53 protein-coding genes, 1 pseudogene and 1 other annotated feature are annotated in these 57,671 nt (G+C 44.1%); of the genes and pseudogenes, 34 read left to right on the plus strand and 20 right to left on the minus strand.

The genetic code is table 11. From position 1 onward, the window contains the following. Positions 1 to 55: 55 nt before the first annotated feature. The 6 genes and pseudogenes from IV64_RS09245 to IV64_RS09270 all read left to right on the plus strand — a co-directional run. Positions 56 to 331 (plus strand): annotated as a pseudogene (locus IV64_RS09245) (winged helix-turn-helix domain-containing protein); the annotation flags it as partial. Continuing rightward, on the plus strand, positions 331 to 1,995 hold the full coding sequence (locus tag IV64_RS09250; protein WP_057706959.1) for a HAMP domain-containing sensor histidine kinase: 1,665 nt from the start codon (positions 331 to 333) through the stop codon (positions 1,993 to 1,995). The pseudogene IV64_RS09245 and the gene IV64_RS09250, both read left to right, overlap by 1 nt. Positions 1,996 to 2,206: 211 nt before the next feature. Then, positions 2,207 to 4,186 carry a hypothetical protein gene (locus tag IV64_RS14390; protein ID WP_057706960.1) on the plus strand — a complete coding sequence of 660 codons (1,980 nt, stop codon included), beginning with the start codon at positions 2,207 to 2,209 and terminating at the stop codon, positions 4,184 to 4,186. A gap of 85 nt (positions 4,187 to 4,271) precedes the next feature. Next, on the plus strand, positions 4,272 to 6,065 hold the full coding sequence (locus IV64_RS09260) for a hypothetical protein (protein ID WP_057706961.1): 1,794 nt from the start codon (positions 4,272 to 4,274) through the stop codon (positions 6,063 to 6,065). Positions 6,066 to 6,246: 181 nt separating this feature from the next. After that, the gene (locus IV64_RS09265; protein WP_083491627.1) at positions 6,247 to 7,215 is read left to right on the plus strand and encodes a UbiA family prenyltransferase; all 969 of its coding nucleotides are present in this window, start codon (positions 6,247 to 6,249) and stop codon (positions 7,213 to 7,215) included. Positions 7,216 to 7,720: 505 nt separating this feature from the next. Further along, the gene (locus IV64_RS09270) at positions 7,721 to 8,371 is read left to right on the plus strand and encodes an endonuclease III domain-containing protein (protein WP_057706963.1); all 651 of its coding nucleotides are present in this window, start codon (positions 7,721 to 7,723) and stop codon (positions 8,369 to 8,371) included. Between the two features lie 743 nt (positions 8,372 to 9,114). Here the strand turns inward: IV64_RS09270 and yidC are convergent. Together yidC and IV64_RS09280 are read right to left on the minus strand one after the other, a co-directional pair. Further along, positions 9,115 to 10,050, minus strand: coding sequence for a membrane protein insertase YidC (yidC, locus tag IV64_RS09275; protein ID WP_057706964.1), 936 nt, complete (start codon positions 10,048 to 10,050; stop codon positions 9,115 to 9,117). Positions 10,051 to 10,113: 63 nt separating this feature from the next. Beyond that, on the minus strand, positions 10,114 to 10,386 hold the full coding sequence (locus IV64_RS09280; protein ID WP_057706965.1) for an acylphosphatase: 273 nt from the start codon (positions 10,384 to 10,386) through the stop codon (positions 10,114 to 10,116). A gap of 150 nt (positions 10,387 to 10,536) precedes the next feature. Here IV64_RS09280 and IV64_RS09285 point away from each other — a divergent pair, with 150 nt between their 5' ends. The 6 genes from IV64_RS09285 to IV64_RS09310 all read left to right on the plus strand — a co-directional run bounded on the left by IV64_RS09285 (position 10,537) and on the right by IV64_RS09310 (position 16,916). Further along, the gene (locus IV64_RS09285; RefSeq protein ID WP_057706966.1) at positions 10,537 to 11,307 is read left to right on the plus strand and encodes a TrmH family RNA methyltransferase; all 771 of its coding nucleotides are present in this window, start codon (positions 10,537 to 10,539) and stop codon (positions 11,305 to 11,307) included. A gap of 100 nt (positions 11,308 to 11,407) precedes the next feature. Next, positions 11,408 to 11,914, plus strand: a complete 507-nt coding sequence (locus IV64_RS09290) for an HD domain-containing protein (RefSeq protein WP_057706967.1) — start codon at positions 11,408 to 11,410, stop codon at positions 11,912 to 11,914. 24 nt (positions 11,915 to 11,938) lie between these two features. Continuing rightward, positions 11,939 to 12,301, plus strand: coding sequence for a winged helix-turn-helix transcriptional regulator (locus tag IV64_RS09295; RefSeq protein WP_057706968.1), 363 nt, complete (start codon positions 11,939 to 11,941; stop codon positions 12,299 to 12,301). A 43-nt stretch (positions 12,302 to 12,344) separates the two neighbouring features. After that, positions 12,345 to 12,575: a binding site (T-box leader), on the plus strand. 54 nt (positions 12,576 to 12,629) lie between these two features. After that, the gene (pheS, locus tag IV64_RS09300; protein WP_057706969.1) at positions 12,630 to 13,676 is read left to right on the plus strand and encodes a phenylalanine--tRNA ligase subunit alpha; all 1,047 of its coding nucleotides are present in this window, start codon (positions 12,630 to 12,632) and stop codon (positions 13,674 to 13,676) included. An 11-nt stretch (positions 13,677 to 13,687) separates the two neighbouring features. Next, positions 13,688 to 16,105 (plus strand): phenylalanine--tRNA ligase subunit beta, encoded by a 2,418-nt coding sequence (gene pheT, locus IV64_RS09305; protein WP_057706970.1) that lies wholly within the window; start codon positions 13,688 to 13,690, stop codon positions 16,103 to 16,105. A gap of 463 nt (positions 16,106 to 16,568) precedes the next feature. Continuing rightward, positions 16,569 to 16,916 (plus strand): hypothetical protein, encoded by a 348-nt coding sequence (locus IV64_RS09310; protein ID WP_057706971.1) that lies wholly within the window; start codon positions 16,569 to 16,571, stop codon positions 16,914 to 16,916. Between the two features lie 88 nt (positions 16,917 to 17,004). On the opposite strand, the gene IV64_RS09315 is transcribed toward IV64_RS09310, so the two are convergent. Next, positions 17,005 to 17,529 carry a L,D-transpeptidase gene (locus IV64_RS09315; protein ID WP_237757334.1) on the minus strand — a complete coding sequence of 175 codons (525 nt, stop codon included), beginning with the start codon at positions 17,527 to 17,529 and terminating at the stop codon, positions 17,005 to 17,007. 548 nt (positions 17,530 to 18,077) lie between these two features. On the opposite strand from IV64_RS09315, the gene mltG reads away from it, so the two are divergent. The 3 genes from mltG (at position 18,078) to greA (ending at position 20,510) form a co-directional block, all read left to right on the plus strand. Continuing rightward, positions 18,078 to 19,265 (plus strand): endolytic transglycosylase MltG, encoded by a 1,188-nt coding sequence (gene mltG / locus IV64_RS09320; protein ID WP_083491628.1) that lies wholly within the window; start codon positions 18,078 to 18,080, stop codon positions 19,263 to 19,265. Positions 19,266 to 19,284: 19 nt separating this feature from the next. Continuing rightward, positions 19,285 to 19,917 carry a uridine kinase gene (gene udk / locus IV64_RS09325; protein ID WP_057706973.1) on the plus strand — a complete coding sequence of 211 codons (633 nt, stop codon included), beginning with the start codon at positions 19,285 to 19,287 and terminating at the stop codon, positions 19,915 to 19,917. A gap of 110 nt (positions 19,918 to 20,027) precedes the next feature. Then, the gene (gene greA / locus IV64_RS09330) at positions 20,028 to 20,510 is read left to right on the plus strand and encodes a transcription elongation factor GreA (protein WP_057706974.1); all 483 of its coding nucleotides are present in this window, start codon (positions 20,028 to 20,030) and stop codon (positions 20,508 to 20,510) included. 503 nt (positions 20,511 to 21,013) lie between these two features. On the opposite strand, the gene IV64_RS09335 is transcribed toward greA, so the two are convergent. Together IV64_RS09335 and IV64_RS09340 are read right to left on the minus strand one after the other, a co-directional pair. After that, a complete protein-coding gene (locus tag IV64_RS09335; RefSeq protein WP_057706975.1) occupies positions 21,014 to 21,721 on the minus strand; it encodes a LiaF transmembrane domain-containing protein in 708 nt (235 codons plus the stop codon). Beyond that, positions 21,718 to 22,176: a LytTR family DNA-binding domain-containing protein gene (locus IV64_RS09340; protein WP_057706976.1), complete on the minus strand. Its 459-nt coding sequence runs from the start codon at positions 22,174 to 22,176 to the stop codon at positions 21,718 to 21,720. The genes IV64_RS09335 and IV64_RS09340 overlap by 4 nt, the downstream gene beginning before the upstream one ends. Before the next feature lie 184 nt (positions 22,177 to 22,360). Here IV64_RS09340 and IV64_RS09345 point away from each other — a divergent pair, with 184 nt between their 5' ends. Further along, on the plus strand, positions 22,361 to 22,663 hold the full coding sequence (locus IV64_RS09345; RefSeq protein ID WP_057706977.1) for a HesB/YadR/YfhF family protein: 303 nt from the start codon (positions 22,361 to 22,363) through the stop codon (positions 22,661 to 22,663). Between the two features lie 95 nt (positions 22,664 to 22,758). Here IV64_RS09345 and IV64_RS09350 read toward each other — a convergent pair whose 3' ends face one another. Then, entirely contained in the window at positions 22,759 to 25,398 is a 2,640-nt protein-coding gene (locus IV64_RS09350) for a YfhO family protein (protein WP_057706978.1), read from the minus strand. A gap of 783 nt (positions 25,399 to 26,181) precedes the next feature. Between IV64_RS09350 and IV64_RS09355 the strand changes: the two genes are divergently transcribed. The 6 genes from IV64_RS09355 to IV64_RS09375 all read left to right on the plus strand — a co-directional run bounded on the left by IV64_RS09355 (position 26,182) and on the right by IV64_RS09375 (position 31,089). Beyond that, positions 26,182 to 28,212, plus strand: a complete 2,031-nt coding sequence (locus IV64_RS09355; protein WP_057706979.1) for a peptidoglycan D,D-transpeptidase FtsI family protein — start codon at positions 26,182 to 26,184, stop codon at positions 28,210 to 28,212. A gap of 126 nt (positions 28,213 to 28,338) precedes the next feature. Next, positions 28,339 to 28,488, plus strand: coding sequence for a 50S ribosomal protein L33 (gene rpmG / locus IV64_RS14160; RefSeq protein ID WP_003638573.1), 150 nt, complete (start codon positions 28,339 to 28,341; stop codon positions 28,486 to 28,488). Between the two features lie 141 nt (positions 28,489 to 28,629). Further along, entirely contained in the window at positions 28,630 to 29,196 is a 567-nt protein-coding gene (locus tag IV64_RS09360; RefSeq protein ID WP_057706980.1) for a 5-formyltetrahydrofolate cyclo-ligase, read from the plus strand. Then, positions 29,183 to 29,869, plus strand: a complete 687-nt coding sequence (locus IV64_RS09365; protein WP_057706981.1) for a rhomboid family intramembrane serine protease — start codon at positions 29,183 to 29,185, stop codon at positions 29,867 to 29,869. The genes IV64_RS09360 and IV64_RS09365 overlap by 14 nt, the downstream gene beginning before the upstream one ends. 18 nt (positions 29,870 to 29,887) lie before the next feature. Beyond that, the gene (locus IV64_RS09370) at positions 29,888 to 30,109 is read left to right on the plus strand and encodes a YqgQ family protein (RefSeq protein ID WP_057706982.1); all 222 of its coding nucleotides are present in this window, start codon (positions 29,888 to 29,890) and stop codon (positions 30,107 to 30,109) included. Between the two features lie 17 nt (positions 30,110 to 30,126). Further along, positions 30,127 to 31,089: an ROK family glucokinase gene (locus IV64_RS09375; protein WP_057706983.1), complete on the plus strand. Its 963-nt coding sequence runs from the start codon at positions 30,127 to 30,129 to the stop codon at positions 31,087 to 31,089. Between the two features lie 443 nt (positions 31,090 to 31,532). Here the strand turns inward: IV64_RS09375 and IV64_RS09380 are convergent, their stop codons facing one another. Both IV64_RS09380 and IV64_RS09385 read right to left on the minus strand, forming a co-directional pair. Beyond that, entirely contained in the window at positions 31,533 to 33,035 is a 1,503-nt protein-coding gene (locus IV64_RS09380; protein ID WP_057706984.1) for an FAD-dependent oxidoreductase, read from the minus strand. Continuing rightward, positions 33,032 to 34,300 (minus strand): MFS transporter, encoded by a 1,269-nt coding sequence (locus tag IV64_RS09385; protein WP_083491629.1) that lies wholly within the window; start codon positions 34,298 to 34,300, stop codon positions 33,032 to 33,034. Before IV64_RS09385 ends, IV64_RS09380 begins: the two co-directional genes overlap by 4 nt. Positions 34,301 to 34,410: 110 nt before the next feature. On the opposite strand from IV64_RS09385, the gene IV64_RS09390 reads away from it, so the two are divergent. Beyond that, the gene (locus IV64_RS09390) at positions 34,411 to 35,322 is read left to right on the plus strand and encodes a LysR family transcriptional regulator (protein ID WP_057706986.1); all 912 of its coding nucleotides are present in this window, start codon (positions 34,411 to 34,413) and stop codon (positions 35,320 to 35,322) included. Between the two features lie 181 nt (positions 35,323 to 35,503). On the opposite strand, the gene IV64_RS09395 is transcribed toward IV64_RS09390, so the two are convergent. Genes IV64_RS09395 through IV64_RS09410 form a run of 4 tightly spaced genes read right to left on the minus strand, consistent with a single transcriptional unit; the run spans position 35,504 to position 42,296 of the window. Further along, complete coding sequence (locus IV64_RS09395) at positions 35,504 to 37,354, minus strand: ABC transporter permease (RefSeq protein ID WP_157061119.1); 1,851 nt, start codon at positions 37,352 to 37,354, stop codon at positions 35,504 to 35,506. Positions 37,355 to 37,376: 22 nt separating this feature from the next. After that, positions 37,377 to 39,218 (minus strand): ABC transporter permease, encoded by a 1,842-nt coding sequence (locus IV64_RS09400; RefSeq protein ID WP_057706987.1) that lies wholly within the window; start codon positions 39,216 to 39,218, stop codon positions 37,377 to 37,379. A 17-nt stretch (positions 39,219 to 39,235) separates the two neighbouring features. Then, positions 39,236 to 41,221, minus strand: a complete 1,986-nt coding sequence (locus IV64_RS09405) for a glycosyltransferase family 2 protein (RefSeq protein ID WP_057706988.1) — start codon at positions 41,219 to 41,221, stop codon at positions 39,236 to 39,238. Continuing rightward, complete coding sequence (locus IV64_RS09410; protein ID WP_057706989.1) at positions 41,214 to 42,296, minus strand: bifunctional glycosyltransferase family 2/GtrA family protein; 1,083 nt, start codon at positions 42,294 to 42,296, stop codon at positions 41,214 to 41,216. The genes IV64_RS09405 and IV64_RS09410 overlap by 8 nt, the downstream gene beginning before the upstream one ends. 433 nt (positions 42,297 to 42,729) lie before the next feature. Between IV64_RS09410 and IV64_RS09415 the strand changes: the two genes are divergently transcribed. Next, complete coding sequence (locus IV64_RS09415) at positions 42,730 to 43,143, plus strand: rhodanese-like domain-containing protein (RefSeq protein ID WP_057706990.1); 414 nt, start codon at positions 42,730 to 42,732, stop codon at positions 43,141 to 43,143. 55 nt (positions 43,144 to 43,198) lie between these two features. Here the strand turns inward: IV64_RS09415 and IV64_RS14165 are convergent, their stop codons facing one another. After that, entirely contained in the window at positions 43,199 to 43,375 is a 177-nt protein-coding gene (locus tag IV64_RS14165; protein WP_083491631.1) for a DUF3042 family protein, read from the minus strand. A gap of 97 nt (positions 43,376 to 43,472) precedes the next feature. Between IV64_RS14165 and IV64_RS09420 the strand changes: the two genes are divergently transcribed. The 7 genes from IV64_RS09420 (at position 43,473) to IV64_RS09450 (ending at position 49,588) form a co-directional block, all read left to right on the plus strand. Beyond that, complete coding sequence (locus IV64_RS09420) at positions 43,473 to 44,207, plus strand: glycerophosphodiester phosphodiesterase (RefSeq protein ID WP_057706991.1); 735 nt, start codon at positions 43,473 to 43,475, stop codon at positions 44,205 to 44,207. A 3-nt stretch (positions 44,208 to 44,210) separates the two neighbouring features. Next, entirely contained in the window at positions 44,211 to 45,137 is a 927-nt protein-coding gene (gene miaA / locus IV64_RS09425) for a tRNA (adenosine(37)-N6)-dimethylallyltransferase MiaA (RefSeq protein WP_057706992.1), read from the plus strand. Between the two features lie 111 nt (positions 45,138 to 45,248). Then, positions 45,249 to 45,629 carry a MerR family transcriptional regulator gene (locus tag IV64_RS09430; protein WP_057706993.1) on the plus strand — a complete coding sequence of 127 codons (381 nt, stop codon included), beginning with the start codon at positions 45,249 to 45,251 and terminating at the stop codon, positions 45,627 to 45,629. Between the two features lie 43 nt (positions 45,630 to 45,672). Then, the gene (gene glnA, locus IV64_RS09435) at positions 45,673 to 47,019 is read left to right on the plus strand and encodes a type I glutamate--ammonia ligase (RefSeq protein WP_057706994.1); all 1,347 of its coding nucleotides are present in this window, start codon (positions 45,673 to 45,675) and stop codon (positions 47,017 to 47,019) included. Between the two features lie 186 nt (positions 47,020 to 47,205). After that, entirely contained in the window at positions 47,206 to 48,093 is an 888-nt protein-coding gene (locus tag IV64_RS09440; RefSeq protein ID WP_057706995.1) for a hypothetical protein, read from the plus strand. After that, positions 48,083 to 49,033 (plus strand): hypothetical protein, encoded by a 951-nt coding sequence (locus tag IV64_RS09445; protein ID WP_057706996.1) that lies wholly within the window; start codon positions 48,083 to 48,085, stop codon positions 49,031 to 49,033. Before IV64_RS09440 ends, IV64_RS09445 begins: the two co-directional genes overlap by 11 nt. A 15-nt stretch (positions 49,034 to 49,048) precedes the next feature. After that, on the plus strand, positions 49,049 to 49,588 hold the full coding sequence (locus IV64_RS09450; protein ID WP_057706997.1) for a dUTP diphosphatase: 540 nt from the start codon (positions 49,049 to 49,051) through the stop codon (positions 49,586 to 49,588). 132 nt (positions 49,589 to 49,720) lie between these two features. Here IV64_RS09450 and IV64_RS09455 read toward each other — a convergent pair whose 3' ends face one another. The 3 genes from IV64_RS09455 to IV64_RS09460 all read right to left on the minus strand — a co-directional run bounded on the left by IV64_RS09455 (position 49,721) and on the right by IV64_RS09460 (position 50,886). Further along, complete coding sequence (locus IV64_RS09455) at positions 49,721 to 50,056, minus strand: hypothetical protein (RefSeq protein ID WP_057706998.1); 336 nt, start codon at positions 50,054 to 50,056, stop codon at positions 49,721 to 49,723. A 41-nt stretch (positions 50,057 to 50,097) separates the two neighbouring features. Continuing rightward, complete coding sequence (locus tag IV64_RS14395; RefSeq protein ID WP_157061121.1) at positions 50,098 to 50,256, minus strand: hypothetical protein; 159 nt, start codon at positions 50,254 to 50,256, stop codon at positions 50,098 to 50,100. A gap of 150 nt (positions 50,257 to 50,406) precedes the next feature. Beyond that, positions 50,407 to 50,886, minus strand: coding sequence for a hypothetical protein (locus IV64_RS09460; protein ID WP_057706999.1), 480 nt, complete (start codon positions 50,884 to 50,886; stop codon positions 50,407 to 50,409). Between the two features lie 232 nt (positions 50,887 to 51,118). Here IV64_RS09460 and IV64_RS09465 point away from each other — a divergent pair, with 232 nt between their 5' ends. Continuing rightward, complete coding sequence (locus IV64_RS09465; protein ID WP_057707000.1) at positions 51,119 to 51,475, plus strand: hypothetical protein; 357 nt, start codon at positions 51,119 to 51,121, stop codon at positions 51,473 to 51,475. A gap of 14 nt (positions 51,476 to 51,489) precedes the next feature. Further along, positions 51,490 to 52,197, plus strand: a complete 708-nt coding sequence (locus tag IV64_RS09470; protein WP_057707001.1) for an SDR family oxidoreductase — start codon at positions 51,490 to 51,492, stop codon at positions 52,195 to 52,197. 92 nt (positions 52,198 to 52,289) lie between these two features. Here IV64_RS09470 and IV64_RS09475 read toward each other — a convergent pair whose 3' ends face one another. The 4 genes from IV64_RS09475 to IV64_RS09490 form a co-directional block, all read right to left on the minus strand. Beyond that, positions 52,290 to 52,796 (minus strand): hypothetical protein, encoded by a 507-nt coding sequence (locus tag IV64_RS09475; protein ID WP_057707002.1) that lies wholly within the window; start codon positions 52,794 to 52,796, stop codon positions 52,290 to 52,292. A 350-nt stretch (positions 52,797 to 53,146) separates the two neighbouring features. Then, on the minus strand, positions 53,147 to 53,776 hold the full coding sequence (locus tag IV64_RS09480) for a hypothetical protein (protein ID WP_057707003.1): 630 nt from the start codon (positions 53,774 to 53,776) through the stop codon (positions 53,147 to 53,149). Between the two features lie 416 nt (positions 53,777 to 54,192). Beyond that, positions 54,193 to 54,429: a hypothetical protein gene (locus IV64_RS09485; RefSeq protein ID WP_157061123.1), complete on the minus strand. Its 237-nt coding sequence runs from the start codon at positions 54,427 to 54,429 to the stop codon at positions 54,193 to 54,195. A 113-nt stretch (positions 54,430 to 54,542) separates the two neighbouring features. After that, entirely contained in the window at positions 54,543 to 55,904 is a 1,362-nt protein-coding gene (locus IV64_RS09490; protein ID WP_057707005.1) for an AbiH family protein, read from the minus strand. 490 nt (positions 55,905 to 56,394) lie between these two features. Between IV64_RS09490 and IV64_RS09495 the strand changes: the two genes are divergently transcribed. Continuing rightward, positions 56,395 to 57,027, plus strand: a complete 633-nt coding sequence (locus IV64_RS09495; protein ID WP_057707006.1) for a hypothetical protein — start codon at positions 56,395 to 56,397, stop codon at positions 57,025 to 57,027. The last annotated feature ends 644 nt before the right edge of the window (positions 57,028 to 57,671 follow it).

Here is a 57,671-nt window from a genome sequence, read left to right on the forward strand (position 1 = left end):
AGACAGATTTAACTTTATAATATTTCATCTGTCAACTTGACAGGGACTAGTGCACTTGACGATTGAAAAGGAAAACTTAGTCGTTAAGCGCGGTGACGAAGTCATTAATTTAACGAAGCGGGAATACGAACTATTACTGACGTTAATGGAAAACATCAACGTGGTCTTAGCGCGTGACGTTTTATTGAATAAGGTTTGGGGCTACGAATCAGAAGTCGAAACCAACGTGGTGGATGTCTACATTCGTTACTTACGGAACAAGATCGACCGGCCAGGTGAAAAGAGTTATATTCAAACAGTTCGTGGGACAGGATACGTGATCCGTTCCTAATGACTGACCAAGCTGAGGATCAAGTGATGCCGAAGCAACGAAAACGTTGGTCGTTAAAATGGAAATGGGCGCTCGGGACCGCAATTGGGACCGCGCTCATTTTTATTTGTTTTTCAATGCTGGTCTATAAGAGTTTCACGAACCTCTTATTGCGCCAGGAACAACGTGACGTTGTTAGTGCCATCACGACAGTACAACAATCTCTGCGGACGGAACCCAAGGGCCTGACTATTCACTCGGTCGCCGCTAAGTTACAACCAGAAGCCAGTGTCGAGCCGGCTGAAGGCATGTATGAGCGGAAACGGGGCGCCATCCAAGGAAAAATCTTTTCGGATTCAGAGTTAACGGCCCTATCACGGACTAACCTTGCCGTTACGGTCTATGATCCGCACGGGACAACGTTATACATTTCACGTAAAGATTCCCATGAATTTCAGAAAAGTACGAAGCGTCAAGTTAACATGGTCGGTCGCGGGCACGCGGCTCAGTTAGTGGGGCGCGCACCGATTCGCGCGACGGCCACGCATAAACTGATTGGTTATGCGCAAGTAACGAATAGTTTGGCGGATTATCATAATACGACGTATAACTTGGTTTGGATTTTTATTGTCATGACGATGATTGCCATCTTTGGTGCAACGTTACTGGGTTACTTCTTAGCGGCCTTCTTACTACGGCCAATGCGTCAAATCAAAGAAACCATCAACGCCGTTAACGCCGATCCCCAAACGGATTCGCGGGTGCCCGATTTGCGTCGAAATGACGAACTCTCTGATCTAGCCGTTTTGTTCAATGATATGTTGGATCAAATGCAACGTTATATTACGCAGCAGCAACAATTCGTGGAAGACGTTTCCCACGAACTGCGGACACCGGTCGCCATCATTCAAGGCCACATGGAACTATTGAACCGGTGGGGTAAGGATGACCCACAAGTCTTGTCCGAATCGCTGGCAGCGAGTTTGTCTGAAACTAAGCGGATGCAGAGCTTAGTTCAAGAAATGTTGGACCTGTCACGGGCTGAACAGTTGGAAATCAACTTTAGTCACGAGACGACTGACGTGCAAAAACTCGTCACTCAAGCGTTTAACGACTTTAAGATGATTCACCCAGACTTCCGCTTTACGTTTGATGACGACGTTAAGAAGCCGGTCTATGCGCAGATTTACCGCAACCACTTGGAACAACTGCTGATTATCTTGCTAGATAATGCCGTTAAGTATTCGACAAAGCGCAAAGAAATCCATTTGTCCCTTTCGACAGACATTCGTTACATTGAAGTCGCGGTACAAGATTTTGGTGAAGGCATCTCGAAAGATAATCTGGACCGTGTTTTCAACCGTTTCTACCGGGTCGATAAGGCGCGTAGCCGCGATAAGGGTGGTAACGGACTAGGGTTGTCGATCGCCCAACGGTTAGTTGAAGGATACCACGGCAAAATCAGTGTGGAATCAGTCGTTGGCCAAGGGTCGATTTTCCGCTTCCACTTGCCGATTTTGCGTGATCCTGAACTCTTAGCTGAGGCACAAGCTGAAACGGATAAAGTTGAAAAGATCGCTAAAACCGAGTTACCGGCGGGAATCAAGCCGGCAATTTACAGTAAAGATGAACCCCCGTTAGATGATCATGAACATGATGATGGGGATGTAAAGCCATCTAAATAATCACTTCAGTGAAAAACTGTCGGAAATTCTTGTTGATTGAGAATTTTTCGGCAGTTTTTTTATCATGAACACAAGTTCAATGTTATTAATTTAATTATGTATGTTTATGTTAGAATTAATTAAGGCGTTATCGTAATCGCGGGGAAACGATTATGGCTATTATGTAACGTTACGTTAAATTTTCAAGAAACAATTATGAGGAGTGTCGGGCATGAATTTGAAGCAACACGTCGCGTTAGGTATGGCGTTATTAGGGAGTGCGGCGTTGATTGGGACGAGTACACAACCAAACAACGTTGTCGCAAGCAAACGTCGGGGAAAAAAGGTTACCAAGGTTAGCAAGACTTATCGGACAAAGGCCACCAAGGTGAGTCATAAGTCGTATTATTCGCTAAGTAAAACCGGAAAGACTTACAAATTGAGTGGGTCACTCAAAAAGCCAGTTTTAAAAGCTAACCACACGTTAAAGCACTATGTAAAGACGACGTGGACTCGCTCCAAACAGATGGTTGTCACTAAAAAGGGTAAAAAAGTTCGTTACTATTACGTTACTAACGCCAAGGACCACGCCGCGGGTTGGGTCAAGGCGAGTGCGTTAAAGGCCGGGAAGAACGGTCAAGCAACGACGCCTAAGAAAGTGGCGACCAAAGCTTACTATAAGAACGCCAAAGCTGGCAAGATTTACCAGTTAAAGGGTAAGAATCGTTACGTGACCCTTAAGAGTGCTCGGAAGTTAGCAGCTAACAAAAAATACACCAGAACGCAAAAGCGTTACGTTTATAAACACGGTAAAAAGATGACGTATTACTACGTCAAACAAGGCAAGACGAAGGGCTGGGTCTGGAGTGGTGATTTAACGACCAAGATGCCTGCTAAAGCTAAAGCAAAGTTCAAAGCCAAGGCCAAAGCCAAGGCCAAAGCCAAATCCAAAGCAAAGGCTAAATCCAAAGCCAAAGCAAAGGCAAAGTCCAAAGCCAAAGCCAAAGCCAAGGCCAAGGCTAAGTCCAAGTCCAAGTCCAAAGCTAAAGCCAAAGCTAAAGCAAAGTCAAAAGCTAAAGCCAAGGCTAAAAGTAAACGTGGTTTGACGACACGGGGCGCAACGGCCAATGGAATTACGACGTACCATACAACTGGCGACGTCATTGCACCCTATCTCTCGAAAAATTTCTCAACGGTGAAAGTTCCCAATGCCTATTTTGTTAAGAACTACGCCTATCAGTATTCAGCAAGTTACCACGCAGATCAGACGTTACAACCTAAGAGCGAAACGCTAGGGGTCGTGCGGCACATGGGAGCTAACAGTAATTATGATTTACGGTCAACCATGTATTTGCCACTAGATAGCGCCAACGAAAAGGGACGCAACTCTAATCCGCAAAGTGCCACTTTTTCTAAGGACGACCATTACTTGTACGTCATGTACGTTGATAAAAGCGGGACGGACGCCGATACGCAAAAAGGCTGGGTCATTCGTTATGATTGGCAAAAGCTGACGGCGTTAGGCACGCGGAAGAACGGTCAAATGGAACTGATCCGTCAAGCCGCCGTTGATCAGTATCATGATCGGGTCACGAGCCAAGACCGGGCCATTTTAAATTGTATTAAAGTTGGACCAACGTTTAATTCGGGTCACGCGCAGTCATTGACGTTGAACCCGAAAACCAATGAATTATGGTTCATCAAGGATCATAAATCAGGTGTCAAGGCGATGGTTGAACGCTTGAACGCCAGCACTTTGAAGCCGGATGCTGCGGTCAACTTCACGTTGAAATCCACGTTAAGCATGGGTGGCGTTTTAACCTTTGATAACGCTGGGAATGCTTACTTCTGGACGCATACGGTCGCAGCTTGGCCAACGGCACCAGTTAATTCGGCTAAGATCTACAAGGGTCAAATCAGTACGAAACGGGTTCGCTTCAGCTTAGTAATGCAAGGCTTGAGCAAAGGGCCTGGTGAAATCGTACAATCCATGGGTTACAACCAAGCAAATAAGCGGCTGTACCTTGTGTCCAACGGGAGTATCTTCTCCGTACCGACAAGCAAGCTAGGTCATTTGAAGTCGAGCGACGTTAGTGCCACGAACTTCACTGGTAAACGAGAATTTGAAGGGGTTGCCTTCATGCATCGCAGTAATTCTGGCTACGTCTTGTTAAACCGGGGACCAGCGCTTTACCAAATGAATAACAAATAGACTTTTATCGTGGTTGCAAAAAACACTGATTTTAGGATTGGTGTTTTTTGCTTCTAAGTATTAATTTTTGTAAGGAGTGTCAGGGATGAGTTTTAAACAACACGTCTTTTTAGGCGTCACGTTGCTAAGTAGTGTCGCGGTGATTGGGGCTAGCGTGCAATCAACGACTGTAGCCGCAAGTAAACGACGGGGAAAAAAGGTCACCAAAGTTAGTAAGACTTATCGGACTAAGGCGACCAAGGTAAGTCATAAGGCGTATTATTCACTGAGTAAAACCGGCAAGACTTACAAATTAAGCGGAACGCTCAAGAAGCCCGTTTTAAAGTCCAACCACGCGTTGAAAAACTATACGAAAACGACGTGGACGCGGTCTAAGCAGATGTTCGTGACTAAAAAGGGCAAAACGACGCGCTACTACTACGTTAAAGCTGCTAAGAATAAAGCGGCTGGCTGGGTCAAAGCAAGTCAGTTAAAAGCCGGCAAGAATGGTCAAGCAACCACGGCCAAGAAAACGACCGCTAAAGTTTATTATAAGAACGCCAAGTCAGGTAAGATTTATCAGCTCAAGGGTAAGAATAGCTATGTGACCTTTAAAAAGGGCGTCAAGCTGGTTGCTGACCAGAAGTACACAAGAACACAAAAACGGACGGTTTATAAGCGGGGCAAGAAGACCACGTATTACTACGTTAAATCAGGGGAAACGAAGGGCTGGGTCTGGAATGGCTATTTGACGACCAAAGCGCCCGTTGTCCCCGAACCAACAGTGAGTGGCTTGACGACGCCTGGTGAAACGGTTGATGGCATCACGTCCTACAACGTTTCTGGCAATACGATTGATCCGTATAAATCGGAAGACTTTTCAACGGTGGACGTGCCGAGTGACTACGCCTTAGCGCGGTATAAGTACCAATATTCGCCAACGTACAAGGCAAAGAAGACCCTTCAAACTAAAAGCGAAACGTTAAGCGTTGTTCGACACACTGGTGCGGATAGCGATTACGCTTTGAAGTCGACGATGTACTTGCCTTTGGACGGTGAGTCAACGAAGGGGATTAATTCAAACCCGCAAAGTGCGACGTTCTCTAAAGATGACCATTACTTATACGTGATGTACGTGGATAAGAGTGGTAAGGGGGATGACGATCAGATGGGGTGGGTCATCCGTTATGACTGGCAAAAGTTGACGGCGTTAGGCACGCGAAAAAACGGTCAGATGCAGTTGATCCGCAAGGCCGCCGTTAACCAATATCACAATAAGGCGACGAGCAAGGATAAGGCCATTTTGAAGTGTATCAAAGTTGGGCCAACCTTTAATACTGGTCATGCGCAGTCGTTAGCTTTGAATCCGCGAACCAACGAGTTATGGTTCGTTAAGAAGCACCAAGCAGATGATCAATCGACGGTTGAACGACTAAATCAGAAGACGTTGAAACCAGATGCCGCGGTTAACTTTACGTTGAAGTCCGGCATGCACATGGGTAGCGTCTTGGCGTTTGATAATGATGGGAACGCCTATTATTGGACCCATACGCTTTCGGCTTGGTCAACGGCACCGCTTAACTCGGCTAAGATTTATAAGGGACAGATTAGTACTGACCGGATTCATTTTAGTTTAGTCATGCAGGGTCTCAGCAGGGTACCGGGAGAAGTCGTTCAGTCGATGAGCTACAATGGCGCTAATAACCGGTTGTACCTGGTATCTAACGGCAGCATCTTCTCTGTTCCGGTGGACAAACTCGGGCAATTAGATGCCAGTGATGTTAGTGCGACGAACTTCACGGGTGACCGTGAGTTTGAAGGCATGATGTTCATGCATCAAAGCAATCAAGGCTTTGTCTTGACGAATCGTGGTCCCGCCATCCTACAAATGACGAATTAATTAAAATATTTGGGATGAAATTCAAATAACCGTTCAGGAATAGCCAATATTTCTGAACGGTTATTTTGCTTAAATGTACGTCAAAAGATTCTTTGTTACGGGATACTCTGTTTGAGCCGGTTTTCACAAACACTAATCTTTGTTATAGTGGAAGTGCAGCAAATTAATTTGGGGGGCGAAACTGTTGACAAACGAAACGGCTTATCGGCCGATGACATTCAAGATCTTCTTGCAATTCATTCGGTTGAATGCAAAAGCAGCTAGTGTGGTACCTTACTTCATTGGTATTTTGTTTTCAATCTATTATTTCCACGCGTTTAATTGGGTAAATTCATTAATTTATTTAATTGCGCAAGTCGCAATTGCGTTATTTGTAACGGGTTTCAATAACGTACAGGACTACTATTTAGCCAAGGATATTCATTACCGCGATACTTATAATATCGTTGGGCGTGAGCATTTATCACCACGGCGATCAATGAACATGATGCTAGCCATGTTAGCAACAGCAATTATTTTAGGCATCGTGTTGGTTTTCAAGACGAACCTATTGTTACTCTTTATGGGGGCGGCCGCAATTGGTGTGGCAGTTTTCTATACGTACGGCCCAGTACCATTCTCACGATTCCCATTGGGTGAACTATTGTCTGGTTGCGTTGAAGGGTTTGGGGTATTTTTCCTGAGCGTTTACATGAACGTTGCAACACCCGTGTTAGCGGGCTTCACCTTTGACTGGCCACGGTTTGCGGTAGTTGGTAACTTGCAAAACATTTTGGTGATGATCCTAGTTGGGCTACCAGGGATTTTCCTAGTGGCGAACATTATGCTTGCCGACAATATTTCCGATTTACAACAAGATATTCGCAATGAACGGTACACGGTACCTTACTACATCGGGACTAAGCGGTCATTAAAAGTTTACGATACGCTGGCATTGCTCGGTTACGTCCCCGTTATCATTAGCGTTATCTTACAGATCTTGCCAATTTATCAACTCTTAGTGTTACTAGTCTTGCCTAAGATTTTGAAAAATATTCGGGCATTCAACGCGGAACAAGTTAAGGAAACGACCTTTAACACCGCACCACAAAACTTGATGATGTTTCAAGGAATGCAATTAGTAGGATTAATTTTAGGAATTATCTTTTAATTAAAATTGTAATTAAGACGGACGGGCGCTCTTCATTGAAGCGGATTGGCCGTCTTTTTTAGTGGTTGTACCAGTTCAATGGACCTAGTCCGGCTGTCGCTGATAGTATGCGGTCGTGGGACCGGTCCAAGCCTGAGGAACGTCTTGCACCTCGTCCGGAATAATTGCAAAAAGCGCAATTGTCCCGGACCGTCCGTGGCCTAAGACCGGAAAAGCACCGGTCAAAAGCCACCTTCACGACCGATGCTATCAGCGACAGCCTCCGATGATCCAATGAATTTTTAGAACGTATCAATAATACTGACGGGGCGACAGTATTATTGGTAGGTGCTGGCGGCTTTTTATTGCAACTAAAATAATTTTAAAAAATTTTCTTTAACAAGTCTTACTGGGCATTTTTCGGGTAAGATAGAAGTAATTACTAGAGGTTGAAGCGTAGTCTTAATAAGGATTGGCTACACGTGACTTAGTTAACAACTTAAGCTTGAAAGGAGTGAAGTAGCGTATGTTGAAGGACGAACAAATTGTATGGGCTATTCATCAAATGGAAAAAGAGATGGGGCCGGTGGGGCCATCTCTTGATTCGCGGACCCCGTTTCAGTACTTGGTGTCGGTGATTTTAAGTGCGCAGGCTACGGACGTTTCAGTCAATAAGGTGACCCCGGTACTATTTGACAAGTATCCAGAACCTAAGGATTTGATGGTGGCGGACGTCACCGATGTTGAGCAGATCATCAAAAGTGTTGGCTTGTTTCGGAATAAGGCTAAAAACATTATCAAAACGGCACGGATCGTTCACGAGGACCTGCACGACGTGGTGCCAACGGATCGCAAGGGCATCATGGCCTTGCCGGGTGCAGGGCGTAAGACGGCTAACGTGGTCCTAAGCGATGTCTTTGACCAGAATACGTTTGCGGTGGATACCCACGTTTCAGCAATTTCTAAGCGGTTACACTTTGTCGACCAAGCCGCGTCACCGCTGCAGGTTGAGCAAAAGATCGTTGGGGTGTTGGACCCTAAAGAATTACACCAAGCCCACCATACGATGATTGAATTTGGACGCAAATACTCCATGAAGCTCACACCCGATCGGGAAGTTTGCCAATTGATTATTGACTGCGACAAATTGAACGAGGAAAACGAGTCTGGACTATAACTTAATAACTAAAGGTTGAAACTTAAATTTAAGAAACTGTTGCATCAATGTCTGGACCAACAAAATTAGCTATTTATAAGCTATTCCGGTCGCAACTGATGACATGCGGTCGTGGGACCGGGCCTAGCCTGGGAAACGGTCTAGTCCTTCGCCCGGAACGATTACAAAAGGCACAATTGTCCCGGACCGTCCGTGGTGTAAGCCCGGCAAAAAAGCGCCGCGCCAACACCACCTTCACGACCGATGTCATCAGTTACGGCCTCCGATTGTCTGATGGAGATAACAATAGTAAGATTATTCTGCCTGACGGAGCAATTGATTTAGGAATAACAGCTAAAGGATGAAAGTCATAAAAACTGATATTAGCAACATACCAATATTAACAAAGTCGGTAAATTTGTTGCTTCCAGCTAAGTTGATCTTTCGATGAAAGTTGATTTATCTTGCTTTTAACCAATCCTAGCGCAGCCGGCAGAACCAGTGGGCAGTGTCGGTCATGTTGGCTGGCGGTTTATGCCTGGCGACATGGCGGGGCGTCTTGGAAGACTTGGGCTTTTAGGCTTACAAGCGAGGCGGAAGCCCGTACCTTGGCTGTAGCCGACCCCACAGCCCACTGGTTCTGTCCGGCGGAGCGATGAAGAATCCTATGTGTCTAATTAATGCTATTAACCTTGAGTTAATAAAAAGAAAACCGGCATCCCGATGAAAATCATCGAGGTGCCGGTTTGACTTGTTTAAATCAATTAGTTGCGGTGATGGCGTTGCTGCTTGCCAGCATTGCGACCCTTACCAGGGGTGTAGTTACGTGGCTTAGGCGTTGCGTCACTTTCAGTTGCATTAACTGGCTTAGCTTGTGCAACTGGCGCTGGAGTTGGGGTCTTGATGGGGTGCTTCTTCAGTTCAGCTTCAACTTCACGCCGAATCCGGGGGCGGAAGAAGTTGATGATGAGCGTTTGTAAGCAGGCGAATAACCCACCGACGAAGAAGTATAGCCCTAAACCAGCGGGTGCTGACATGGACACGAATAAGATCATGATTGGACTCATGACGAGCATCATCCGCATTTGCTTCTTTTGATCATCCGGCAAACCAATCATTGAGAGGTAGCCTTGTGCCAAGTAAGACAAGAAGGCTAAGATGGCCAAAAGTAAACTGGATTTCCCTAAGGAGATCCCCATGAACGTGGCACTTTGCAACTCGGGTGAGAAGCGGATGGCGTAGTAAAGGGCTGAGAAGACGGGCAGTTGAATTAATAATGGTAAACAACCGATCCCACCAGTCATGCTAATGCCGTTTTCCTTGTAAAGCTGCATCATTTCGTTACTGATTGCAGCTTTTTCTTCCTGCGTTGTCGCAGCTTTTTGCCGGGCTTGAATCTTTTGCATCTGCGGTTTAACGGCAGACATTTTTTCTTGTTGGTACGTGGACTTGCGTTGTTGACTGATCATCATAGGTAGAAGTACTAACCGTACGATGACCGTCAGACCGATGATGGCCCAGCCGTAGTTATTGCCTAAAATTTGTGATAACCATTGCATAACGGCTTGACCAGGACGTGCTAGGTAGTCGTAGACAAAGCCGTATGGTTTCCCAGACTTAGTTGTCTGTACACAGCCACTCAGAAATAACGTCAGCGTAGTTAATGTCAACGCTAATGTGAGGCCTTTTTTAGATTTCAATAGATCATAATCCCCTTTATTAAAGATATATAAACTCGATGATACTAAACCTGAACGGGGATTTCAATTAGTTATCCGAAAATTGTGGTAGTTTTGTGGTTCAACGTCGTTAACGATGAGCTTGTTAACCTTACCAAAATCGGTCGGTGATTGTTTGATCACGTCAATAAAGACTTGAACCCGTTGATCTTCGCCTTCCGCTTCAATGAATACGGAGCCATCCATTAAATTGCGAACAATTCCGTTGACACCACACTTATCCGCGGCGACCTTTGTGGCCCAGCGAAAACCAACCCCTTGAACGCGGCCGCTGGCTTGCAGAGTTACTGCGCGCATACTGTCACTTCCTTTAATTGTAAATCATAATAACCCATACACTATATAATAGCATGGAAGTGTGATGCGGGCGATATGCTATACTTGAAAATAAATCGTGAGGTCTCTCAGCATGAGAGACCCTGCAAGGACGAAAAGGAAGTTCATACCGTGGAAAAAATCAATTCATTACAAAACGTGCACGTTAAAGCGTGGAAAAAATTACAGACCAAAAAGGGCCGTAAGCAGCAGGGCATGTACCTATTAGACGGCTGGCACCTAGTTAACGAAGCCGTTAAAGCACATATTCCCGTTAAAACGTTACTGATTACCGAAAAACAATTGGCGACCGACCCGGACTTAACTAAGTTCCCGGCGTTGATTGAAATCTCTGAAGAGGTTGCGGCCCACATTAGCGCAACCGTTACGCCCCAAGGGGTATTTGCACTGGTTGTTTTGCCGGCAGCAGAGGACGATGAGTTAGCAAAGCTAGACCTAACCCGGCCGTGGTTATTACTCGATAACGTCCAAGATCCTGGTAATATCGGGACCATGGTGCGAACAGCGGATGCCGCTGGTTTTGCCGGGGTTGCGTTTGGACAGGGAACGGTTGACGTCCACCAACCAAAAGTTGAACGGGCCATGCAAGGTAGCCAGTTCCATCTTCATTTAATTAGTACCGATTTAACGACCCTAGTTGAACGGTTGCATGCTGATAACGTCCCGGTGTACGGCTCGGAATTGAATCCGGAAGCCGTGCAGTATCAAGATGTTGACGCCCCCGCAGCTTTTGGCCTCGTGATGGGGAATGAAGGTAACGGGATGAGTAAGACGCTCTTAGCGCAGACGGATCAAAACTTATACATCCCAATTAAAGGGCGTGCGGAATCTTTAAATGTTGCGGTTGCAGCCGGGATTCTCATGTTCGGGTTATACCACTAGGTTACAATTAGTAAGAATGACGTTTAAATTGGGCAAAATACTTTTAAAGTTACTTACTTTTTAGTAGAATAGCGGTAGTTATTAACAAAGGGAGCTTTTAATGAAAACTAATGCGTGGAAACAAGATTCTGAATACGTGGCGCTTGTTGCAGATTTGTTAGCTCAACCAGAAGTACAGCGGTTGGCAGAGTTTACTCAGCACCATCATTCGAATCGCTTAGATCATTCAATTGCAGTTTCATATGATAGTTATGTTTTAGCGAAGAAATGGCATCTTAATACGACGGCAGTTGCTCGTGGTGGATTATTGCATGATTTGTTTTATTATGACTGGCGTGAAACCAAGTTTGATTTAGGGTCACACGCATTTATCCACCCACGGGTCGCGTTACGAAACGCTGAAAAGTTAACCAAATTAACACCGATGGAAAAGGATATCATTTTGAAGCACATGTTTGGGGCGACGTTAGCCGTTCCTAAATATCGAGAAAGTTTGCTCGTTTCCTTAGTCGACGATTATGAAGCAGAACATGAATTTTTTGGCCCACTACGGACGAAAGTGGCCAAACAGTTAGATCGGTTCCGAGGTAAGGTCTCCGCCGGTTAATCGAATTTTTTGGAGGTCATGCATATGTCAGAAATGATAGTTGATACGGTTGAAGACTCAGCCGTCGATTTTGAGCTGTGTCCCAAATTTGAAAAGACTTTTTCCATTTTGGGTAAGAAGTGGAATGGTCTGATCATTGACGTTTTACTCGAAGACGGGCCACAACGTTTTAAGAACTTGGCACGGCGCATTCCTAAGTGTAGTGACCGGGTACTGGTGGTTCGCTTGAAAGAACTCGAAGCTAATGGGATTGTTAGTCGGGTCACGCATTGTGATTCCGCATTGATTGAATACAGCTTAACGACCAAGGGGAAGGATCTCCGGCAAGTTATGGATACCGTCCACACTTGGTCTGATAAGTGGTTTAGTCCAACTCAGTGTAATTAATGGGTTGACGGAATTAGGGCTTTAGCCTAGACTTACATTGTAGATAAAAGCTGTGACGAGAAATAGTAGTTAGGAGCGACGTCTTAGGGACGGGTGTCATCGATTGTAAGCACCCCGGCGTTTAAGCTAGTGAATTCACTCTCTGAGCTGAAATTGGGCGTTTTTGATAACAAATAATTTTCCGGTCACCCGACCGTTACTACGGGAAAAGTGCACGTTAGGATTGAATGCTGACGTGAACAAGGGTGGTACCGCGATGAACCTCGTCCCTTTTTGGGCGAGGTCTTTTTTTGTCGTCAAACGTTAATAAAAATATTGGAGGAAGCATATGAGTTTACAAGATCGGTTAACTGAATTACGTGATCAAGGCTTGGCCGACATTAAGTCCGCCGATGTGTTGAAAAAAGTCAACCAAGTTAAAGTCGATTTACTTGGTAAGAAGGGTCCCATTACGGAAGTTTTACGTGGGATGCGGGACTTAACGCCCGAAGAACGACCTAAAGTTGGTGCTTACGCCAACGAAGTGCGTGATCGCCTTCAAAATGCGATTGATCAACGGCGCGCAGAATTGGAACAATTAGCGGTCAATAAGCAATTGGCTGCGGAAAAATTAGACGTGACCTTACCAGGGCGTGAAGTTGCCCAAGGCCAACCACATGTCATCACGCAAATTATCACGGAATTAGAAGACCTATTCATGGGAATGGGTTATCAAATCGTTGACGGTGATGAAGTTGAAGAAGATTACTACAACTTCGAACGCTTAAACTTGCCTAAGGATCACCCCGCACGGGATATGCAAGATACGTTCTACATCACTAAGGAAGTCTTATTACGGACCCAAACATCCGCTGACCAACCCCGGTCACTTGAAAACCATGATTTCTCCAAGGGTCCATTAAAAGTGTTGTCACCCGGACGTGTTTATCGTCGCGATACCGATGATGCGACCCATTCACACCAATTCCATCAAATTGAAGGATTAGTTGTGGACAAGCACATCACCATGGCCGACTTAAAAGGAACCTTAACGTTAGTTTCTAAGACGTTGTTCGGGGACCAATTCGACGTTCGCTTACGGCCAAGTTACTTCCCATTCACGGAACCATCCGTTGAAGCCGACGTCACTTGCTTTAACTGTGGCGGTAAAGGTTGTGGCATCTGTAAACAAACCGGTTGGATCGAAGTATTAGGTGCCGGAATGGTTCATCCCCACGTGCTTGAAATGTCAGGGATCGACCCCGAAGTATACGGTGGGTTTGCCTTTGGCTTAGGCCCAGACCGTTTTGCAATGTTGAAATACGGTGTTGATGATATCCGGAACTTCTACTTAAACGATGTTCGGTTCTTGTCACAGTTTTACAAGAAAGGTTAGGAGGAGTCCACATGAGAATTTCTACCCAATGGTTAAAGGATTATTTAAAGCTGGACATTCCGGCCGATGAATTAGCAGAAAAAATTGAACGGACGGCCGTTGAAGTTGACGGTGTCATTCGTCCCGATGAAGGACAGAAAAAGGTTGTGGTTGGGCACGTTTTAACCTGTGAACCCCATCCTGATTCTGACCATTTACACGTTTGCCAAGTTGACGTTGGCGAAGATGAACCACTTCAAATCGTTTGTGGCGCACCAAACGTTGCCGCTGGCGAAAAGGTCGTTGTGGCGTTACCTAACTCTTGGATCGGTAACCACACAAAGATTAAAAAGAGCAAGATGCGCGGTGTGAAGTCTGCCGGAATGCTCTGTGCCTTGGACGAACTTGGCTTTGATGAAAAGTTAGTGCCTAAGGAAGTCGCTGACGGGATCTTTATTCTGCCAGACGACGCGGTTCCAGGCGAACCCGTCTTCGGTTACCTCGGGATGGACGATGAAATTATCGATATGTCCGTCACACCTAACCGTGGGGACATGCTGAGCATGAACGGAACGGCGCACGAATTGGCTGCTATTTACGATCAAACGCCTAACATGCCAACGGTTGACTTACATGAAGACGAACAAGATGACGCCACCGACCAATTAGAAGTGCGGGTCGATGCCGATGAACACGACGTTCCAATGTACAAGATGCGTCTCATTAAAAACGTGACGATCAAACCAAGTCCATTATGGTTACAAATCCGGATTTGGAATGCCGGGATGCGTCCAATCAATAACGTTGTTGACGCGACGAACTACATTTTGATGCAATACGGGCAACCATTACACGCCTTTGATTTCGATCAATTGAAGAACGGGCACGTTAACGTTCGGTTGGCCAAGGCCGGCGAACACATGACAACTTTGGACGGTGAAGACCGCGAATTGTTGCCAACGGACCTCGTTATTTGTAGTGAAGATACCCCAATTTGTTTAGCAGGGACCATGGGTGGTTTGGATACTGAAGTGACCGATGCAACGACGTCGATTGCCTTGGAAGGTGCCGTATTTGATGCGGTTAAAATCCGGAAGACGGCTCATAATCACGATTTGCACAGTGAAGCTTCCATGCGCTACGAACGCGGCATTGACCATGGGATGACCGAAACAGCCTTGAACGCGGCGGCCGCAATGATTGCTGAATTAAGTGGCGGTACTGTGACGAATAACGTTGTCATTGGGCGCGATGAAGACGTTCAACCAACGACGGTCACGATCACCTTAAGCAAAATCAACCACGTGTTGGGAACGACGTTGTCCGTTGAAGCAGTGGCGGACATCTTTAAACGGTTAGACTTTGAAACGACGGTTGCTGGTGAAACTTATACGGTCACGGTTCCATCTCGTCGGTGGGATATTCACATTCCGGCTGATTTGATCGAAGAAGTTGCCCGGCTATACGGCTATGACAACTTGCCTTCAACTTTACCAACGGGACAACCAACCATTGGTAAGCTGAACGAAACACAACAAGTTATTCGGGACTCACGTAAATTAATGGAAAGTGCCGGTTTAACGCAGGCCATTAGTTATTCATTGACGACTGAGGAAAAGGCTAAGGCCTTTGCTTTACATCCAAGTGAAGTCACTAAGTTAGACTTCCCAATGAGCTCAGAACGGACGACGTTACGCTTGAGCCTAGTTTCTGGTTTGCTGGATGACTTAGCCTACAATAATGCCCGTAAGGAACATAACGTGGCGTTATACGAAGAAGGCCGGGTCTTCTACAGTCAGCCTGAACAAGTTCGTCCAAAGGAAATCGAACACATTGCTGGTGCTATTACGGGCTCAATGACCAAGAAGAGCTGGGGCGTTGCTGAACAACCCGTTGATTTCTATCAAATCAAGGGAATCGTGGAAGGCTACTTGAAGAGCTTGGCTTTAGACGATGCCGTAAGCTATGTCGCAACGAGTGACCATCCTGAAATGCACCCTGGTCGAACAGCCAACATTTTTGTTGGTGACCAGTTAGTTGGGTTTGTTGGTGAAATTCACCCGAACACGGCAAAAGCTTACAAGGTTCGTGAAACCTACGTCTTCGAACTCGACTTGACGGCCTTAATTGCCTTACCAAAGGAACGGCAGCAATATCAACCAATCTCGAAGTTCCCAAGTATCACGCGGGACGTTGCGATGTTGATTGATGACACCGTTACGAACGCGACGATTGTTGACCTGATTAATGACAAGGGTGGGGCACACTTACAAAGTGTTGAACTCTTTGACGTTTATACTGGTAGTCACGTTCCAGCTGGTAAGAAGTCATTGGCTTACACATTAACTTACCGTGATCAAAACGCGACACTAGTTGACGATGAAGTGACGCAAGCCTTCAATAAGGTCTTGGCCGCTTTGACCGATGAACTGGGTGCGGAAATTCGTTAAATTGTTGTCTAAAAGGCAACGCTAAGAATGGCCACTTGCAAGTTATTCCGGTTGCCACTGATAACATGCGGTCGTGGGACCGGGTCAAGCCTGAGGTGCGGTCTTGCCCCTCGCCCGGAGCAATTATAAAAAGCGTAATTGTCCCGGACCGTCCGTGGCCTAAGACCGGAAAATCACCGGTCAAGGCCACCTTCACGACTGATGCCATCAGTGGCAACCTCCGATTATCCGACAGTAATAACGATAGTAAAGTTATTTTAAGCGGAGTCGGGTAGTGGTGGTGTGATGTGCCGGTAGTGATGAAAATTTAAATCTTTAGTGGTTATTAAAAGTAGTGCCAACAACTGTGATGGTTGCGGGCACTACTTTTTTATGTGGCCGAGTCTAAATAATCATGTGTTGCCAATCATACTGTGGTTTGATACATTTATCGGATAGCAAATTCTAAGTTAAGGAAACTAGCATGAAAAATTATGTTCTAATCCAAGTTATTGCGGGCATTTATTTGATGATCTTTGTTGCCGCACTTTATTTTGCCACCGGTGTTCAAACTGGGTTTAAGTTAGATGACAATCAATTGATTGGTTACGGCGGGTGTGGTATTTTGCTCGTGAGCCTTGTCGCATCGCTTTTTACCGTTAAAATTAAACTGCAAAAGGGTATGGCAGTGTTACTGACGCTTTGTTGCGTGGGGTTACTCTTTAATGGGGTTAATTTTAATGAAGCCTTTTGGTACTTTATTTTATTTGTGGTGCTAATCCCTTTTTGGATGTTATTAGAGACTGTGATTTTTGTGACCCAACGAGAATAAAGGTTAAATCTAAAAAAAGACAAGTTCACATGACCATCCGTTAAGCTTCAGAAGTGAGATGGGTCGTAATGAACTTGCTTTTTTTATTTTAGTCAATGACAACTTTTGTACCATAGCGAATATTTTTATAAACCCACTTTGAATCGGCAATACTTAGATGAACGCAGCCGTGTGACGAAGGTCGTTTGCCGAGGTCCGCCGCGTCGGATTTGATAAAGTGGCCCTGAGTATCGACCGGGGTTGAGTGAAATAAGTATTCACCATGGTTCAACCATGAGACCCAGTAATAGGCGCCTTCGTTCACGCTAGCACTGTAAAAGTATTTTCCCCGTTCAGCTTGAACGTGGTAGGTGCCTCGTGGTGTCTTAGTGTTTTTTGTTGTGCGGCCGGTTGAAACATACATGGTATAGAGTACACGCTTGTCAGTCATCAAATACAGTCGTTGCTTTTTCAGTGAGACGTGAATCCACATATGCGGATACTTGCTGACATCGGGATAGGCGACCTTTTCTGAAGATTTGTGCCAGTTGATCGGTGACCGCATGACAGAAGGCTTTGTGACCTTCTTGGTGGTCGTGATATTTTTAGCCGCCGCACTTCGATGGTGGGTCATGATTGGAAGTGATATTAATAGACCGGCAATCAGTATAATTCCCAGCAATATCGCTAACTTCTTTGGTCGTAGCATGTTATAAAATCCCCCGTTAATCAATAAAACTTCTCTCAAAGACTGTTATAACCTTATTAGATTAAAAAAACAACTGGTCTATCTGGAAATGAAGTCATCATAACGGCAGCAATTCACTACTAATTAGCCGAATGTTAATCTGGTTGAATTAATAATCGAGATGATGTAAACGCTACCATGTAAATGAATGCTGATATTGAGCCAATTAGCCACTAGTCGCAACAGCGTGTTAGTCAGGATTGAAGCTAATCCCAGAAAATATTACTAATTTTGTTAAGTGGTCTAGTAGGAAAGCAAGTGGTGGTATGACTACTCAGTATCCAGTTCAGACAAGGTGTGGTAGGGTGAAGTTATCGTTTGTGAGTGGTCTTAGTAAGCAATCTTAGCCATTTAACTTTAAAAATCGCTAAAACTCGTTGTGAACTAGTGCAAAGCAAGCAACAGTTTTGTATAATTGATAGGATTATTAATAAATGGAGGGGCGAAAGTTGAATAACGACCAAGATAACCAGGATCAACAAGATCATGGGTCGACCGAACCAAAACGGTCGGTGCAAAAACAGCGGAAATCATTTTCAAAACACGTCATTGGTGGCGTGTTCGGCATTTTACTAGTGCTATTGATTATTATTGGTGTCATGGGTTACCGTTATTTTGATAATGCAACACAGCCATACAACAGCAAGGATAATCAGGTTGTGCAAGTAGATATTCCATATGGTGCCAATAGTAAAAAGATTGCGACGATTCTGCAATCCAACAAAGTCATCAAGAGTGGCTTTGTGTTTGAGTACTGGACCAAAGCGCATAACTTGTCTAACTTCCACGCTGGCTATTACCAATTAAAGCCGTCGATGAGTTTGTCACAGATTGCAACGGCCTTGAACAAGGGTGGTTCATCCGAACCAATTCAAAGTTCTAGTGGCCGGGTGCTAGTCGTCGAAGGAAGTCAAATTACGACGATTGCTAAGACGGTTCAAAAACAGACGGACTTTACCGCGGCTGAATTTTTAGCCCTGATGAAGGATCAGACGTTCATGAAATCCTTAGCACAGAAATACCCGCAATTATTATCGTCATCGATGGCTGCTAAACAAGTTCGTTATCACTTGGAAGGGTATCTTTTCCCAGCAACGTATGAAGTGGGCAAGAAGACAACGCTGAAACAGCTAGTCACACAAATGGTTTCGAAGACGAACGATGAGTTAAAACCATACTATGGTCAAGTTAAGAAGTCGAAGATGTCAGTTCAAGAAATCATGACCTTAGCTTCCTTAGTGGAACGCGAAGGTAGTACTAACAAGGACCGGCGTTTAATTGCCGGGGTCTTCTTGAACCGCTTGGATGCCAAGTGGCGCTTGGATTCTGATATTTCCGTGTTCTACGCGATTAACTCGACTAAGTCAACGTTAACGGCAAAGGATCTCGCAACCGATTCACCATATAATTTACGGCGTAACTTAGGTTATGGTCCTGGTCCATTTAACAGTCCTAGCCTGACTTCCATCAAGGCGGTCTTAGATCCCGCACAACGTAGTAAGGGTTACATGTACTTCGTAGCGGATCTCAAGACTGGGAAAGTCTACTATGCAAAGGATGCGGCTGGACACGCAGCTAACATTGAAAAGGTTTCGAAGCATAACGAAGCCGCTGAAAAATAAGAACGGGGCTAACTTTAAAATGAGCGAAAATAAACATCACCAACGACCAGTCGTTATCGGTGTGACCGGTGGTTCTGGTAGTGGTAAAACGACCGTCAGTAAGGCGATTTACAATCAATTGTCTGGCCAATCATTACTGATTTTACAACAAGATTCATACTACAATGATCAAAGTGATATGACGATGGCTCAGCGCCACGCCGTGAACTACGATCACCCGTTGGCTTTTGATACCGACCTGATGATCAAACAAATCCAGCAGTTACTGGCGTACGAACCGATTGAAAAACCAGTCTATGATTACGAACAGTACACCCGGAGCAGTGAGACCATTCATCAAGAACCCCGTGACGTGATTATCGTCGAAGGTGTTTTGATTTTGGATGATCAGCGGTTGCGTGACTTGATGGATATCAAAGTCTTTGTCGATACGGATGATGACATTCGAATCATCCGCCGCATTCAACGGGATATCAAGGAACGTGGGCGGACGTTAGACTCCGTGATCAGCCAATACTTGGCGACCGTTAAGCCGATGTATCACCAATTTGTGGAACCAACCAAGCGTTACGCGGACATCATTGTGCCCGAGGGTGGGGAAAACGAAGTGGCCATTGATTTACTGACAACTAAGGTTCGCTCGATTTTATAAACAGAATTAAAAGACCAGCGCTATTTTGGATTTGAGAGTTTACATTTAAAATTCAGAATGGTAGGCTGGTCTTTGATATAACTATTACAGGAATTAGAGGAGTGGAAACATTGGCCGAAGATAAAACATATCCAATGACAGAAGAGGGAAAGGTCAAGCTCGAAAAAGAACTTGAAGATCTTAAAATCAACCAACGCCCTGAAATTATTAACCGAATTAAAATTGCCCGGAGCTACGGTGACTTATCCGAAAACTCTGAATACGAATCAGCAAAAAATGAACAAAGTTTGCTTGAAAACCGGATTAAGACGGTTGAACACATGCTTCAATACGCCGAAATCATCGATAGTGAACAAATTGATGAAAATGAAGTTTCCGTTGGTAAATCCGTGACGTTTAAGGAATTACCTGACGAAGAACCAGAAAGCTATATCATTGTTGGGGCCGCTGAAGCCGATCCAATGGAAGGCAAAATTTCCAACGATTCACCAATTGCCAAGGGCTTAATTGGCCACCGGGTTGGTGAAGAAGTCACAATCAACATTCCAGCCGGTTCAATGAAAGTTAAAATCTTAAAGGTTGAAAACGCCTAAAGCTATTAACGTCAAAAACGCATTCACAACGAATCAGCTGTGAATGCGTTTTTTTAGGCTTTTAAAATTAAATATCTAGTTTGGTAAACTTGTCGCTTCCGGCCGACCATGATTTCACCTGCCGTGGCGACCGGACTAAGCCTGGAAAACGGTCTTAGTCCTCGCTTGCAAGCCGAAACCCCACGTCTCGCAAGACGTCGGTGGCGTAAACCGGAAGTACACCGGTCAACGCCACTTTCACGGCAGATTTATCATGGTCGACCTCCAGCTAAGGTGTTTTTTTTGTCAAAATTGATTTAGATTATTTTTAGCTAATCCTAGCGCAGCCGGCAGAACCAGTGGGCAGTGTCGGCCATGTTGCCTGGCGGGACGTCTTGGAAGACTTGGGCTTTAGGCTTACAAGCGAGGCGAAGCCCGTACTCTGGCTGTAGCCGACCCCACAGCCCACTGATTCTGTCCGGCGGAGCGATGAAGAATCTTATTTTAATGCTTTCAAGCTTTAGTTAAATATAAATGACCTTAAGTTCCCCGAGTGAGAGGTTACCGTCCACGTATACGACGGGACCGACATTAGTTGGCTGACCGACCGTGTCAATGTGGCCCATACTGTTGGTCACGTTCATTTGTAACTGCCAAGTACTTGGCACGAAGAGCTCGATACTACCAAGTGAGAGGTCGAGATTGATCACGGCGGTTGGACCGGCGAGTTCGACATCGTCAAAGTAAATCTTGGCACCAGCCATGGAAACGTTGATGGCTGCCGTCTTAAACTGGTCGGTATGGACGTAACGAATGCTATTACCAAATGATAAGTCGAGCTTAACGTTGGCGTTGCTGATAGTGCCGCGGGAGTCGCGGTGGTGATGCTTCTTCCAATCCATCGAGTACTCCCAGTTCTTGGGCTTAAAGTAGCGCGGACGAATGATCAAGCTCAGTCCGATGCTGAGAAGCAGCGCAGCGCCCAGAATCGTCCACGGGACCAGCTGAGTGATTCCTAGTGGGCGGGCATAGAGAATGGCTAGGAAGGCCAGGGCAAACACCGCACCGGCCATGTTTAAGTAACGTAAGCTACTAATGAGTGCGGCGACTAGTACGATGGTGAAGAGAATACCCCAAAAGCCGATGTGGACGGTGAGCAAGCCGAGTTGGCTCGTCACGAGTACGACGGCACTGACGATTAAGAAAGTGGCCCAAAACCAATTTCGTTTCATAGTGAAGACTCCTTTTGTTCTAAGATGAGTTTTAGTGGTCGGTAGTAGCGCCGCGAGACGTATAACTGCTTCGGCGATTGTTGAAACGCTAGCAAGTTACCAGTGAGGGTCTTAGTGAGCGAGTAGACGCGCTGCACGTTCACGACCGCAGACTTTGAGACCCGTTGAAAGTTAGTTGGTAGGGTCGTGGCAATTGCCGTTAAGGAGTCACTAGCCCGGTAAACGGCATCGGGTGTGTGGACCGCAACGTTGTGACCGGTCGCTTCGATGAACATAATGGCGGTTAATGGTAATGCGACGGCCTGTCCGTGTTGTGAAACCGGTAACGTAGCCGGCGTCAGCGAAATTTTTGCCAACGCGGCAACCAGTTGCTCCCGTTGGGGAAAGTCTTCCGGAATCGTTAAGGTCAGGCGGGGTTCAGTTGAATTTTTGTCAGTTACGACCCGGACTTTCACGGGACCACCTCCTAAGATGTTATCAGTACACCATATTTTTAAAAGGTTGTAAATCAACATTGCCTAACTGGTTTATTTTACGTCCTAAGTGGTCAGAACTGATTTGCTCAATGAGTTGCAATGTTGCGTTCTGGGGATAAAACGGGCACAATGATTGTAAACGATTACAGAGTGAGGTGGCAACATGAAAATTACGATTACGGATGCGGCCAGTAAATGGTTTCATGATGATATGGGTGTAACGACCGGTAATGGGGTGCGCTTTTTTGGTAAGACTTACGGTAAGACCGCCGTTCACAGTGGTTTTTCAATCGGTTTAATGCGCGATGATCAGCCACATAACCCCATCGGCGAAGCCCAAAAAGATGGCGTCAATTATTACGTCAATGACCGGGATGAATGGTTCTTTAAGGGTTATGACTTAAACGTCGATTTTGATCCCGATAACGACGGGCCTAAGTATGATTACATTCCAAACGCGGAATAGGCTTAATCGGTTAAAGCAGCAATTAAACACTAAAGGCGTCTCCCAGATGAAATTCATTTGGGAGACGCCTTTAGTGTTTTGCTTATAAGCCTTAATTAGTCTCGACGTCGTTTCAGTGTGAACCACGCGACGGTTCCAATGGCAGCGACTCCGGAAATGAGACTACCAGTGAGAAGCATTGGTGGCCGGTAAGTCAACGTTACAGTATGTTTACCCTGACTTAGCGGTACCGCAACGAAGGTATTGATGACTTTGTTAGTCGTCACGGCCTTACCATCAACCGTTGCGTGCCAGCCTCTAGAGTAAGGAATGGTCGTCATAAGGACTTGGTGCGCCTTCTTAATATTGATCGTTCCGCGTAACTGCCGACTCGAATGGTGCGTCAGGTGCCAAGGTTCTTGTTGTAAGACTTTGGCGGACTGTTTAAATTGCGCGTTATTTAGCTTGTAGAGTGTGAAGTTCTGCAACCACAACGACGTTTTCTTCATTTGAATCCCAAACGTCACCGTCTTGCCCTTGCTATTAGTTGCCACATTGACCGCAATGGTATGCCGGTAAGTCGGGTACTGCTTGAGTTCTTTACCATTAATATAGTAACTGGCGTTAGACGTTGTTAAGTTGGAACCAAGTGTAATGTAATAAGAATCATTCGTTGGTGGGGTGAACTTGAAGTAAATTGACCCAGTTTTCGCTAGATTTTGCTTATTCACGACCGAACCGGTTAAGGTAGTGACCCGTTTGACGTTTTGGAAAATAACCTGATCGAAGTTTTCAGCGGTAATTAAGCCACTCGTTGAGCGGTTAGCTAGCGTCTGATAAATTAATTCTTGACGGGCAATCGGGTCACCAGTCGTTTTAGAAACTTTCAGCTTAGTAATGTTATCAGAAGCACCGAATCCTAACCCGAGGGCGTAGGGGTTCTTGTACGTGCTGATTTTTGTATTGCTCAAAGTTGATGATTTCTGATAGTTTTGTAAGTCTGGTTTCGTACTAGTGACCGGAATGTAGCTCCGGTAATCCGCATTACTCTTTTGTGAAGTTGGGACGTTTTTGTCCATAAAGTATTGCATGTCTAGTAGCGAATCACTGATCAAAGTCCCGTTGGTGTAAGCGACGACCCCGTCGCCGTCCGGTTGACCAATCGAGCCAAAGAAGTTTGGAATAATGCTTTCAAAGGTCGAACTAAAGTGGTCGGCCCCGTTATACGCAGCCTGCATAGGGTCATCCTTGGTTCGGGTGAACGTCTTACCGATTCGGTAAAAACCAGAATTGCTAGCTTTTATTTGATTGACCGTTTGATCCAGGACCTTGGTGTAGTTTCCAAATTCGTCTTGAGAAACGTAGGACAAATTATTTAAGGAAGCGACGGCGTTAATCGACATATCGACCGCAACAATTAGTAACGCAATGATCTGATAAAGTTGAATCCGTGGTTTTGGCACCAGTAAAAAGATCAAAGTGACCGCGGCCAGGGCAATCGTTATGAGCAAGTTCGCTTGGGTTACGTAAGTCACGTGTTTAATGTTCAGGTAAACCGTGCCGAATATGCCGGCCGTCAAGAGCAGCATAATGGTCCCTTGCCACCATTTAACAGTCAGACGATCCGTTAGCGCCTGAGCGCCAATCCAAACGATCCAGAAACAGAAGACAAAGGAGAATCGGTAGGGGTACCAGACAGGAAATTGGTCGGCGTGCCAGAGTAAGTCCAGTGGTTCGTAACAGAAGGACAGGATTAGCACGGCGGTAACTAGCAAGGTGCTAACTTTGACTGTCCAGTGGAATTTACGGCGGCAGAAGAACAGGATGAACGCAAAAATTGCGAGCCAAGCGACGTAGAAGTTCGGTTGGCCGGATGGCATCTGGTCAAAGTTAAACGTTCCGGTGACAAATTTAGCTAACATTTTCCACGGGGCGTACTCGAATTTCCAGTGAACCTTCGTGACGTTATACTTAGCTTTACTCTGCATCAGGGCCCAGAGCGTCGGCAGTAAGATCCAAGCGGAGAGTGCGACCGCTAGTAGGCCACCCCAAGCGAATTTTAAGACGTGAACACAGAACGTCTTGAAATTTTGCCAATACTTAGTTGCACCGTATAGCCAGTAGAGGCAACTAAATAAAATAACCATGTAGCCCATATAGTAGTTGTCAATCAGCATGACGGCCAACCAACCGGCAAAGTAACGGACCTTTCCGGTTTTGAAGAGCCGTTCGAGACCTAAAATCACGAGGGGCAGGATGGCCGTGGTATCTAACCAGATCATGTTTAACTGGTTGGCAATCATCCAGCCCATCATGGCGTAAGCCGTACTGAAGGTTGGCACGAGCCAGCCCTTTTGCGTGTGTGTCTTGGTTAGCAACCAAGCAAAGGATAGGCCGGCACAACCGTACTTTAAGACCGTGACGAGGAAAATCCCGGTGGTGATAGATTGGCCTGGGAAAAATAGATAAATTAAGTTGAATGGACTCATTAAGTAATAAGCCCAGACCCCGACCATTTCACCCCCAATGGTTTTGGAGAAGGAATAGAAAAACGCACTGGGGTCGTGTAACAGGGTGTGCCGGAAATAGGCAAACAAATCAACGTATTGTTGACCTAAGTCGACCGTCAACAGACTGCTGGAACCAAAGGGCGCCATGTGCCGGTAGATGAAATAGCCGGTCATGATAAGCAGTGGAAGCCAAAAACTGACCCACAGTGGCCAGGTTCGTTTGTCGAAAAAACGACGGATTTTCAAAAATGCCACCTCAATCTCTTTAGAAATTCGCAACTGAAGGTGAAACTTGCAGCTACTATTTTATGTCTACCGTATAGGATAGCATAAGAAACGTCCTACTGGTATTAAGCCTTTATTATGAAAGGTTTAATCCTAAAGAGAATCAGTTTTAAAAGCATGATATCGATTCGTGGTGTCAAAAAGGCTCAGGTAGGGTTGATCCTGTGTTATGGTTATAGACATATAATGAAATTAATTTTACGTACAATAAAAAAGTCCCTCGTCAGCAAAAGTGACGGGGACCGCTTGGCAAACGGACAATGTGCACTCAATCCGGAGTGACATGATCCGTGCTAACAATGGGTTAGGGTGCGAGATACCCTAACATCTTATATATTCGCAAATTTAACGATAGTCATTTTTTTCGTGGAAAAATTTAAAATTCAGTTTTTATACAGGTTTTAGCGAAGGCGTGCAGGATTAGTGTGTTGTGAAGGCAATATCAGACGGTGGTCCTCAGCCGACTGATATTGCGGGGGCCGTCCCCCATAGCACACTAGTCCTGCACGCCAAGCGGCTAATGGTCCTAGCGATTCGTTAATTAGACGTTGAGATAAGTATTTTTAAAGATGCTTATAAATTTGTTTCACCAGGAATGCGAAAGAATAGGATTTATAGTAAACTATTGATTGGTAAAAGCGCGTAGGCTAAAATAGCATAGGTAGCGCAATTGTTTAGGATTATTTAGTAACATCTGGCGGATTTTAGGAAAAGTTCACCAAATTAAGAACGGGAGCCTGAGAATTGAAACTGTTTAAGAAAATTACTGCGAATCGTGATCCTAATAAGTCACATATTCCGTTTCGGTTAAACTTTTTGTTCTTCATCGTCTTTTTGCTGTTTGCTGCGTTGATTGGACAGCTGGCTTACTTGCAAGTCGATTACGGACAAAAGTTTCGGACGGAAGTTAACTCCGCCAATAATACGACGGCGACGGCTAACGTTCAGCGGGGGTCGGTCTATGATTCTGCCGGACGGGTCTTAGTCGGGAATAAATCGCATCAAGCGATTCAATACACGAAGGGACTAAACGTTGCTTCTACTAAGATGTACTCGGTTGCGACCAAGTTAAGTGAGTATTTGGATATTCCAACGAATACCTTAACCGACCGAAATCTAGCCGACTACTATTTAGCTAGTGCTAGCAATTTGAAAGCTGTCTCTAAGAAGGTCAAAACTTCATCCGACGAAGACGTTGTGTACGCGCGGGAAGTGGCCTATGCGGAGAAGAACTTGATCAATAACTTCACACCGCAGCAGAAAAAAGCCGCAGCCATCTATTATAAGATGAACTCGGCGTACTCATTATCAACCGTTAACATCAAGTCGACGGGTGTAAGCAGTACGGAGCTAGCGCAAATCGGTGAACACCAATCCGAAATGCCTGGTGTGAAAGTTGGGACGAGTTGGACGCGGAGTTATCCAAACGGGACCGATTTGAGTAGTGTACTCGGGACCGTGACGACTGAAAAGCAAGGGTTACCAAGTGATGACGTTAAGACGTTATTAGCTGAAGGCTATTCCCGTGATGATTCAGTTGGGCAAAGTCAACTTGAAAAGCAATACGAAAATGTCTTGCGCGGAACCAAATCCCAGACTGAGGTTAAAACTCAGGATGGTGTGATTCAAAAAGAAGTTGAAAAGTATGGCGGTTCTAAGGGTGATAACATCCAGTTGACCGTTAATGCGAAGTTCCAAAAACAAGTTCAAAGCATTATGAAGTCCGTTGTAAGTTCTAATACCGGATCTAATCCTTACATGTCTGGTGGGTATGCCGTGGTAATGAACCCAAGTACCGGTGCTATTTACGCATTGGCCGGGGTTGACCGGGATACTTCAACCGGGAAGATGACGGAAAATGCTCTCGGGACGATTAACCAATCAATCGTTATGGGGTCAGTTGTTAAGGGTGCCACCGTCATGGGTGCCTTACAAGATGGTGTGATTACACCAACGAACAGTACGCTGACCGATACGCCAATTAAGTTAGCCGGAACGGCTTCTAAGTCTTCCTGGTTCAACAAGAGCGGTAGTGCGAGCCTAGCGTTGAATGCATCAACGGCGATGGAAGTTTCTTCCAACTCGTACATGATGCAATTGGCTATGAAGGAAGGTAACTATTCCTACGCTTCCGGGAAGGCGTTAACGATGTCTGCATCAGTCTTCTCGAAGTTACGGGGCTACTTCAATGAATTTGGTCTCGGAGTTAAGACTGGGATTGACTTGCCAGGTGAAGCAACCGGGTATCAAGGGATTGCTAACCGGGCTAATATTGGTAAAGCACTTGACTTGTCCTACGGGAACTACGATTCTTATACGACCATTCAAGTGGCGCAATATATTTCTACAATGGCCAATGGTGGTCGACGAATCGCGCCACACGTTGTCGGTGCCATTACTGGGACCAATGCTAACGGGACGCAAGGGAAGGTCAAGACCAACGTTAGTCCACGGGTCTTAAACACGATTGACGTGCCTTCTTCATACTTTGATGTTGTTCATCAAGGTTACTGGGACGTGGTTCACGGGAACAGTGCCTATAAGACTGGTTCCGCGTTGTCCAGCTTGTCACCAGCGGTCGCAGCTAAGTCTGGGACTGCCGAAACGTTCCACGGTTCAACTTCGACGGAAACGTTGAGTTTAGCCACTTACGCACCTTTCAAGAATCCTAAGGTCGCGATGGCCATCGTCTTCCCAGGGATGTCTGGTGGGGCGGCTAATACAACGGCTGCCACCCAAATCTACAAAGCTTTCTGGAAGTATTATAATAAGTAAAAAAATTGTCTGATAAAGTGCCAGTATCTTAATTGATACTGGCATTTTTAATGCATTAATGATATAGTAGTTTGAGTTAAGGGCTCTGGCCCTGGAATACGCGAATGAGTTTGGAGGGTCAACACTATGCGGGTACACATTACACTAGAATGTACTGAATGCCACGAACGTAACTACTTATCTTCAAAGAACCGTCGGAACAATCCTGACCGGGTTGAATTTAAGAAGTACTGTCCTCGTGAACATAAAGTGACATTACATCGCGAAACAAAATAACAACGGGGTTACCTGTTGTTTTTTCTGTAACATTGTCATTGGACAATGGGTTTCTCATTTGTTGGCAACTGCCGGATGTTTATTCGGCATGTTAATGAATGAGATTTTTTTATATCATCAATCATGCAGGGGGCGTAAGAAGTGGAGAAAAAAGCGTTTCGACAACAACAGATTCAGCGACTAAGTCAAATGACGGCTGAAGAGCGAGTTGCACAGAATCTGTCCTTACAAAATCAATTATTTACTAGCACGGCATGGCAACAAGCTCAAATCGTTGCAATCACAATTAGTAGTGCGATTGAAGTTGATACCCGACCGTTTGTGAAGCGCGCGTGGGATGAGGGCAAGACGGTCGTTATTCCTAAAACGTTACCACACCGTCAGATGGCTTTTTATCCGTATACGGATGCTAGTCAGTTGACCCGGACGAAATTTGGCATCTTAGAGCCCGCTGACGGGACGCCCGTTGCAAAGCAGGCCATTGACCTGATCCTGGTTCCAGGACTGGGATATAGCCGCACAGAGTGTGCTCGCATCGGATTTGGTGGTGGCTACTATGATCGTTATCTCGCTGACTTTACTGGGGTAAAGTTGACACTGGCTTACCGCCAGATGGTCTTTGATCATCCAGAGTGGCCGGTTGATGAGTTTGATATTTTATTGGACCAGTTGCTCGTTGCAAAGGATGATAATAATGAACACAATTAAACGGTGGTGGCAAACAGAAGCAGCGGTGACGCAGATTATTTTAGCCATCACGGTCGGAATCTTCTTAATTGAATGGTTACTGCTAGGTGACAGCGGCATCATGCTGTTTAACGCACTGGGCGCTAAGAACAATCAGGCGATCGTTGCTGGGGAGTGGTGGCGTTTCATCACACCGATGTTTTTGCACATGAGCCTAACGCACATTGCGTTGAACGCGGTGGTGATCTACTTCATGGGGATTCAAATTGAAGCGATGTTTGGTCACTGGCGAATGCTACTTATTTACTTCATTGGTGGGATTAGCGGTAATATTTTGAGCTTTGCGCTGTCCAATAATCAGTCGGTTGGGGCAAGTACCGCGTGTTTCGCCTTATTTGGGGCCTTTTTAATGGTTGGTGAATCCTTCTGGGAGAACCCAGTTATTCGACAATTATCCGGCCGGTTTTTATTATTAACGGTCATGAACCTGGTCTTTGATATGTTTTCCACGGGGATTGATATCTGGGGTCACATCGGTGGGCTAGTTGGTGGATTTTTAATCGCTTACACACTTGGCGTACCGCGGATTGGAAAAATTTCTAATGTTAAACGCGTCGTAGCGACCGTTGTCTTAGTAATTGCATGGCTTGCACTGTTAAAAATGGGTTTTACAAATACTAAATTAACTGTATAATTAATCGAGGATATGCACATGAAAACACTTTACGACGTCCAGCAATTACTTAAAAAGTTTGGTGTGTACGTTTACGTTGGCAAGCGGATTTGGGACATTGAACTCATGGCCATTGAGATTGATCATTTATATCAGGCCGGAGTTATCGATGCTAAAATGTACGCTCGCGTAAAACTCGTATTGAGTCATGAGCACCGGCTAGAAGAAGAACATGAGCGCGCAGAAGACGCGCATCATTAATGGAGGGATTTGGCAACATGGATCGCAAATTAATCGGGGTCGACCTTGGTGGTACGACGACTAAATTCGCTATTTTAACAGAAAATGGTGACATTCAACAAAAATGGAGTATTGAAACCACGATTTTAGACGAGGGCGCACACATCGTCCCTAACATCATCGATTCAATTAACCATCACATCGACCTTTACAAGATGGACCGTTCTCAATTTGTTGGTATCGGGATGGGAACTCCTGGGACCGTTGATTTGGAAAAAGGGACCGTTATTGGCGCCTACAACTTAAACTGGAAGACCTTACAACCAGTTAAGAAACAAATCGAAGAAGGCACTGGCATCAAGTTTACGTTGGATAATGACGCTAACGTCGCTGCTTTAGGCGAACGTTGGAAGGGTGCCGGCGAAAACGGTAACGACGTTGTCTTCGTAACACTTGGTACTGGTGTCGGCGGTGGGATCATCGCTGATGGCCACTTGTTACACGGAACTGCTGGTGCAGCCGGTGAAATTGGTCACGTTACCGTTGAACCAAATGGCTACATGTGTACTTGTGGTAAGAAGGGTTGTTTGGAACAATACGCTTCCGCAACTGGTGTGGTTCACGTCGCTCGCGACATGGCCGAAGAATTCTCTGGTAGCTCTAAGTTAAAACAACTCTTAGACAACGGTGAAGAAATCAGTTCAAAGATTACCTTTGATTTAGCTAAAGAAGGCGACACCTTAGCAAAGAGCGTGGTTGACCGTGTTTCTTACTACTTAGGTTTAGCATTAGCTAACGTTGGTAACACGATGAACCCATCATTCATCATTATCGGTGGTGGTGTTTCCGCTGCCGGTGACTTCTTATTGAAGCAAGTTGAAAGTTACTTCAAGCAATTTACGTTCCCAACAGTTCGTAATACCACGATCTTGAAGCTAGCCGTTTTAGGTAACGATGCTGGTGTGATTGGGGCTGCTTCATTAGCACAACGCTTTATTTAAAGATATAATCGTATTGAAAAGGTCCGGCGAATGCCGGGCCTTTTTTGGTACATAGAGATACTTAGTCCGGTCGCCACTGATAACACGCGGCCGTGGGACCGGGTTAAGCCTGAGGAGCGGTCTTAACCCTCGCCCGGAACAATTGCAAAAAACACAATTGTCCCGGACCGTCCGTGATGTAAGGTCGGCAAAGAAAACGCCGCCCCAACATCACCTGCACGACCGATGTTATCAGTGGCAACCTCCGAGCATTCAATAAATTTAGATCGTTAATATCGGAAAAATTGTGTTTAGTACTGGCGGCAGAAAGACTTTCTTTGGAAATGTGGTCCAGGGTGATATTCAAAATTGTTTACAATATCAAAAAGCTGGTCATGAAAAGTCCGAAGATTTTTCATGACCAGCTTTTAATTCAAGGACTTATGTTCAAAGTTCCGTTTTAATTATTCTGCAGCGTATTGACCAGCTAAGCGGCCAAAGGTGAGGGCGTGGCTAGCAGTTAAGCCAGGAACATGGTCTGGGTAAGAACCCCAGAAGAAGCCACCTGAGCAGTTACCAGCAGCGTAGAGGCCAGGGATAACGTCGTCAGCGGTATTAACCACTTCCATCTTAGTCGTGACCCGTAAGCCATCCAGGGTAGCAAGTAAGCGACCACCCACAATGGCACCGTAATAGGGTGCTTGGTCAACGGGTTCTAACCGTGAGGCTTCCTTACCGAAGTCGGTGTCTTTACCGGCTTTGACGTTAGCGTTATATTGTTGGACACTATTTTCCAAGTTCTTAACGGGTAAGTTCAGTTTGGCTGCTAATTCTTCAATCGTATCAGCCTTTTGAACTAAGCCTTCTTTAAGGCGGTCTTGGACTTCTGAGCGCGCTTCATCACCAGTAAAGATGCCGGGGAAGTTTAAGCGTGAGCAACCAAGCGTATGGTATTGTTTTAAGAATTTATCAGTCATCGTGGCTTCAGTCCAAATCATGGCACTGAGGTAACCAGGCTGCTTTGAAGCGGCGTTCATCTGAAATTGATAAGGGGCGCTTTCGTTGAAGAAACGTTGACCGTTCAAGTTGACCTTTAACATTGGGTATGAACCTAACCATAAGTAACCAGGATCGTCGGGTGGGGTCATATCGATTTCGTAAAAGTCTTTTGCATTGGTGCCAACCGGTACCGCAGCACGGTTAAAGACGATTGATGCTGGTTCTTCATCTTTTGCGGCGCCAACTTCGAGGGCAGCAACTAGGCCCGAACCGTCATCACGTTGACCATCGGAATACATATTGGTCTTTAAGCCAACTGGGTTCCACTTTTGCATTAAAGCTTGGTTGGTGCCATAGCCACCAGTACATAAAATAACGCCTTTGTTAGCGGAAATGGTAGTCTGTTGATTCGTTTTAGTATCGCGGACGACGGCACCAACGACACGGCCATCTTTGACGACTAAGTGTTCAAGCTTGGTTTGCCATCTAAATTCAACGCCAAGTTGTTCGTCCTTTTCAATGACCCAGTTACCGTAGCCCATTTCCCAGTAGGCGCCGTCTGCTGCGGTGACTTCGTTGCCAGTTGGGAAGGCGTGGTTGCGTTCAGTTTCATAGTGGGCATCGCTAGTTGATTGCATATACGCGCCGTGTGGTTGCAAGACTTGGTCATCCAACCAGTCAACGGCTTCAGAGCTGTGGTCTACCCAAGTATAGAGTAGGCGTTCATCAACGTTGCCTTGTGCAAAAGTTGATAGAAAGTTAACCAGTTCGTTGCGATCAATGTCGACGTTTTTTTTCTGTTGGGCTTTACTATGAATTGAAGCAATTGTATCCCGGTATAAATAACCCGCACTTTTCATCTTATCAATGACTAAGACCTTAGCACCGTTTTCAGCGGCACTGGCTGCAGCCATCCCACCAGCATTGCTGGCACCGACAATAATAATATCGTAATTTGTTTTTTTCATGAGAGAACCTTCTTTTCATCTAAATTAGTTTTTGACGTGTTGAAATGGTTTCTGCTAAGTAGCGCAATTAATGCCATGATGACTACTGTGACAATGGCAAAGAAGACGTAGACCGCGTTGAAACCGCCGAATTTTTCGGCAATGAAGTTATTTAAAGGCATTGCAAAGGCACCAATGAAGAAAGAAATCGAGCTAACATAGGAGAATCCTTTGGAGAAGGCGCGTTTGCCAAGTGCCGCACTTGCAATCGTTGTAATCCCAGTACCAAGATAAACGTAAAAGACGTCGTTGATTCCGGCACTGAAGATGGCTAAATTAGCAACGTGACTGTTAGTGGCAATGATTAATAAGATATCTGAGATGACGGCAACGCCTAACCAAAGCATGCTAGCACGTTCAGCACCGTATTTGTCACAAGTTGACCCAATTAGCGGGTTCAAGAAAATATCAAATAACATGGCTGCTGTGACCATTAATCCACCAACGGTTCCGTTGAAGCCGGATGTGGCAGCGTAGGTTGGAAACATCTGGTTTAAAACGGCTGGGAATTGAAGTAAGACAATCATAATGAGTAAGATCCAGAAAGCGGCGGAATGGAAAAGCTCGTGGTTAGAGACTGGTTTGACCGTTTCTGAAGTGGCCTCTTCCTCGTGCAAAGTGCCGTATGGTTGCCGATTTTCTTGTTCGGGTGAGAAGCTAACGCCAAACAGCGCACAAGGAATACTTAGGACGGCAACTAAGATAGCAAGGAGTGTCAACGTATTTTGCCAGCCATTGTTGGCAATTAACCCTGATAAAATTGGGCTCATGATGCCTTGAAAAACTGAGGTAATCGCCCAGCATAATCCGATTGCTAACCCCGCTTTGTCGGCGAACCAGTTATTGATCAAAATACCAACTGGGACAAATGACATAAACGAGACTGCAATTCCAACGACAACTGCAATTAAGAAGAACCACCAAACATTGGTGAAATGTGGCATCAATAATAAACTGATAACAATGGCAATACTTGAAACTGTATAAAGTAACCGACTGCTTGTCCGTGCAAGAATTTTAGGAACAATCGGCATCATTAATGCCATCACTAAAACGATCACGGTGTAGTAATACGATAAAAATGAAACGCTAGTATGTAACGATAGACTTAACGGCACGAGGAAGGACCCCATTAATACCATGCTGGAACCTAAACACGCTGCTGAAATTAGGCCGATGCAGAACATCACGATCCAAGGCCTAATATTCGATTTTTGATTAGTCATTTAATCACCCCATCTAAATTACTTATTGCTTACACCTTGATAATACGCCATTGATAGCGGTATCATTAACTCGATAATGAATAGTGCGATGACAGAATGGAATGGTAGTCATGAATACGACGCAAGTGAAATGTTTTTTGTCTGTAGCTAAAACGCTTAACTTTACTAAATCGGCCGAAGAACTGTATTTATCACAGTCAACGGTGTCAAAAAATATTAAAAACCTTGAAAAAGAAATTCAAGTCAAATTAGTTAATCGAAATTATCACCACGTTTATTTGACTGAAAAGGGAAAGATTTTCTATAACCGTATGTCACTAATTGCTGCGGAGATTGATAGTACGGTGGCTAACTTGCAACAAGGCCAGGTAATTGATCGACCAAAGATTAAAATGGGCTACACGGACTTACCATTTGAAAAAAAGTGGCTCCCGATTGCGTTAAAGCTGACGAATGCCCAGACACACATCGACTTAGTGCCGTACTTTGTGAATCCAGGGCGTGAGCACCGGATTACGCAATTGATCACGAATGGGACCGTTGATTTAATGCTTATTCAACGGGATATCATGAAGAAAGCGGACGGGACTAAGTATTTTGAATTGTTTAAAAAGGTATTTTCCATCATCGCTTATGAAAATGACCCGCTATTCTTAAAACAGCAGATTACTTTTGATGATTTAATTGGGCATAATATTTATTTGTGGAATGGTAATGATGATTTCCCAGCAATTGAAAGTTTAAAGTATAGCTTGAATACCCATGCACCTAGTATTAGTTTTAGCGAAGCAGACGATACTTCGACCATCATTGCGTATATTCGTGCGGGTATGGGTATTGGGATTGTTCCAAGTGTTCTTTATAACAAGGATGATACGGATTTGAGGTACATTCCATTAGATGCCAAACAAGTCTTGTCGTACGGCATTGTCTATGCGCAGGATAGTGAACGACCAGAGCTTATTTCAGAGGTCAATAAGTTGGTTGCACGGGCGGTAAACGTGGCTAAAGTCAATTTTTGATTTGGAAAAAAGTTGAATGATTTTTAAGCTGATGAATTTAAAATTGCTAATTAAGTAAAATCAAAAAAGGCTCGCTGTTTGAATCCTCCTTACGAAGAGGACTCAAACAGCGAGCCTATATTTGTTGTTCAAAAGTAAATCTTTAGCACACTGGTTTTGCCGACAAGCGAGAAATTTAGTTTTAACGCGACTGTGAGACTAAGGTCAGGTGACCACGTTGGACGCGATAGAATCCCGGATGAATACGTTGATGGTAAAACTTGCGCATTCCCTTTGTAAAGGACTTGTCAGCTTCGGGAACGGCAACGTACTCGTATTGCTGTAAGTTCTTGCGAAAGGCCGTTTTTTGCTTGCTAAAGGTGGCTTGACCCGTCGCGTTGTTCGTAAAGAAGTAGTAGTTCGCTAAGTAACCAGCGTAGTAAGTGTTAACTTCAACCTTATGCGGATCGATGATCAGAATCTTGGTATCGTTTAACTTCGTCCAAGGTTTGGCGATAGTGGTGATCATCACGGGAAGGGTACGTCGGTTATAGTTATTAGTAAAGTTTGTCCCGTTGATTTCAGAGTACATCATGATAACAGCGAAGAACATGATGAGAAATGACGCCAGTTGATACCCGTTCTTTGTCCAAATGGAACGAAAATTGCGGGGACTCCGTTCAGCGAGGTTTTGCTCATAAAAGGTTTCATCAATGACGCGGACCAAAACGATGGCCCCGATGAACAGGTTCAACACGACCGTTGTGGACATGTAGCGTTCAAACCCATCAAGGGTGATGGCTTCGTCATAGGGCATCGACAAGACGTACATCCCTAGCAGACTGAAATAGTAAAGTAACGAGACGAGGTCTAACCAGCCCAACACTTTAAGTAGGCCGTTTGGATGGTGGCACGCGTACTTAATAATTGCCCAGCCCCCGATTAGGAGCAGGTTGAGTGCCAAAAAGCCCTGCGTAGATAACGATCCCAGGCTAAAGATCTGTTTGAGAAACTGTTGGCCGATGCTGATGAAACCATGGAGGCCATCGTGGGACAGTTGGTGGGAATAGGCTTGAGCACTAATTTCGTGCTTGGAAGTCGTGAACGTCAATTTGACGTGGATTTCCCACCAAATAAACGGTAAGGCACCTACCAAGAGGGTACCAATCCAGGTGACGACAACGCGCAGTGCTTTTTTGAACCAATGGCTAGCTGAGGGTTGCTTAATCAATGAATATAAATAGTAAACCGCAATAATGGCGACAAAAAAGGCCGCGGAGTTTTTGACTAGCAAGAGCGACCCGCTAAATAAAGCCACGTGGGCCATTTGGATGCGGGGCTGACGCTGGTAAACGAAGATGCCGCCTAGGGCGGCCATGGTGAGAATGGCTAAGACGTAATCAACCAGTAAATTATTCAAGCGAATGTTGATATTAAAGACGTACGAAATCGCAATCGTCAGGCATAACAGCATCGAGTTAAGTCCCCGGGTTCGGTCACGTAACGTGGCAAAGATGGCGTAACTCGCTGCCCAAATTAGGATGAATTGGGCGACGAGCATCGTGCCGGAACTAAAGCCCGTGAAGGTGACAAATTGGGTGATAAATAACGCGGTAGCCGGTGGATACGACGTAAAGGAAATAATCGTATCACTCGGACCGGGTAGGTGCCCCGTGTAAGTCAAAAATTTAACGATGGTGGCCCAGTGAGAAAAATTATCGTAGTGGATAAGTGGACTCCGGAAAAGCACCAGCGCCATGATGAAGCCTAGAAAAATCATCCAGGCATCAAAGAGGTGAAGGCCTTCATAATGAAAGGCAACTTTTCCAAAGTGACCTAGGACTAACCGGGCAATCAGTAAAACGACACCCAAGCTGGTGACGACCCACATACCGATTCGTAGCCAGCCGAGCATTGCAAAAACGTACAGTAACATGATTTGGACTAGAATGCCGGTAATCCAAGTTAAATACGGGTTAATTCTGAGCCAACGCATCGTGCTGCTGTAGCCAATCAACGCGAGTGCAAAGAAAATGAGACCAATGAATGCCACGAGAATCCCTCCGATTAATGAATTAGTGAATGCGTTTTAAACCGTGCGGTGTTACTTTAAAGAATCCAGTAATGACGTGCTGGTGATAAGCCTTATGAGTAAGCACCGTAAACGTACGGTGGGTTTCAGGGATGGCGACGTAATCAAATTTTTGTACGGTCGCCTTGAAAGCCTTAGGGGTCATCATAAAGTTTTCCTGGCCAATGGCTTTGTCAGTAAAGAAGTAATAGCGTCCTACGTAACCGGCATAGTAGTCGTTGACGTCGACTTCCTCGGGATCAACGATGAGGACCTTGGCGTGATTTAAATGAGTCCACGGTTTCGCAATTCGCTTCATTTGTAGCGGTAGCGTGTTGTGGTTCATTTTGTTAGTAAAGTTTGTCCCGGTAATTTCAGAGTACATCATTGTAATGGCAAAGAAGCCCACGACTAACGTGGAGACTTGATAGATATTTTTAGTGGCCGCGTTTTTAAAGGACTGGGTATCCCGCTTTTGAAAGTTTTGCTCAAATTGCAAGTTATCTAGGACCCGAACGAGTGCCACGGCGCCAATAAACAAGTTGATGATTACAATACTACCCATGTAGCGTTCAAAACCGTCTAAGATGATGGCTTCTGCGTAGGGCATTGAAAGGATGTACATACCAAATAGGCTGCCGTAATAGGCAATAAAGACGATATCTAATAGGACGGCCATGCCGAACAGATCATTACGGCGGTGCATCCGCAAACGGGTGTAAAGCCACGTTCCGATTAAGACCACGTTAATCAGTAGGATTCCCTTGGTCGAAAGCGAATTAAGACTTAGAATCTGTTCAATAAATTTATGAGCAATTTTTAGTAATTGTTGGTGACTTTCACCACCCAGTTGCTTGGAGTACGCTTGCGCACTAATTTGGTGTTTTGAAACCGTAAACGTGTGTTTAACGTGCCAGTTCCACCATAGGAACGGTAAGAGCCCGATGCCAATGGTGCTGACAAATTGTAGCGGTACGGCGATAAGCCGCCGGTACCAGTGACCACGCCCGTTTGCAATCAGGGTATACAGGAAGTAGCACCCAATCATCACGACAAAGAACGTCGCGGAGTTTTTGACCAACATTAACGCGCCGATAAAGATGGCGGTGTGCGCGCATAGTAACGCTGGCTTTTTCTTGTAGGCAAAGATCCCAAGTAAGGCTGCGACCGCAATGATTGGCAGCACGTAATCAACTAACAAGTTATTAAGACGGATAGCGACGTTAAAAACAAATGAGATGGCCAACGTGAAGCAGAGCGCAAAGCTTGTCAGTGCGCGGGAACGGTCCCGGAGACCGGCGAAGATGGCGTATCCGGATGCCCAGATTAATATAAATTGGGCGACCAGGGCCGTACCATCGCTAAAGCCCGTCCAGTGCACAAATTGGGTAATAAAAAGTGCAGTTGCGGGCGGGTACGACGTAAATGAAATCAGGTGATCCGTTGCTCCGGGAAGTCGGCCCGTAAACGTCATGAATTTGACCATGACGGCCCAGTGCGAAAAGTTGTCGTAGTGGACCAGGGGACTTTTCAGCAACGTTTGGCCCATGGCAATTCCTAAGCCAATCATCCAGAAATCAAAAAGGTGAATCCCTTCGAATTTCAGTCGGCCTTTGTGCCAAAATCCTAAAATAAACCAAAATACGACTAAGGCGATCCCTAAATAGGTGGTGATTTGAATCCCTAAGTTCAACATGCCGAGCATCGCAAAAACGTACAGCATTAAAATTTGAACGAGCATCGCGGTAATCCAAGCTAAGTAGGGACTAATTCCCAATCGACGCAGGGTCCCGTTGTAGCCTAGTAATCCTAAGAAGTAAATAAAAAATCCAATCCAAGCGTTCATCAAAGTAGTGACTCCTTTTAAAACCGATTAAAGCGCCGACTCCAGTTCCGTTCGTAAGTACGGGCCCGGACGATCAAGTTCATATACAATTCATCAAATGGGGTAACCCACGTGTCTTGGACACGGGGCAACGTCTTGTTTGCGCCGTCGTAAATGAGTTGCAAGTAGTGGTCCCGGTTTTCGTCAGGTGGGACCTGCACTTGTACACTGTAGATGGTGTTGTTACCGCGTTGACTAATGCGGGCAACTTTACCGGATAACTGCACGTCGAACTTGCCGTGCGCAACTGTGAGTTTAATCGTATCGCCCGTCTTGATCTTGTCGACGGGGCCATCGGTGGTGGTGAAAGCTATCCCACCTTCGGAAACATCTTCGGTGACCATTTTGTGCCATTTACCGGCGTCATCTTGAACCTTGCCTGGCACTTGCCGAATAAACCGTTCGTTTTTACGATAAACGGGACGTCCCATGGAGATAAATAGGCACATACTCAAATTAATAAAGTGCATGAGTAGCCAGAAAGTAATGACACTTCCGACCAGAATTTCGGAACCGTATTTGCCATAGTTAAACTTAATAATCGCAACCACGGTAATCGTCCATAAAATTAAGTAGGGCAAGATATACAATTTATCTTTGATCGAGTAAGTGACGTTTTTAGAGGTCACCTTGAACTTCTTAGCCTTAATCCCTAACGTCTCTAGAATGACCGGAATGAAGAGGTAGGGGGCAAAGAAGGTTTCTTGCACTTCGCCCCAACGTTCATTACGAATCTTGGCCGTGTCGCCCATTCCGGAAGTATCTCCCATGACGTAGTGCAGGAGGAAATACCCGGGCGCCCACACGACCATTAGGATCCAGAAGTTCGCATTAACGACTTGAATCTTAAAGAGGGCGTAAAGAATGGGTGCAATCATGTAAATCATGCGTCGGAAAAAGGCCCACCAATAAAAGTAGGTATTAATTAAGATAATTCGGTTCATCATTGAGAGTTTGGGATTAGTGAAAATGTGCAGGTTGCGACAACTCTGCATGACACCGCGGGCCCAACGCGTCCGTTGCTTGATGACCCCCTTCATATCAATCGGGGTTATCCCGCTTGATTGGGGCACTTTGGTGGCCAAGCTAATATAGCCGGCCATATTTAACATGGTACCCAGTTCAAAGTCTTCGGTGATCGTGTCGGTCGGGAAACCACCGACTTCGTCCACTGCTTTACGTAAGAAGACGGCGTTCGACCCGGTAAAGAGCGCCCGCTTATTTCCCCCGTTTAAGACGTTAATATCCCGAGAAAAGAAGTCCTGTTCGTTGGGGATGATCTTTTCTGAGAAGAGGTTAAATTGGAAAATATCGGCGTTGTAAAAACTTTGGGGCGTTTGGACAAAGCCCAGTGGTTCAGTGTGATCAGGATCATCGGTCAATTGTTGAAAGTTTTGGGTAAATAACGGTACGGTATTGCGAAGAAAACCGGAAAAGGGAATCATATCGGTATCGAAAATAACAAACAGTGGTGAATCCAACTTAGCCAGGGTGTTATTGATGTTCCCGGACTTAGCCTGTTTGTTACCTTCCATGCCGGAATAACCGACGTGATAATGTTTGGCTAACGCCTGAACTTCTGGCCGGTTGCCGTCGTCGGCAATGACCACGTGGACCTTGCTCTTATCCGGGTAGTCGATGTAGGTCGCGGCGTTTACCGTTTTGCGCAATAAGTCGACTTCTTCGTTATGGGTCACGATGATAATGTCGACGTCTGGCAGTGGTTGGGTCGTGCTGTAGTCTGGCATCTCTAAGCGCCACTTTTGCTTAGTTGAAAGCATCCGGAAGAAAATTAAAATAAAGCCGGTGGTATTCGACAGAATTTCGCTGATGACTAATAACAAGGCAAAAATCAGAATAAAGATGTTTGCGTGCCAGGGAATCGTGAAAAAGATCCGCCATAACAAATAAATTACTGATAAAAGAATCGCTAGAAAATAAAGGACCCGGCGACGGTTAGACATGTTGAGGACCTTCCTTAAAAATAACGTCACGTTGAATCTGGTAGCTAATAATGAAGAGGATGAAGTCGACAATCATTTTAGCTAGGGTTGGAACCAACTGGCCATTGGTGGCTGGTAGCAGCGTGGTGAGTAAGTCGGTAAAGAACCCTGAGGCTAACATTTGTACGATAAATAAACACCCGTACTTAATTAACGTTTGGCTGCCGGCGTGATTGAAAACAACGCGGTGGTTAATTGAATAGTTTGCAAGCGAAGAGGCCACGCGTGAAACGATGGTGGCCATTAAAATACTGTTCAAAACGTGGTTGCCGAGAACAAAAAGGACAAGGTAAAAAAGGCTAATATCGATTAAGAAGGAGATTAGCCCGCTAGCAGCAAATTTTAAAAATCGTGAATAGATGGCAACGGAATCACGAATAACCCGAAAATGTGAAGAAGCGTTACCGGCCAAGTAAATCGTGGGAATCGGTTGTTCGACGATTTTAACTTGGTGCTTTTTGGCTTGGAGCAACATATCAAATTCGAATTCAAACCGGTCACCGGGAAAATTGATCAGTTCTGCCATGTACGTGACTGGAATCACCCGTAACCCCGTCTGGGTATCGGAAATAGTTTGTCGCGTTAGTAGTCGTACCAAGGCTCTGGTCAGTAAATTGCCGAATTGACTACGGAAGGGGATGTCGTTGGTAAAGTGACGGACCCCGATGACTAGCCGGTGCGGATTGTCCGCAAACTTGGTTAAGCAACTCTGGAGTGCGTCAGCGGTATGCTGGCCGTCAGAGTCCATGGTGGCAACGCCGTCGATGTCCGGAAAATGCTTCTGGACGTAGGCAAAGCCGGTTTTGAGCGCCGCCCCCTTACCGCGGTTTTGAGGATGGTGGCGAATGGTCAGGTCAGGATAATTGCGGATCAATTCTTGAAAAATGGCTTGGTGTTTGGTATCACTGCCATCATCCACAATAATGATTTTTTTAATGATGTTGTTTAATGTCGTGGTGGTTGTAATGTTGTTAATCAGCTCAATTAACTTATTGTCTGGGTTAAGAGCTGGAATGATGACGCCGATACTTATCATAATGTTTCCCCGGTTTCTTTCTATATAATTAGTAGAAATAATCTACTATAATTTCTCGTGTCGTAGACTATAAGAAAAGGTTCACTAGGAATTATATTAACTATTAATTAAGACCTGTGGTAACTAGTTGGGGAAATAGTTTAAATAAATTGACATAAAGACTGAGATGGCAGTGTTAATAGAGCTGTTATGGTCTTTTATTAGGACGGATACGGGTCATTTTACTTAAGTCGTTTCATAACTAAATTAATGACTGTGGTGATGGATAATGATTATCTCGAAGGGGGATGAAAAATTAGAATTGCGGGATAAATGTTTTAAATCGGTGCGGATTGAAAGTAAGTGTATTTATTTAGGGGTCTTTTCACGCTTGCCCCTAGTCAAAGTAAGCGGTTTTGTGTAAAATAGGTAGGTAGAAATTAGGAGGGATAACGTGGTTTTAGGTGCGATGAGCGGTTGGAATTACATCAACATTGTGTTGATTATTATAATCGCGGCTTATTTTATTTATGAGCTGTACAGTTACATTCGGCGGCGACAAGTTTCCACGATGCTGGAAGAGGAAGATTTTCAGGCAGGAATGCGGAAAGCGCAAGTGGTTGATTTACGTGAAAAGAAGGAATTTGATGCGGGCCATATTTTAGGGGCACGGAATATTCCTTTCAATACGTTAAAAGTACGGATGAATGAGCTTCGTACGGACATGCCAGTCTACGTTTATGATCAAACTCACACGTTGAGCACGCGGGCCGTAGTGACCTTGCATAAAAATGGGTTTAAAGAATTATACATTTTAAAACCTGGCTATGCGCGTTGGGAAGGTAAGACTAAAAAAGCGAAGTATTAAAAAATGGCGGCCGGAACAAAATTAGTTTTTGTTCGTGCCACCATTTTTTATTTGATTAGCCGTTATGTGCTGAACGACTCTTACGCATTGCCTTTTTACGGCTTTCTTCAAACTTGTTTTCTTGGTCTTCAATTGGATCGACAACTTGTTTCTTAAAAGATAAAACGGAACCAATCACGGCACCCGCCGTTGCAACGACCCCGAATAAGAAGCCACGTGTAAATGATTTCATAGTCTGAACCTCCTAGCTGTTATTAGTATCATTATGCTTGTTTTTGCTTGAGATATCAATGATTTAAAGCCTAAATTTCGAAAAGTGGGGTGGGAAAATGTTAACGCAAATTATCGCTCACCGGGGCAGTAAGGGAACGCGCCCCGAAAATACTTTGTTGGCCTTTCAGGCCGCATTAGATGACGGCGCCGATGGTATTGAAACCGACGTTCATTTGTCAAAGGATGGTCACTTGATCATCATGCACGATGAAACGGTCGATCGGACGACGAACGGGACGGGGCGCATTATGGACCTCACGTTAGCTGAATTAAAACGGCTAGATGCGGGGCAATCATTTGACCCCTTGTATGCGGGGGCAAGCGTGCCCACGTTAGACGAAGTGGTTCAACTATTGATTCAGCAAAACTTTACGGGAATTTTTAATTTGGAACTAAAAACTAATCGGATTCATTACGATGGCATTGAAGCGCTAGTCGCTGACTATTTTAACCACCACGAGGTGCCGTTTAAACTCGTTTATTCCAGTTTTTACGGCAAATCGATTGAACGACTGCACGCCTTGCAGCCAGACGTTGAGTTTGACAGTTTATTTCAGGCTAAACAACAGACGGCTAAGCGGCTACATGCCGAACACGTCGTCTTAGGGTATCATCCTGATATCCGCTGGGTCCGGTTGCACTGGCTACTCTTGCCGAAAGTGCAATTGCGGCCGTGGACGGTGAATAAGGAACGCGACATGCGATTTTGTTACCGGCACCGATTTGCCGGCGTCATTACGGATTATCCTGGGTTGGCGCACCGCATTCGGGTCAAGGTACAGGGAGGGTAAACTTTGAAAGCCAAAAAGGTACTATTAATTGCGGGCCCGACGGCGGTTGGTAAGACGGCCCTGTCACTCGCGTTGGCTAAACAACTTAATGGTGAAATTATTTCTGGTGACTCGATGCAAGTTTATCGGCATTTAGATATTGGAACCGCCAAGATCATGCCCGCTGAACGAGCCGGAATTTCCCATTATTTAATTGATATTAAAGATGTCCAACAACGTTTTACGGTCGCGGAATTTGTGACCCGGGCAACGGTCTTAATTAACGAGATGACGTCACGCGGAAAACTTCCTATTATTGTTGGTGGGACTGGTTTTTATTTGCAGTCGTTACTGGCCGGATTCCAATTTGGTCCAACGGATGCGGATCCCGACCTCGCTTACCGCCAGAAATGGTTGGACTTAGCTGCGGAACAAGGCAACCAAGTTGTTTGGGACGCCCTTCAGCAGCAGGACCCCGCAGCGGCAGCACAAATTGCTCCCACTAACGTGATTCGCGTTGTCCGGGCATTGGAGTACCAGCATACGAGTGGCGAACGCTTTTCGGCACAGGCGGATCACGCCACGAACCAGTTAGACGCGTACACGCTGTGCTTGACGACAGAACGCCAACGCCTGTATGACCGGATCAACCAACGCGTTGACCTGATGATGACGGCGGGGCTGGTTGACGAAGCTCGGTGGTTATATGAACAGGGTGGTGCCGACCTACCTGCAGGGAAAGGGATTGGTTACCACGAGTTGTTCCCATATTTCGATGGTCAAAGAACACTCGCCGACGCCACGGCATCAATCAAGCAAGATTCACGGCGTTACGCCAAGCGGCAACTAACATGGTTCCGTAATAAGATGACAGTTGACTGGGTCAACTTATTGGAACACCCCGATCAGCGGGCTGAAATTGACCAGCGAATCGCTAGTTGGTTAAGCTAAAATATAAATTGGTCTACCTAATTTTAGCGATGTGATATTTTCTTACATGATTTATTGACAATCAGTTATTAGATTGCTAATATTAAGTCTGTATTAAAGAGGAGGGTCGTTATGAAGGAAAAGGAATTACGTCGTTCATTGGCAGTCTTGCCAATTGGTACAGTTATGAAGCTGACTGATTTATCAGCGCGTCAAATTCGCTATTATGAAGAACAGGGGCTCATCGTTCCTGATCGGAATGCGGGTAATCGCCGAATGTTCTCGTTAAATGATGTGGACCGGTTATTAGAAATCAAGGATTACTTGGCGGATGGGATCAACATGGCTGGTATCAAGGAAATCTACGAGATGCAACGCCAGCGGGCCAAGCAAAAAGAAGCTGATTTGACTCGACCGTTAACGGACAATGATGTACGCCGAATCTTGCATGACGAGTTCCTGAATCTGGGGGGATTGGAATCCAAGCAGGGTCCCAACTACCCCACGCATTAATGCGTCTGTATCCATTAGTCAATCAATTTAAGGAGCGATTTTCATGGCAAAACAGCAGTACACCAAGGATGACATTCGTCGCATCGTCAAGGAAGAAAACGTTAACTTTTTGCGCTTAATGTTCACCGACTTATTTGGGACCATCAAAAACGTAGAAGTGCCAGTTTCACAACTGGATAAATTACTCGACAACAAGTTGATGTTTGATGGTTCTTCCATCGATGGCTTTGTTCGAATCGAAGAAAGTGACATGTACTTGTACCCAGACTTATCAACTTGGTTGATCATGCCTTGGAACACGGAACATGGTAAAATTGCGCGGTTGATTTGTGAAGTCTACACGACTGACAAGAAGCCATTCGCCGGGGACCCACGGAACAACTTGATCCGGGTCTTAAACGACATGCGCGATGCTGGTTACACGGCCTTTAACGTCGGAACTGAACCAGAATTTTTCCTCTTTAAGATGAATGACAAGGGCGAACCAACCACTGAGTTAAACGACAAGGGGAGTTACTTCGACTTGTCACCAATGGACTTAGGTGAAAACTGCCGACGTGATATTGCGCTTGAACTTGAACGCTTAGGCTTTAACGTTGAAGCCAGTCACCATGAAGTTGCGCCTGGTCAACATGAAATCGACTTCAAGTATGCGGACGCCTTATCCGCTGCTGACCACATTCAAACCTTTAAACTGGTTGTGAAGACGATTGCGCGTAAGTATAACTTATGGGCAACCTTCATGCCAAAGCCTTTAAACGGTGTCAACGGTTCTGGGATGCACGTTAACATGTCCTTGTTCCATGACAAGGGGAACGCGTTCTACGATCCTGAAGAAAAAGATGAATTACAATTATCATCAGATGCTTATCACTTCTTAGGCGGCTTGATGAAACATGCACGCAGTTACACCGCCGTTACCAACCCAACGGTTAACTCGTACAAGCGGTTAGTTCCAGGTTACGAAGCACCCGTTTACGTGGCATGGTCCGCATCTAACCGGTCACCAATGATCCGGATTCCAAGTGCCCGTGGCTTATCCACTCGTTTGGAATTGCGGAGTGTGGATGCTTCAACGAACCCATACTTGGCCTTTGCTACCGTTCTGGAAGCTGGTCTTGATGGGATTAAGAACGGCATCGAACCACCAAAGAGCGTGGACCGTAACATCTACGTGATGGATGAAGACGAGCGTCATAAGGCGGGGATCGCGGACTTACCATCAACGTTGCACAACGCGTTGAAGGAATTCCAGACCGACCCAATTATGAAGAAGGCCTTGGGACCACATATTTACCAAAGTTTCTTGGAAGCTAAACGACTTGAATGGGCTTCGTACCGTCAACAAGTTAGCGAATGGGAACGCGATCAGTACATGGAATTGTACTAATCACCTAAAACGATAGAAGAAATGACGGTTAGGACGCCTATTTGGGCTTCCTAACCGGTTTTTTGTTATAATTTTGGAAAATCGACGGCGTTAACCTTTATTATTACTAGGATTTTCGGTAACATTAGTATCAGCAGTGCAATTCAGCAATAAGCAAAGATTGAAATTGATTGCAAGGAGATTATTATGGAAAAACAAAATCAGCCTGATCTTGAAAAACAAGATCAACCAACGCGTGCGCTAACGAATCGCCTTCAACAAAAGTTGGATTACGTGACTGCGTTGCGCCAAGCAATTACGGCTGGTGACGACCGGTTGATCTACGAATTGATCGATGGTGACCACTATCACCAAGCCTTGTTAAATGAGGAACCGGATCCAACCCGTAACACCCAAGTGGATTTAATTACGGACGTCCATCCGGCAATCAGTCATTATTTGAGTACCAAATTGATTGATTATTTGGCTCATGAATATCCGTTCTTTTACTATGAAGAGACCCAATTAGGTGAATTTCAAATTTACTTTGGGAACTGGTGGGACCGTCGCCGGTTTGGCAAATTAAACGTTTTGAACGTGGCATTTGAATTCAGTAGCGAAGAATATAATAAACTACAAAAAACATTTGAGTTGGCGAGTGCGCATAAGCGTTTCAATACCGACCAAATTCAAAAAATCTCAGCTGGAAGCGACCAGTTACAAAAATTGATTGATGCCCAAACTGACCGTGACGAACAAAAAGAGACGTTGCGTAAGCAGTTGAAAGAAAACGGGCAACGAAACTCGTTGTTCGATTCTGGCCGAATCAAAGAAGAACGTCAAAAGATCATTGACCAGTTGACCAAACTCGCTGACGAGGACGAACAAGCGAACAACGCCCACGCCACGATGAAGGATAACGAAGCAAAGATTTTGACGTTGTCCAAGGAAGATACGATCTTGGCTTACGAAAAACAAGCCATTGAAAACGCCTTTAAGAGCTTCGAGAATTTTAATGAGCGTAACCGTAGCCTATACGTTGACTACTTGACTACGCTGATTGGGAAGGCGCAGGTAGCAGAGGATGGCGAATAACGAAAAGCACGTTGACTCCGCAACGCTAAGTACCCATGGCAAACTGACTATGTTTAACGAAGGGCTAAAGAGTGGCCTAGCTAACGGGGAAAAGTTCACGGCGTTGATGGATCAGTTAATTGAGACTACGGACGGCGAAGTTTTACTAACGGCCGCTCAGAAACTGGCTGACTTTAAGCTGGATTCGGCCTACGTTACTTTCCCGCATCAGTACCAGAATGCGGACTACTACTTGATCTTTATGAGTCGGTTGCTGGGGATGCACCACGATGAAAAGCCAATCTTAAATTCACAACGTCAAAGTGAATCGTTATATCACGTCTATGAAGACTTGACTGACGATTACACGTTCCTGTATCAAGTTGTTAACAACGCTAACGGTGGTGCTTATTACCGTGAACAGACGACGGGTGAGAATTTATTTTACATTCATCTTGAACGACGGCTCTTGCGCTTTAACAGTGAGGCCTTTACCAATTTGTTTATTAATAAATTGTTGCTGAAGGGAACCGGTGTTGACCAGATCAACGCGGTGCTTGCAACTTTGATTAAGTTTGGTCACTGTCTGCGCGACGACTTTGGGTTTAACGTGGACTTCAACATCTTAGACGTCGATAATGCGGCTAAGTACGAATTGCGCGCGGGTAACCTCGATGCTGCAATCGTGGATAAACTGTTTGTTTCGTCGGCGCAACACGACTACATGTTACGTAATTCCAAGCACGGTCACGGGGCGCAAATTGAACTGCGAGCTGGCCTACTCGTCGATATTTTCAACAGCGCGTCCGATGGGAGCCCTAAGTGGGTCTTGACGGTCCACGATCCGAAACAAGCAGTTTCCTGGTTCGATGTCTTATTACACTTTGACTTTATGCGTGACTGGTATTTGGACAATATCGAATCCCTGGAAATAAAAGCGGATCCATTAGTATTTGCTTAACGACGGAGGGATTGAATGTTAGATTTAACGACTTTATTACAACAATCCATTCGCTTGGATCGTGACATTACAATGCGGCAAAAGATTCACTGGAAGCCGGCAGACCGGCTACAAAACGCCATGGTCTCACTGGACGTTGAATTGGCTGAAATGGCGAATACTTCCGAGTGGTTCAAGGTTTGGAAGATTCACAAGGGCAAAGCGGATGAAGGAAAGACGGAGCGAGAAACGTTACTGAACGAGTACGTGGACGCAATGGACTTTTTCTTCTTAGTGGCGGCCATTCAGCAGTGGACGCATTTGGTGCCGATTACAGCGGATGATTTGGCAAAAATCAGCGACAAACCGGTCACTGACTTGAATAAGCAGTATCTGGCGATTAAACACCTCCTATATGATGCTTACTTCAATCACCGGCAAGTCAGCTACAAGCATGCCTGGCACGTTTTCTTAAAGATTGGACTCGTCGAATTTGGGTTTAGTCAAGATGAGATTCAGGCGGCGTTTACCGCGAAGAATCAAGTCAATGAACAGCGTCAAGCGGACCACTATTAAATATAAAAACACTCGTAATGACTTTCTCTATAGCCTTACACATTAGATCGTGCAAGGTAGGAAAGTCGGTTACGAGTGTTTTTATTTACAAAGTAATTTAATTTTTATGAGTGGCAGCGACACATTTTAGACCTAGTCACTGATTAGTTCGGCGTTGTTATCAGGATCATTAGCGACCAGTTCGTTGACTTGGTCGATTAGTGGTTGGCGTTGGTCTAAGTCGTCGTCGCATTCAAAGAAGGCCCCGAGTTCTTCGGCTAAGGTCTCTTTGCCAGCATCCATGTAGCGGTAGTCGTAACTGTTGATGGTATAGTGCTGGTGGTCCGGCATGCGCACGATCACGCAGCCAGTTGCGGATTTACCCTTAGTTGCTTTATCCGTAAATTCAACGGATAAAATGTACGGTGCATCGGTGCTACGGTCCTTGATGGCATGCGCAATGTTGCCAGTAATTTGTTCTAGTTTCATGGTTTCACCTCAACGTTCATTATACCAGTCTGTGGGCGCTTTTAGCCACGCTTGATTCGTTCCCAAACGACGTAAAAGAGGGTGGCAAGCGTGACGACGATGGCAAGAACGGTTGCGGCGGAACTGTGTGCGAAGCGGGCGTACGAGTCAATAATAATCATTAAAATTAAAAGAATCAAAAGTCGGTTACGTTTAAACATAGAAATCTCTCCCTTACCTGCTAATAGTCTGCCTGATTTGTTAGGGGGATGCAAGTTGTTTTTAAGCGAGGATGAACTTTTAAAAAACTTAGCGGCGTCGAAAAAAGTCATTGTCAGGTATTCGTGCATCCTGACAATGACTTTTGAGTTTTAGTCCTTAACGATCCGGCCGTTACTCTTGATCTTTTTAGTTAGTTTAGCTGGATTCTTTTTAAGTTGGCGTTTTAAATACTTATAGCCATGTTTCTTGTAAGACTTGTAGGTATCTAGAGAAAGCTTGTGGCCCTTTTGGTAAACGACGGAGTCAAATTTACCCCCAAGAACCATCCCACGTTTCTGTGTATGACCGACTAAGCGGTAGGTGTGGCCCTTAAGCTTCTTGTACTTAAGTTTAGTGGTCTTCTCTTGCGACATGTTTGAGTATTGTTGGATGAAGGATTTGCTAGTTACTTTGTAGACGTAGCCAAAGCCTTCAGCAGCTGAAGTCCGTTTACCTTGATAGGTACCACGGATGACTTTAGGTGTACCTTTGTGCCATTTTGCTGCACTGGCGTTAGTAGGTACGGTCGCCACACCCGTGGTAAGGACTGCGGCTAAGACTAATACTTTAAATCCCGTTTGTTTATTCATGAAAAATGCTCCCCGTATGATGCTTTTTTAGTTGAAACTTATTTAAGCATAGCTTTAGCCTCTGAGAAATACAATAGATAGTTGAGGGTGGTCGTGAAAATTAGTGACGGCTGGAAACTAAATATAAGTTGGATGGTGGCCGTAGCTTAGGCTTCAAATGTTGTAAGTGTTAAACTAGCTCTCGCTTAACAACGTGGATTTCTGTATAGTTAGGGTTTGGAGGTACGAAAACATGAATGCATTTTTAGATTTTATTAATTTTGAATACACTAGGGAAGAATTAGTCGAACGGGTTCAAGAATATTTAACGTACAGTGTTGAAGCTGATAAGTTACTGAATGGGAAGGGTCCCAGGAGTGCGGTCAAGTACATTCGGCCGATTCGTCAACAGATTGATAATGAGTTTAGTAATTATGCGCGTGAAAATATGCAAAAGATGATTCGTAAGAACAAGGATGCTGACAGTTACTATGGCTGGCTAAAAGAAGTCTCAACGAATACAATTGGCCCTGTAACGTCCAAAAACATTGATTCATATTTGGATGATATGAATGACTATGCACGACGTTACTTTCCAGAAATAAAATAAATGAGGCGAATGCTTTGCAACAAGTAAAAACAATCGTTATTACTGGTGCAACTAGTGGCATCGGTAAAGCAACGGCATTACTCGCAGCCAGTCACGGTCATCAAGTTGTTTTGGCCGCGCGTAAAGAAGCGGATTTACAAGCTACGGCTGAAACAATTCAGCAGGCGGGTGGTCAGGCAATTTATAAGGTAACCGACGTTAGTAAGAAGGCTGAGGTTCAAGCGTTAATTGATTTTGCGTTAGCACAGTATGGCCGAATTGATGTTTTAGACCTAAATGCGGGCGTGATGAGCTTTGCACCGATGAATGAAGTGCGAGTTGATGAATGGGAAAAGATGATCGACATCAACGTTAAGGGCGTTTTATATGGGCTAGCGGCTGTCATTCCAGTGATGGAAAAGCAGCAAGGCGGTCAAATTATTGCGACCGATTCGACGGCGGGTCATCAAGTAGGCCAAAATAATACGGTTTATGCCAGTACAAAGTTTAGCGTCCGGGCAATTATGGACGGGGTTCGCGCGGAAGAAGCAAAATCGCATATTAGAACGATGATGGTGTCTCCGGCGTTTGTAAAGACGGGCTTTTTTGAAGATCAAAGAAACGCAAATTTAGAACGGGTTCCAAAATTGCGTCCTGAAGATATTGCGGCTTCCGTGCTTTTCGCTGTTGAACAGCCAGATAATGTTGATATTAATGAGATCGTTTTGCGGCCGACTTTGTAGTATGAAGAGTACTAAAAAAGACCAGTCAAAAGACTGGCCTTTTTGATATACAAATAAAAATGGCATCTTACAATTTAGTCAATAATAATTAATTACCATAAATCAGGATAATAAATGAATTTGCGATAATGCTTGGTGCCCATCTTTTTGGCGACAGATTTGCTACGATAATAATGAGCACTTACCCATATCCGTGCACCACCAGCTGCTGTAAGCACCTTATGTTTGCCGAATTTATGTAAGTTATAATAGTCACCATCACCTGCTGATTGTTGCCAACCATACGTATGAATCCAACGATAGCCGTGGTATTTGCCAATTTGTGTGGCTGTCCAATATTTACTGGTCTTCAGTGCTTTTTTCCCATTGTAAACCTTGTGCTTCTTATATTTACGTAGATTCTTATTAGTTAAATGAATTTTGTAAATCTTCTTTTTCCCATAGCCAAAATTAGTATAGGTATACCATTTTCCTAACATTCCTTTTGGAAGGCGACTATATGAATACCCGACCCTTTTAGCGGATGCAGTTGTACTTACCGTAAATATTGCCAAGAAACAGATGGCGACTACTAAAAATATCTTCCCCATTTTTCTCATCAAAAAAAACTCCTCTTTTAATAATACAATAATTTTAACATTATAATTCTAGCACTATTTGGGAGTACATAAAGCAATTAGTTGAAATAATTGGACGTAGTCAGAATAGTAATAATAACGGAGCTTGTTCTGGCCGTTCAGAAAGGTGGGTAACTGCATGATAAAAGACCCATGCACTGAAAGGACGGTGTCAACGGGACTGCTATGTGGGCGGATGGCAAACTGGTTAAACTAAAGCGCCTCCGATTGATTTAGAGTGTAGGTGTCGAAGCCAACATTACTAAATCGAAAGGAGACGCTTGAAATGGCGAATAAACTAAATAGTCTTGTACATATTTAATTCTTTTATACTAAAGATCAGAGCTTAATTTAGCGTCTGCATCACTAAAATGACTTGAAAAAGTAGCGTAGTTTCCACTAGGATTTTCTACGATATTGACAAGGTCCTTGGTATCTTTAACAACATTTTTGGCTTTTGATAGTTTATCAGTATTTTTACTGGTTACATTTTGTTTCAATTCTTTGTAAGTAGATTCTAAGCTGTTCAATTTTGAATCTAATTTATCGATCGTACCATTTGATGTATACAGGTCAGATTGGGCATTGAGGGCCTTGTTAAAATCAGTGTAATTTTGTCCATCAATCGTAATACCACCATCGTCCCAAATGGCAGCGTGCCAAACCTTGGTTAATTTATTACCGACTTTTTCTGCTCTGGTGCCGGTTTCGTAGGCGTAGTAACTAATGTTTGAATAGTTGTCAGCAAAAGCTTTTTCTTTCGCTTTTTTAATTTGCGCTTGGCGAACTTGCTCTTGGTGAACTTGATAAGTGTGCCCGAAATAGCCGCCAATTCCCAAAATTAGCCCAACGACCATGATAATAGATGACATTTGCTTCTTATTTCCTTTGGCATAGTCAATGAAGAAAAAGATGGCGCCAACAACTAAAATAATAATTCCAATGATACTAAGTATTAACATAAGATACTCCTCCAAAATTTTCAGCTTTTAGTGACATCAGTATTGTTGGTCAAAAACATGTTTAATCTAGTCATATGTAAAATGCTAATTTGGGAAAGTTCATAAGTCCTAGGTGAATTAAAATGGAAAGAGAATAACTAATGTATATTAATACACATTAAAATGATTATGTAATCCGGTCAATTGTGCTTTTCAGGCTTTTGATTAATAATCTGTGCATTTCTATTAGGGATAACTCTTTTATAATTAAAATGTATTTATATGCGGTTTGAAACGGACATTTGCAAAATAATCACCAATTAGTTCACCAATAATGTCTTTCTAATGCAAAAAGAATCCCACCAAAAGTTGATTTAGTGGGATTCTTTAAGTTCTGGAGCCTGAATGTATCAACGACTTGAGATATGTGAAAACTGCTAGGGCTTTAGGCCACGTTCAAGTCGTGATTGAGTCTGCTTTTCGCCAGAAGTCTTCATGTAGTCCGGTGTACTCTGCAGTGCTTGTAGGTCCGACATACCTTCATGTTCCACTCTATACGCAGCAGGGGATTCACCATACTTGTTAACGAAACCGGATAAATTTTTTTCATCCATTGAAATACCAGATGTTTTAGTTGAAGATCCGTTTTCAGCGGCTTTCTGTGAACTTGCCACCGCAGCCGAATCCACAGAGTAGCTGCTGGATTTAGCAGACGTTGAGCGTGAGTTAGAGGAGCTAGCAATTGCGATACTTTGCGAACTTGCTTTACTTTCAGAAATGGTTTTGGCTACACTTGGGATTTTGTATACCTATCCGTTTCTTCAATATTCAAAATTTTAATTCTTTGTTCAAGCAGTAACCGGTGCATTAAATTAGTACCGTGTTCACTTACTTGAAGTGAATTGCCATATTGATTAATAAGCTTTGCTACCGGTGCAACTTGTTCAGTTTGGATTTGTTGATTCTGTATTTTTTTAAGATCTAATGTGTTTATAAATCCAGGTTGTACAGCATTACCATGTAAAGCGTAGTAAAAGGTTAATTTGAGATTACTATCATATAAGTTATAAGAATCAAAAATACTATAAAAATAATCATAGTCGCTAGTGTTGAGTGAATGCCCAAAGAAAATAATTTCATTCACGTTCTTAGGTAATGAAATACGTGCTGAATCTGGGTAAAGAGTTTGATTTAGTAACCCGCGGTATGTTTTTGTTAGCTGGAAGCTGCCAAATTCAGTAGAAATGTTTTTTCCTTGAACAGTACTATTAATTCCGAAGATTATGTTTCTATACTCTAACGATCCATGTGGGTGTATGGTCGGAATATGTTCATTAAAATTAGTATAATTAAAATTTAGAACTGTTGTCGTGAAAGAATCGGTCGGCAACACATTATGCATTATTTCTTTTTTATGATTGCTTGGATAGTCTGATGTACCAGTTGCAGGGTGTTCTAATAAGTATTCTTGAAATCGTTCCTCGATTCTGTTAACAGAATCGAGAAGCACCTGATGAAGCATATCAATATGAAAATCTTTTTTTTGAGTATGTTCGTCACCTATTTTGGAGGTATCAAGTTGTTCTATCAGATTGATTCGGGTGCTTGAATTTGAATTTTGAAGCACGGTTAATGCTTTTACAGTGGATGCGAATTTTTGATGAAATTGAGTTTCTGATGCATTATCAAGTGAGCTCGAACAAAGCGCAATAACTGATTCAATATCTGACCAATTAACTTGCTTCTTGTTTAAATTTTGAGAAATATTTGGTATTGATGAAATTAAATCTGGATATAAAAATATTAAGTCTAAAAGACTAAAATTATTAGAATTAAAAACCGGACTGAATTTGCTAAAGAAAGCTTCAATTTCTGTATTTAGATTTTTTGATGCAAGGGTTTTTAACACATCAAATGGTGGGGAGTCTTGCTCAATTGTTATTCCAAAACTGTGTTTGCCATCATAAGCATCATAAAAAAAGTTAACTACTTTAAGTAGCAATTGATAAATGTTGTCTCGAATAGTTGTACCATCTTCTAAAAACAAAGGTGTATATCTATCTCTGAAGAAATCAGAATATGAGTAAGGATAGCCTTGATATAGATCACTACCGTTTCCTAACACTAATAGTTTGTTTGAATTTGACATTTTTCGCTCCTTAAAATAGTGATTCCATTACCTTAGTATACGAAACAATCAGAGACTGTCGAGAAAAATGATAAAAATGATATAGCATAGGGTGCCTGTGGATAACGACATGCACTAGAGATTTATCAATTCATGAAGAGCTACAGGGTCTGATTAATCGATTGATTAAAGTATCAACACAATTGATCACCTTGGTAGGCAATCTGATTCAAACCAAGCCAACGTGTTTCATTAATGATAGTAAAATTGCTTTGATAAGCCGAGCGGTTACACTATTCATTTCGGCAGACAAACCGGTTATATAGTCAATGGGATATAAATATTCAATGTACAGTCATGGCTTAGCAATGACAAACATATGTCATTACCTAAAAACGAAATGTAAGTGATAATTGTACTATCGAATAGTTCCAAAGAGCGAAAATCGTTGCGATTATGTGATGGCTTTTTGTTATGATAATGAGTGATTAATATTTTGGAGGAATTATCGATGAGCAAATCGGAATTGATTCAATATTTGTATAATGAAATAAATAGACAGAATACTTGGTATATGTGGACTGTTGGAATCCTAATTACTCTGTTAATTGCTTTTACCGGTCTATTGGGATTTTTTCAGTGGAAACTATCGAGTAAGCAAATTGAAAATTTGAGTTTGAAAATTCAAGATCAACTAGCTGATAAATACAATCTTGACAGCATTCACAAGTTTATATATTTAGAAATGCAAAATGAGGCTACACTGGTTTATCTTTTTAGTGACTTGTGTAGGCAAATGAAAAATAATTTTGTACTGAGAGATATAGCATCATATGCATTTAGCATGGAAAGATTGCTGATTATTGCGAGTACAAGAGAGAAAATTAGCAGAAATGAATTTATAAGTGTAACAAATACAGTCTCTTCATACACTAGCTTAGCTAACAAAGTAGTTGAAAATAATGCGATTGCAATTAGTCAAAGCGAATGGGTAAGCTTTGATGACAGTATTGATTTGGTGATAAAGGCACTTACAGATGGTAGCTTGCAGTTAGAGCAAGTGGAATCTAAAACGCTTAAACAGCAAGCAGATGGTCTTGTAAAATTAAAATCAAATATTGTAAAGCACGTTCAAAATATTTAGAAATTTTTTGATGAATAAAAAGTGATGTACGGTGACATGTGATGGGAAATTGGGGTGTACTGGTAGAGAGCTACGTAATTACGATATACATGACTAAGGTAGTTGTTGATCTATAAAGAAAGTACGAATTATGGTGGTCGACTCTTGATAGCTACAGTATTAAAGCTGTTAAATGGAATATGACAAATAGAAAAAGTGTCAAACAAGTCACTTTTTCTCAGACTTTAACACTTGTCTGATGCGGGGACTATTAAAAATGTTAATTATTATGATTGGGACAATAAATCTGGATCAGTGATAAGATAATGATAAAGGCCGTCCATGCTATTACTATTTCAGACAAGGATGGGAGCGTATAGTTACCAAATATTTTCTTTCCAAATATGAATGCAGCAAAGGTAGTAGCAAAAGTAATATGCAAAGATAGAGATGAAATAGGACTGCGAAAGTTATCAAATATTAAAACGATTTTTTCATCAGGATACAATGACTTTAGTGATTTATAGTTATCTCTTAGGAATGATAAAAAATAGAAAATAGTTAAAGAAAATAAGCCAAAGCTAATTAGAAAGCTAGTAAAAGAATCGATTTTAAGTGTAATTATTTGAGTATAAACATTGATTAAGAACAAGGATGATATACCT

The organism is Lactiplantibacillus xiangfangensis, assembly GCF_001438845.1.
Lineage (GTDB): Bacteria > Bacillota > Bacilli > Lactobacillales > Lactobacillaceae > Lactiplantibacillus > Lactiplantibacillus xiangfangensis.

Coding starts and splice junctions, on each gene's coding strand:
- IV64_RS09380 (WP_057706984.1), bottom strand. CDS start 33,035: ATGAAAAAAACAAATTACGATATTATTATTGTCGGTGCCAGCAATGCT.
- IV64_RS09370 (WP_057706982.1), top strand. CDS start 29,888: ATGAAAACACTTTACGACGTCCAGCAATTACTTAAAAAGTTTGGTGTG.
- IV64_RS09295 (WP_057706968.1), top strand. CDS start 11,939: ATGTCAGAAATGATAGTTGATACGGTTGAAGACTCAGCCGTCGATTTT.
- IV64_RS09495 (WP_057707006.1), top strand. CDS start 56,395: ATGAGCAAATCGGAATTGATTCAATATTTGTATAATGAAATAAATAGA.
- IV64_RS09385 (WP_083491629.1), bottom strand. CDS start 34,300: ATGACTAATCAAAAATCGAATATTAGGCCTTGGATCGTGATGTTCTGC.
- pheT (WP_057706970.1), top strand. CDS start 13,688: ATGAGAATTTCTACCCAATGGTTAAAGGATTATTTAAAGCTGGACATT.
- IV64_RS09365 (WP_057706981.1), top strand. CDS start 29,183: ATGAACACAATTAAACGGTGGTGGCAAACAGAAGCAGCGGTGACGCAG.
- IV64_RS09465 (WP_057707000.1), top strand. CDS start 51,119: ATGAATGCATTTTTAGATTTTATTAATTTTGAATACACTAGGGAAGAA.
- IV64_RS09450 (WP_057706997.1), top strand. CDS start 49,049: ATGTTAGATTTAACGACTTTATTACAACAATCCATTCGCTTGGATCGT.
- glnA (WP_057706994.1), top strand. CDS start 45,673: ATGGCAAAACAGCAGTACACCAAGGATGACATTCGTCGCATCGTCAAG.
- IV64_RS09260 (WP_057706961.1), top strand. CDS start 4,272: ATGAGTTTTAAACAACACGTCTTTTTAGGCGTCACGTTGCTAAGTAGT.
- IV64_RS09390 (WP_057706986.1), top strand. CDS start 34,411: ATGAATACGACGCAAGTGAAATGTTTTTTGTCTGTAGCTAAAACGCTT.
- IV64_RS09375 (WP_057706983.1), top strand. CDS start 30,127: ATGGATCGCAAATTAATCGGGGTCGACCTTGGTGGTACGACGACTAAA.
- IV64_RS09280 (WP_057706965.1), bottom strand. CDS start 10,386: ATGCGCGCAGTAACTCTGCAAGCCAGCGGCCGCGTTCAAGGGGTTGGT.
- IV64_RS09270 (WP_057706963.1), top strand. CDS start 7,721: ATGTTGAAGGACGAACAAATTGTATGGGCTATTCATCAAATGGAAAAA.
- IV64_RS09345 (WP_057706977.1), top strand. CDS start 22,361: ATGAAAATTACGATTACGGATGCGGCCAGTAAATGGTTTCATGATGAT.
- IV64_RS09310 (WP_057706971.1), top strand. CDS start 16,569: ATGAAAAATTATGTTCTAATCCAAGTTATTGCGGGCATTTATTTGATG.
- IV64_RS09315 (WP_237757334.1), bottom strand. CDS start 17,529: ATGACCCACCATCGAAGTGCGGCGGCTAAAAATATCACGACCACCAAG.
- IV64_RS09460 (WP_057706999.1), bottom strand. CDS start 50,886: ATGAATAAACAAACGGGATTTAAAGTATTAGTCTTAGCCGCAGTCCTT.
- IV64_RS09405 (WP_057706988.1), bottom strand. CDS start 41,221: ATGTCTAACCGTCGCCGGGTCCTTTATTTTCTAGCGATTCTTTTATCA.
- IV64_RS09490 (WP_057707005.1), bottom strand. CDS start 55,904: ATGTCAAATTCAAACAAACTATTAGTGTTAGGAAACGGTAGTGATCTA.
- IV64_RS09250 (WP_057706959.1), top strand. CDS start 331: ATGACTGACCAAGCTGAGGATCAAGTGATGCCGAAGCAACGAAAACGT.
- IV64_RS09420 (WP_057706991.1), top strand. CDS start 43,473: ATGTTAACGCAAATTATCGCTCACCGGGGCAGTAAGGGAACGCGCCCC.
- pheS (WP_057706969.1), top strand. CDS start 12,630: ATGAGTTTACAAGATCGGTTAACTGAATTACGTGATCAAGGCTTGGCC.
- IV64_RS09335 (WP_057706975.1), bottom strand. CDS start 21,721: ATGAAACGAAATTGGTTTTGGGCCACTTTCTTAATCGTCAGTGCCGTC.
- IV64_RS09475 (WP_057707002.1), bottom strand. CDS start 52,796: ATGAGAAAAATGGGGAAGATATTTTTAGTAGTCGCCATCTGTTTCTTG.
- IV64_RS09410 (WP_057706989.1), bottom strand. CDS start 42,296: ATGATAAGTATCGGCGTCATCATTCCAGCTCTTAACCCAGACAATAAG.
- IV64_RS14390 (WP_057706960.1), top strand. CDS start 2,207: ATGAATTTGAAGCAACACGTCGCGTTAGGTATGGCGTTATTAGGGAGT.
- IV64_RS09480 (WP_057707003.1), bottom strand. CDS start 53,776: ATGTTAATACTTAGTATCATTGGAATTATTATTTTAGTTGTTGGCGCC.
- rpmG (WP_003638573.1), top strand. CDS start 28,339: ATGCGGGTACACATTACACTAGAATGTACTGAATGCCACGAACGTAAC.
- IV64_RS09290 (WP_057706967.1), top strand. CDS start 11,408: ATGAAAACTAATGCGTGGAAACAAGATTCTGAATACGTGGCGCTTGTT.
- IV64_RS09445 (WP_057706996.1), top strand. CDS start 48,083: ATGGCGAATAACGAAAAGCACGTTGACTCCGCAACGCTAAGTACCCAT.
- IV64_RS14165 (WP_083491631.1), bottom strand. CDS start 43,375: ATGAAATCATTTACACGTGGCTTCTTATTCGGGGTCGTTGCAACGGCG.
- IV64_RS09430 (WP_057706993.1), top strand. CDS start 45,249: ATGAAGGAAAAGGAATTACGTCGTTCATTGGCAGTCTTGCCAATTGGT.
- IV64_RS09455 (WP_057706998.1), bottom strand. CDS start 50,056: ATGAAACTAGAACAAATTACTGGCAACATTGCGCATGCCATCAAGGAC.
- IV64_RS09400 (WP_057706987.1), bottom strand. CDS start 39,218: ATGAACGCTTGGATTGGATTTTTTATTTACTTCTTAGGATTACTAGGC.
- IV64_RS14395 (WP_157061121.1), bottom strand. CDS start 50,256: ATGTTTAAACGTAACCGACTTTTGATTCTTTTAATTTTAATGATTATT.
- IV64_RS09440 (WP_057706995.1), top strand. CDS start 47,206: ATGGAAAAACAAAATCAGCCTGATCTTGAAAAACAAGATCAACCAACG.
- udk (WP_057706973.1), top strand. CDS start 19,285: ATGAGCGAAAATAAACATCACCAACGACCAGTCGTTATCGGTGTGACC.
- mltG (WP_083491628.1), top strand. CDS start 18,078: ATGGAGGGGCGAAAGTTGAATAACGACCAAGATAACCAGGATCAACAA.